Here is a 48,815-nt window from a genome sequence, read left to right on the forward strand (position 1 = left end):
TGGCGCCGGTCGCACCTGTGGCGCCGGTTGCTCCGGTCGAGCCGGTTGCGCCCGTTGCTCCGGTATCGCCGGTGGCGCCAGTCGCACCCGTGGCTCCGGTCGCACCTGTGGCACCGGTTGCTCCGGTCGCGCCGGTCGAGCCGGTGGCGCCTGTAGCTCCGGTCGCGCCCGTCGAGCCCGTTGCTCCGGTATCGCCGGTGGCGCCGGTCGCACCTGTGGCGCCGGTTGCTCCGGTATCGCCGGTGGCGCCCGTAGCGCCAGTCGCACCCGTACCGCCTGTAGCGCCAGTGGCGCCGGTATCACCGGTGGCGCCAGTCGCGCCTGTGGCGCCGGTTGCACCTGTATCGCCGGTGGAGCCGGTAGCGCCTGTTGCTCCGGTCGCGCCAGTCGAGCCCGTGGCTCCAGTATCACCCGTAGCGCCAGTCGCACCTGTAGCACCGGTCGCGCCAGTTGCTCCGGTGGCGCCCGTTCCACCCGTGGCGCCCGTCGCACCCGCGCCGGTTGCGCCCGTGGCGCCCGTTGCTCCGGTGGCGCCCGTCGCGCCTGTTGCACCCGCGCCGGTTGCGCCCGTGGCGCCTGTTGCTCCGGTGGCGCCGGTCGCGCCCGTTGCACCCGCGCCCGTGGCGCCGGTCGCACCCGTGGGGCCGGTCGCGCCAGCCGGGCCGGTCGGGCCTACTTGACTCGTGACGGCGAGACTGCCCCCATTGAATGTATCGCCATTGTCACCATTGTTACCAGCGTCGGTCGCAAAATTGTAAGTATTACCGGCGGCAGGCGTTAGCGTACCGTATAGCTCGAAGCCGCTGGTGTAAATTTGATAAGTATGGGTTGTATCAGGTACTGTAATAGTTATTGCAAAATTGAACGCCACTCCATTGTTCGACTGAGGAAGAACGAAACTTCCAACAATGGTATCTGGATTGGCAGTAGTATCAATAAGATAAAACGTATTTATGCTTTTACTGTTGCCATCGGCTACAGTGCCGGTAAGCGTCAGATTACCCGCCACCAGGAGCCCGATGTAACTTGCTACGCCAACTGGGGTCAGCGGCGGCAGGGGCGCCGACGCGCCCGCACGTGCGGGTAGTTCCCACGCACCGCCCAGGACTGCCGCACCGACAAGCGAACTGGACGCGCAGACATCCACGCCGACGGCCGCTTCCAAAGCGTCGACGAACGCATCGCCCGCCTTTCCCAGCGCCGTCTCGCAGCTCCATAGCCGCAGTTCCCCGTCCGCAGCGAGCGCCCTGCCGATTGCGGCGAATTCCTCAGCCGCCCCCTTCAACGTCCCGACCGACCATTCTCCTGAAGCGAAAACAACCCGACCAGGTGCGCCGTGCGCGATGATGTGGACCGCGTGCAGTTCTTCGTGCCCTCTCAGCGCCGCAGCCATCTGCGCCGCCGGCGCTTGACGGCCATCGACCAGGATGGCCTCGACCCCCGGCCGGACGTTGCTCAGAACAGTCTCGAGATCGGAGATCGAAGGATCCACAAAGAGAATTTCAGAGGCACGGGCCATGACTGGCTCCTGTTCGCTTCCAATTCATTTCAAAAGGGAAACCGCCCACCGGCTTAGTCGGCGAGCGGCGCGGAAATGGCGCTTGGCCGCGGTCATCTTCCGGACGGCCCGATGGCGCCGCTTGGGCGGCCAACGAGGGGAGTCTCCACACGGAGGAAGCCGGAGGCTTGGAAATTCCCGCCATCGTCAAATGTGCCGATCGCGAGAGAGCCGGCGGTGCTCGGAACCTTGACGGTTATAGCGACAGCGTGGCTTCGCTTGACGGCAGCGGGAAGAATGACCTGGCCGACGATCGCGTTCTTGGCGGCATCCAGAATGAAATAGGTTATATGCTCGGTGGCGTCGCCGATGGGCAAAACGCCCCTAACGGTCACGTCCATTGCAGTAGACGAAGTTGCGTAGGTCATCATGCACTCCCCGATTAGCGGCGGCTGATGCCGCGGCTTCTCCTGCTTGACACTTGATTTTCAATCACCGCAGTGCTGCCCCCGACCCGACGGGCTTGGCCGCAAGGCCGCACGAAAGCTCGCGCGCGAAGACGTGATGGGCTGCAGCCTTTGCTCCAGACGACTCCCGGTCCGATCGGCCGGCAGCAAGTCGCAGACGGCGCCGTTCGCCGACGGCACTCGGCTTGAATAGCTCTGTTGAAATCTGGTTTGGATGCGGGGCACGGCAGCAGCCCGTCGCACCTTGCAGCAACCAATTCCCCACCGGCGCATAGATGGGTACGGCCAGCGGCGCTTAGTTGCGGATATGCTTGAAGTTTGTCGAAGCGGCGGGCTTCAAACTCCCTGGGAAACGCACGTGACATCACGTGATACACGATTCACTCCCGTCACGGCTGACGCCGATCTCTTGGCGAAAACTCGCGAGAGAACTCCGGAGTGGAAAACCCGTTCGACCCGAACAAAAAAGACAAACGCTCACACGGCCGCGCGCTCACCAACGCACGTGCCTTAGTCGTCCGCGACTTTGGCCTTGCTACTCCCGAAACCCTCTGGCTTGACTCCCCTACGACTTCCGCAGAATGCCAGCTACCCACGACCTGTGGGCCCCCCTCACAGCAGCAAATTAGTAAATTTGAAAATTAGCGATCTGTAAACTATGGGAGCGACTAAACTGGCCTACCTCTAAAGTATTAGGTCGTGAAATATTACAGACCGAAACTCTAGAAAATATTTTTGAAATCCAGAACTTAACCCGCACCCCGGAATTTGCGTCAAACCCAGAAACGTGATCGAGCTTGAGCACTGCCATCCCCGTCGGGGCGTCGCGACGGGGTCGACGCCAACCACCGCTTCGTCGATCTTGACGTCGCTTGGCAAATGGCGGTGAAGTGGGCGGAGATCGTCTGAGGACCTTAGCCGCTCCAGTGGCGGGACAAGTAGACAACGGGAGCTTCGAGACGGCTCCGCGAATTCATCCGCGGCACGCAGAGAATGGCATTGCTTGAACGTCGCGCAACGTCAGAGCGAGAGATGGCAATTTCACGGATGACCACGGGCAAGCGACTTTGCCTGAACATGATCGTCAAGAACGAGATGGCGAACCTGCAGCGCTGTCTGGGGGCGGTTGTCGACCACATCGACTGCTGGGTCATCGGCGACACCGGGTCGACCGACGGGACCCAGGATTACATCAGGGCTTTCTTCGCCGATCGCGACCTGCCCGGGGAGTTGCATCAGTTCCCCTTCGAAAATTTCGAGCAGGCCCGCAACGCCGCGCTCGATCATGCATATGCTTCGTCGCTCGCCTTTGATTATCTGCTTTTTGACGACGCCGACATGGAGTTGGTCGTCGAGGACGCGGGCTTCCGAGCGCAGCTCGACTGTCCTGGCTATCGGCTGCTCCAGCGCTCCGGTTCCGACCTCGCCTATTGGAACACCCGCATCGTCAGGCGCGATGCCGGCGCCCGCTACCGTGGCGTGACGCATGAATATCTCGACGTTCCCGGCGACGTGAAGGAACTGCAGGGCGTTTGGTACAAGGACCATGCCAGCGGATCGAACCGCGTCGACAAGTTCGAGCGCGACATCAAGCTCCTGCTGGAGGCGCTGGAAAAAGACCCGGAGAACCACCGATACTGGTTTTACCTGGCGCAGTCCTACCGCGACGCCGGACGCACGGCCGAGGCGGCGGTGGCCTACGCCAAACGCGCGGCGATGGGCGGCTGGGACGAGGAAGCATGGAACGCCCGGCTGCAGGAGGCGCGCTGCCTAAGAAAGCTCGGGGACGACGCAGGCTTCGTTCGCCAGGCGCTTGCTGCCTTCAATCAGCGCCCGCAACGTACCGAACCCCTCTACGACCTCGCGCGGTTCCATCGCGAGAAGGGGATGAATGACGCCAGCGTGCTGTTTTCGGAAGCCGGTCTGGCGATCAGGAAACCGGAGCAAGACATCCTGTTTCTCGAGGATTTCATCTACACGACGGGCCTTCGCGAGGAATACGCGATCGCGGCAAACTACGCGAGCGATCCATTGCGCAAGGACCGCGGGTTCGCAGTGTGCAATTGGCTGGCGCTGAGCCGCAGCATCGCCGACGGTTCCCGCGATCTGGCGCGCTCCAACCTGTTCTTCTACATCCAGCCCGCCAAGACGATGATGCCATCGTTCACTGCGCAACCGGTCGGCTTCATGCCGCCCGACGGCTATCGGCTCTCAAACCCCTCCGTGGCTCGCTGGGACAACCAGATCGTAGTGTTGCAGGGGGCCATCACCTTGGCGGCGGCGGAAGAGAACCTCCGGGCTCGAGCGCCGGATCGAGCGGCGGTGCACACACGCAATTTCTTGCTGCGCATCGACAGCGAATTCGGGATCGCGTCGGCCGATGAGATTTCACAGCCGACCGACTTGCCGCGACCTGCTTACGGCTGCGGCCTCGAGGCCATGCGCCCGTTTGCCTGGGAGGGGCAATTGTGGAGCAGCGCCTATATGCGCGCGTCGGCCGCAGAAGGCGAACCAGTCATCGCGCGCATCGACCACGGCGGGCCTGCACCATACCGGATGACCGACTGGCGTGTGCTCCGGCCGATCGGTGCGAAGGTGAACGGCAACAACTGGCTCCCCCTCGTCAAGCCGGCTGGCATCGGCACCGACCGGGAGCGGCTGCAGTTCCTTTCTGTGGGTGATTCCATCCGCATTGTCGGCGATCAAGGGCAGACGATATCGGAAAAGCCGTCTTCCGTCGCTGCCGACCAGCTCAAGGGAGGCACCCAGGCGATCGCCTTCGAAGGCGGATGGCTGACACTCGCGCACGAGACGCGGGCAAGGCCGGACGGGGCTCAGCCATACTGCCAGCACCGCTTCGTCTGGTTGGACGAAACAGGTTGCTTGGCAAAGATCAGCCGGCCGTTCTTCTTCAATGAAAAGGGGGGTGAATTTGCCGCCGGCCTAGCCTGGCACCCAAAAGACGAGCGCCTGCTGATTTCGTACGGCGTCGCCGAGAGCGAAGCGTGGATCGCCGCCGTCGATGCCTCGGAGGTAAGCTCGCTGCTGGAGAGGACCGACTATTTGTTCGGAAGCGAGGCATATTGGAGCTCACTTGCGACGACGTCGGCGGACGGTGCGACCATACAAATTGCGGCGGCTCAGCAGCGCAAAGAACCCGGCGACCTCCATCAACAAACCCGGCCTGACAGCGGACTCCCGAAGGAGGCGAGCAGGATTGTCCTCTCCGGCAATGCGAAAGGCACAGAGGAGGTCCTGCTCGAGCTGGCGCCGTTCCTTCGCTTCGCAGACTCGCCGCATGAGCGTCGCGATCAATCCTGGGCGTTCGATAGCCGGATAGCCCCCTTCCTGGACAGGGGAGATGCCGCGCTGCCTCAGATCCACTGCTTTTACGAGGTGCTTTCCGACACTGCGAAGCATCTGACCTTGATTGCCGCCACCACGTCGATGCGCGCCGCAGGCCATCCCGTGAGGGTCTGGAGCTACTCGCCGAACAAGCTTCAATTCCTCGTGCCGCTCGGCGTCGAGGTACGCGCCGCGGATGACGTGATGCCGCGCAGCTTGTTCGAGCGAATGGTCGCCGGCTCCGAGATCCGCTATTTCAGCGACGCCTTTCGCTACGCCGTGCTTTACGAACATGGCGGGTTGTGGATGGATTGCGACGTGGTCATGCTGCGACCGTTTCCGTTCCGCGGCGATTACTTTTTCAATCTGCAATGGCGCGGCGGGCACCAAGGCCACTTCGTCTGCGGCAACGTCATCTATGCCGAAGCCTTCAGCCCCCATTTGAGAGCGCTCTACGAGATGTCAATCGAGCGGTTCTTCGGTGAGAGCGGCAAGGGATTTGGCGAAATCGGCCCGAAACTGCTCTCCGACTACATTGCTTCGGATCAAGGCGCCGAGCTGCGCGATTGGGTCTTCGGGCCGATGTTCTTTAACGCGATCGATTGGACCGAGATAGGCGAGTTCGAAAAGCCGCTCGCCGATTTGGCTGTCTACCTGAATGATGAGCGTGTCTTCGGAACACACCTGTGGACGGCACGAAATGAGGCTCGCTCGGGCGGGGAAGGAGCGCCGCTCATCTCCTTGCTGGTCGAGCCGCTGCGGAGCTTTCCCACACTCATCGATCTTGCTGATCGCTTCAACACCGACAAGAACCGCCATACCGGCAACCGGCATGCTTACGCACGCGTCTACGAGCGGCTGCTGTCCAGCCGGAGACTTTGCATGCGGAGGCTATTGGAGATCGGCCTTTGTCGCATCGCCGCGGAAGGCGACCAGTCCGAGACCCCCTCGGTCGCGCTCTGGCAATCCTATTTTCCTTACGCCGAGGTGATCGGTGTCGACCTGACGGATTTTTCTCAGTTCAACAATGAGAGGTTCAAGTCTTTCGTCTGCGATCAATCCAAGCTGGAGGATCTGCGCTCGGTCGCGGCGAAGCTGGAACCGGGCTCGCTTGACGTGATTATCGACGACGGCAGCCACGCCTCGTTCGACGAGCAACTGACGCTGCGCGAATTCTTCCCGCTGCTCGCAGAGGGTGGATGGTATTTCATCGAAGACCTCGACTGGCAGCCAACAAGCGAAAATGCCGTTGAAATCACACTCACCAAGCATCTCTTGCGAGAAATCCAACAGCACGGCACGGCCCGATCAATCGACCCGGTCGGTATCAGCGACCTTGCCGATCAGTTCGCCGAAATCCGGTTCTTCGACAGCCATTTCGAGCTTAGCCAGGCAAAATTGCTCGGAGGGCTAGTGGCGATCCGCAAGCGCGGAGGCGTCGGCCTTGTTCGATGAGCGTCACAGGGCGGTGCGGTCGGGTTCGGGCGAGTCCAGCCGTTCAGCGGGAGGTCGCTTAGCGACTGCGTCCAATCGCGGACCCCTTCCTTGAAGATAGCGGTCTACACCATCGCGTTGAACGAAGCCGCACATGTCGAGAGGTGGGCAAATTCGGCCGTCGGCGCCGACTATCGGATAGTCGCCGACACCGGCAGCACCGACGACACGGTATCCCGACTGATCAACGCCGGCGTCACCGTGCACCGGATCGCGGTCCGCCCATGGCGCTTCGATGACGCCCGAAATGCCGCCCTGGCACTCATCCCCGCCGACGTCGACGTGTGCTGCACGATGGACATGGACCGTTTCCTCGAGCCCGGCTGGCGCCCCAAGCTGGAGGCGGCCTGGAGACCCGAAACGACAGCCCTCTATTGCCAGACGATCTATAGAGCGAGTGTCGACGACCCCAGACCGTTGCGGCAATGGGCCACCAAGAATTTTCACCATCGCTGGGGATATCGCTTCAAGCGCCCCGTCCATGAGGCCCTCGTCTTCACCGGAGAAAGGGAGGTGGTCACGACCAGCAACGACCTGGTCATGTTCGAGGTGCAGGACCTGGCCAAGCCAACCAGGAGCAGCTACCTGCCTCTGATGGAGGTTGCCTACAAGGAAGATCCCGACGACGCACAGATGTGTTTCTGGCTCGGGCGGGACCTGATGTGGGCCAACCGGCCCGACGAGGCCGTTCAATTGCTTGAGCGCTACCTTGGCTTGCCGACAAGCACCTGGGGCGAGGAACGGTCAGAAGCGATGCGCTACATCGCACGCATGATGCCGGACCAGAGATTGGTGTGGTTGGACAAAGCGCGAATGGAAGCGCCGCATCGGCGCGAGATCTGGGCCGACCTTGCGGAGGAACTCCACGGCAGGGCCGACTGGTTGAATCTGTTCTGGGCGTGCAGCAACGGAATCGAAAACACCCGTCGCACCGGAAGCTATCTCGATGACCCGAACTGCTGGGGCTTTCGGCTGTTTGATCTGGGCGCCATCGCCTCATGGCACCTGAATGCGATGGACCGTGCTGTGGAATGGGGGCAGATGGCGCTCGAGCTTGACCCGGGCAATGAGCGTCTCAGGAACAACCTCGATTTCTTCATTCGGCGCCGGCACGAAGATCGAGCAGCGCCGCTCGGCGAAGAAGGTGTTCGGTGAAGGCTATCGGTTGCCTGACGGGACGGACTGGCCGACTGCGGTCAACGCCAGCCTGTCGCTCACGTATTGATCCGTACCGATTCCTCCGGCCGTTCGTCACTGATGACAAGCGGTGGCAAGCACACATAGGCTTTGAGCGAGGGCATCACGCCCGCCATGATGCAATCGATGCCTGCATTGTTCAGCCTTAGGCCGAAGCCTGCAAAATCCACGATCATCGGCCGTATCGGAAGGCACCACTCCAACAGCGCGCGCGCGCCACGTGGCGAGACGGAGTAACAAACCGTGCCGAGCAGATAGCGCGCTCGAAGCAGAGCAGGTTCGATTGCCGCCTCCTGGAAGTCAGCAATATGCGTCATGACTTCGCCCGGAAAGAACTCCAGCCTGGCACCGGTTCCGCCAGGAAGGGCATCTAGCCAAGCATAGCATCGCAGACTTGCACTCCACAGGATGAAATCCCACTCGGCCGGGATGTTCGCCAAGAGCGCGTTCGTATGTCGTTCGAACTCGCGAGAGAAGATCGCATCATCTTCGGCAACCGTTATCACCTTGTGCCGACCGACGGCCTCTCTCCAGAGCGTCACGTGCGAGATGGCGCAGCCCAGACTCCCAGGCGCATACTCCAAATCCGAACTGATAACCCTACGCTCTATCAGCTTGTCGCGGTCGATGGATTTTCCGTCAAATCCGGAGAACCTCCGGACTTCCGGCAGGTGCGAGTTCAACTTGCGAAATTTATCCAGCCGCCCGACACTTCGATCGAGATTGATTACATAAATCTCCGACATGACGCTTTTAGCCCCATTTTGGCGATGGTTCGTCCATTCACTCACTTTGCATCGAGCGAACCAGCTTGCGCCCCGGCCTCCACTTGAGAGAACTTCAAGTCTAGCCGGATCGGTGGTAGCTGGCGAGACGGCTTGGACCAGGCATTCGAACTTTTGGAGGATTTGCGTCCGCCAACTGGAGAGGCTATGAGGCGCCGAGATTTGGCGGTTGGCATCATCGTTGCGGCAGCATCGGCTACCGCAATGGCAAAGTTTTCGGCCATCCTGGACCCGGGCTATGCAGCTATGCCATCCCCCCGGAATAAGACACCCGCGACGCTTCTGTCCGCCCCGCTCGAACTCGCGGGCAATTGGGGCCGCATGCTCCCGCAAGCGGCAGAACAGGTCGTTGAAAAGGCGCGGCGCGTCTGCCTAGACGGCATCCGACTGCTGTCTGATCGCCAGCCGGCAAGGCTCCGCGTCGACCGCCATGGCACCGGACAGCCGGCGATCTGGCTGCATCCCGACGGCAGCAGTATGGCCTGGATCATTGTCGACATCGGCGAACGGGACTGGTCGAAGCTTGCCTACCAGTTCGGCCATGAACTCGGCCATGTGCTTGCCAACAGCTGGCAGGCCGATGCGAAGCCGGCACCGCCTTGCCAATGGCTGGAGGAAGCCATGGTGGAGGCCTTCTCGCTGCGAGGCCTGGGACGCCTGGCGAAAGACTGGAAACAGGACCCGCCTTTCGCAGGTGACAACGCTTTCGGCGATGCCATTGCCGAATATCGTGGGAACATAATCAAACGCTATACCGCGCTCGCCGACAGCCAGGGACTTACCCGAGATGCTGCGACGTGGTTCGCCGACCACCGAAACGAGATCGAAGTTCCAGGTCTCAATCCGTTCGCGCAAGCAATGTGCCCGACCATTCTCGCAGAATACGAACAGGTTCCCGATTGCGTTGAGGCGCTGGGCGCGCTCAACCGCTGGCCTGGCCGCAGCGGGGTTCCAATCGCCGAATATCTCCGCCGATGGAAAAAGAGCTGTACCGAATTGGACGCCTCGCCGCACCTGCCGGTCCGACTCCAGCAATTGTTGCATGTTACCCGGGAGCGACGCTAACCAAAGCTCGGCAATGTGGCGGGAATCTTGTGATCGGACACATACGGGGGCCTGCGCGGACGCTACGGGTCTCCAAAAAAGCAGGGACGAGAACGCCCAAGCCGGCAGTTGGTCAGCGGCCGTCTGTATGTCGTGGCTGATGTGGAAGGGATTGTTGCTTGGCAGCGTCCGGATCGGTCTCCTTCGCCTTCGGCTCGGAGTGTCGCCGACCATATACAAGCCTGAACACAATCGCGAGATAGCCGACCTGCAACAGAAGCGCGGCTAGGAGGCTCCAGGCAATGCTCATCCAGACGGACCCTGTGACCTCATAGGCCCAGGTTCCGACTACGCTCGACGTGATAAGCATTCCGACCAGAAACTGAGGAAAGTACATCTCCCCAATCCTGCTTCCAGGCACTCGAGGCGAAAATTTCACTATTTTAGCAATCGAGCAAGTATCGCCATCTGTACCAATTTCGACGCAGCACCGAGTTTCTCATTCGAGCAGCACGGTAACGGAAGACGCTGGAACGTCAGGTCGAAAGCTTGGAGGATGACGTGTTCCTAGGAGAATTCCGAGTTGGAAGGCGAGCGGATGTCCGGCGGGGTGGCGATATCAAACAAGGTCGCCAGCGCGTACACACCCGCCGGAGAGTGAGCGACTGACGAAGATGTGGGGACTTTGCGTGGGCCTTTCTGCACCGATTCCTGCCGCAGTACGCCGTTCGTTTCGCTTTTCCATTTCTCCCCCGAAACGAAGACGTAAGCCTTACCCGCGAACTCGCCATTAGAAGGACGCAAAAAGGCGGACCAGGGAATACCGGGTCCGCCTTGTCTGCCGACGGGCTTCGGGGAGGAAGGCTGGGTTCGACAAACTATCCGAGGCAATCTCAGCTGGACAATGAGAGAATTCTTGCGGCCGCGCGCCAAGCTGGCCGGCTGGTGGTGGTGGCGGAAAACCACACCGTCATAGGCGGACTGGGTGAAAGTGTCGCCGCATTGCTTATGCGCGAGGGCGTGACACCCGCCTTTCGGCAGATCGCCCTTCCCGACGAGTTTTTGGACGCCGGTGCTCTGCCGACACTTCACGATCGGTACGGCATCTCGACAACTGAGGTCGTGCGCCGTATTCGCGAATGGACGGGTAAGTGAGGCACGATCTCGGCTCTGCTCTTGATGACGGTGATCGGCAGCCGTAACGCCACCAGGAGCGATTTCGATCAGGTCGCCGCATCGATCCGGGACGGCGAAATACCGATTACCAGGCTCGTGACCCACCGGACCACTCTGGCCAAGAGCCCTCACGACATTGCGCGCTGGTCACGCGAGAAGGCTGGGCTGATCAAGGCTGTCATCGCCGTCCACGACAGGTCCTGACCAGCTGACGTAAGGGCCAGCAGTCTCTTGCGAGCGGCGCCTTACCCATTTGGCGCTGTGCGAACGGCATCCGCTGCGCCAAGCCCGACGACCGGGATGTCCCGGTCATCACTTCCGAGACAGTCTTCCAATCTTCAAGCCGGGGAGGCGTCGGGGAGACCAGCGAACTCAGCGCTGTTGCCAAAAATATGCTCAACCTGGTCGGGAAGCAGAACCCCCGCTTCTTCAACGACTTGGCGTAAGGTCCTCTTCCCTGCCAAAGCGCGCTTGGACAATTCGGCTGCTTTGCCGTAGCCGATCAGTTTTGCTAAGGGCGTTGCCAGAACGAGGGATTGATCAAGCAGCGCTCTGCAACGATCAAAATCGACTTCGATCCCGTCCACGCAGCGCTCTTTGAAAATCCGCATTCCTCTCGTCAACAACCGCATGGATTGCAGGATGTTCAAGACGATCACCGGCTCCATTGCATTCAACTGAAGCTGGCCCGCGCTTGCGGCCAGTGTCACGGTAAGATCGTTGCCAATCACCTGGAAGCTGAGTTGGTTCACCATCTCAGGAATGACGGGATTGATTTTACCCGGCATGATCGAAGAGCCGGCCTGCACGGGTGGCAATCGAATCTCGCCCAGTCCGCCAAGCGGCCCACTGCTAAGCAGGCGCAAATCGTTGCAGATCTTGGTCAGCTTGACTGCGATGCGCTTCAGCATGCCCGAAAAGGAAACGAAGCCGCCGGTGTCCGACGTTGCCTCGATGAAATTACGGGCAGCAACAAGCTGAATGCCTGATATTCGCGACAGATGACCGCAAACGATGCCTGGGAACTCGCGGGGCACGTTAATCGAGGTGCCGATCGCCGAGCCCCCAAGGTTGATTTCCAACAACAATCTCGCGACCGACTGAAGTTGGACGATATCTTCGTCGATGAGTTCAGCAAAGGCTTCGAACTCCTGCCCAACTGTCATGGGCACGGCGTCCTGAAGCTGAGTTCGGCCAACCTTGAGCTCATTCGCGTGCTGGAGCGCCTTGGCGCGAAACGCATCACGCAAATTGACTTGTGCCGATACGAGCCCGTCGCAGGCCCGCAAAACCGTCAGACGGATTGCGGTCGGATACACATCGTTTGTCGACTGGGAAAGGTTTACGTCGTCGTTGGGGTGCAGCCTTGCGTAATCGCCAATTTTGGCGCCGAGTTTGATCAGGGCCAGGTTGGTCACAACCTCGTTGACGTTCATGTTTGTCGACGTACCGGCCCCTCCCTGCATCATGTCAACCGGGAAGTTTTCTTCGATCCCCTTCAGTTCGATGATATCGCCGCACGCATCTGAGATAGCCTGGGCCTTTTCGGGCGAGAGCAGTCCGAGTTCCATGTTTGCAAGACAAGCAGCCTTTTTCACCATCGCCATCGACTGGATGAACTCGGGAAAATCCTTCAGCCGCAGCCCGGACACATCGAAGTTCTGTTCTGCTCGACGGGTGTGCACGCCATAGAGCACGTGGCCCGGTACAGCGAGCGGTCCGATCAGATCCGTTTCGATACGGTCGGCAATCATGGTTGCTAACTCCGCTCAGCCAAGACCTCGGGCGTCACCCACGCAGGTGCAAGATTCACAAGTCTGGATACTAAGATGAGGTCCTCACGACCGGCTGATGACGGCGCCAGCCTTGATGGCGAGCGCCGCGATAGTCAGTGCCGGGTTGACGGCCGCGGATGTCGGAAGCACAGAAGCGTCGGTTACATAGAGGTTTGCAATTTCGTGGGAACGGCAATCAGGCGACACAACCGACGTCTCCGGATCGCTTCCAAGCCTGGCAGTGCCACACTGGTGCGAAGTCGTCTTTCTGCCGAAGGTTCGAGTAAGAACGATGGGGAAGCCCGCCCTTCGCATCACACCTCGCGTCCTGCGGATCAGCAGCTCGTGCGCTCGCATGTTGCTGCGAACCCAATGCATGACGATGCGGCCATTCTGAACCGTGACCCGGCTCTCTGGATTGGGCAGGTCCTCGCTGGTCAAGAACCAGCCATAGCAATTGCGGGCTATCAGCCCCGCCAGCCACCGTGGAAGCAAGGGCGCGTTGGCCTTGAGGATGTTACCGGTGATATGTCCAAGCAATTGCACGTTGCCAAGCGGGAAACCTGTTTCCGGATCGGCGTTATAGAAGTCGTTGAATGCCAGGGTCTTCTGGTAGACCGACGTATTGGCCGACCGCGGATCGATCGCCAGCATGGCGGTGGTATTGTGGTTCATGAAGTTGCGGCCGAGTTGGTCGGAGCCGTTGGCCAGCCCGCGCGGATGTGCGGCATTCGCCGAGCGCAGCAAGAGCGCCGCGCTCTGGACCGCGCCGGCCGCAACGGCGAAGATACCAGCGCTGATCCGCCGCTCAACACCATCCTTTAGAAACACTGCGGCAGTCACCTTGCGACCCATCGGGTCGGTTTCCAGCCGCACGACATTGGCCCCGGTCACGAGACTGACGTTGCTGCTGTTCAACGCGGCAGTCAGCGGTCCAACTTCGGCGTCGATCTTGCCGGAACCCGTGTTGGGAAACGCATCCCAACCGGTCTTTGCGCGGCGAAGCCACTCATTGATGTCGATAGCCAGGGGAAGGCTGGCTGGATGGATCCCCGCCTCTTTCAAGCGAGCGCGCACGGCCGCTATGGCCGGCTCGTCGGGTACCGGCGGAAAACGATAAGGACCGGTGCGCGGCGGCTCGGTGGGATCCTGCGTGGGGTCACCCCGCACCTTGAAAATCGCCTCGGCTCGCTCGTACCAGGGCTCGAGCTCCTCGTAGGTGATCGGCCATCCAGGCGAGGCGCCGTCCATGTGCGGGCGGGGCGAGAAATCCTCAAGCCTGTAGCGGTACATCACCGCGCCGAAGAATTTGGAATTGCCTCCAACATAGTAATAGTTGCCGGGCAGGAAAGCCTGCCCATCGTCGCCGAGCCACTCTTCGGTCGAACGGTAGAAGCCCTCGAGAAATATCGCCCGGTCGTCGCGCGCCTGGGGCGCGTCGCGCAGGTGCTCGCCACGTTCCAGAATCACGATGCGCCTGCCGGTGCCGGCCAGGCTATGGGCCAGGGAAGCGCCTCCTATGCCTGACCCGATAATGACGATATCAGCTGTTTGATCCACGTCGATGCCTCAGTCTATGCGTTGCTCATTGTCGGCATCGAACAGCACGATCTTGCCAGTATCGACCGCGAGGGTCGCCGAAGTGCGGGCTGCCACGGCCCTTGGCGGCACACGAGCTGTGACTTCGACCCCGCCTGCCTGGAAAAGAGCAAGCGTATCGGGGCCCGTAGGCTCGACAACGTCGATGTTTACCGTGACCGCTTGCGCGGCTTGCTCGCCGGCGACGCTGAACAACTCCGGACGAACGCCCAGCAGAATACTGCGCCCAGCGTATTTGGCTGCCGCTTGTGAAGACAAAGGGATGCCTGAGAGGCGGGCAGCCGCCCCACCTGGGACGTCGATCACCGCGACTGGCCGACCGTCTTCCACGTCAAGTCTCGCCGGAACGATGTTCATGGAGGGCGAGCCCACGAACTTGGCCACGTATACGTTCGCCGGCCGGTCGTAGACCGACTGCGGATCGTCAAGGTGCTGGACCACGCCGTCCTTCATCACGGCAACGCGCGTGGCGAGCGTCATGGCTTCGATCTGGTCATGCGTGACGTATACGATTGTGGTTCCCAATCGTGCATGAAGACGCTTGATCTCGGTTCGCATGTCGACGCGCAACTTGGCGTCCAGGTTGGATAAAGGTTCGTCGAACAGGAACAGCTTGGGTTGGCGCACGATCGCGCGCCCCATTGCCACGCGCTGGCGCTGGCCTCCCGAGAGTTGCGAGGGCTTCCTGTCCAGAAGATGCGTCATCTGGAGCAGGTCGGCCGCCGTCTTGACCGCCTTGTCCCGCTCGGCTTGCGGCACGCCGCGGATCTTCATGCCGAACTCGATGTTCTGGCGCACGGTCATCGTGGGATAGAGGGCGTAGGACTGGAACACCATGGCGATATCCCTGTCTTTCGGCGACAGGTCGTTGACAACCCTGCCGGCGATGCGGATTTCGCCACCTGAGATGTTCTCGAGGCCGGCGATCATGTTGAGCAGTGTGGACTTGCCACAACCCGAAGGGCCGAGCAGCACCAGGAAGTCGCCGGTGCCGATGGAGATACTGACCTCCTTCAGGACTTCGAGGTCACCGTAGAGCTTGCGGGCCCGATCGATTTCAAGCGTTGACATAGCACTAGCCTTTCACGGCGCCGGCGGTCAGACCGCGCACGAAGTAGCGTCCCGCGACGACGTAGACGAGAAGGGTGGGGATGGCGGCAATCATGGCGGCCGCCATGTCGACATTGTATTGCTTGCGCCCCATCGTCACGTTGACGATGTTGTTCAGCGCCACGGTGATCGGCGATGATTGCCCTGCGGTGAACGACACGCCGAAAAGAAAGTCGTTCCAGATCTGCGTGAATTGCCAGATGCAAGAGACCACGATGATGGGAAGCGCGGTCGGCAACATCACTGAAAAGAAGATCCGAAAGAACCCAGCTCCGTCGATTTGAGCCGCGCGGGTCAGTTCGTCCGGGATCGTGATGAAATAGTTCCGGAAGAACAGGGTCGTGAAGCTGATGCCGTATACGGTGTGAACCAGCACGAGACCCGGAATGGTGCCGGAAAGGTGGAGGCGACCAAGCAGCTGCGCCATGGGCAGGATAACGGCCTGGAACGGCAGGAAGCAGCCGAACAGCAACAATCCGAATGTCGCGTTCGCGCCGGCGAAACGCCACTTCGTGAGGATATAGCCGTTTATCGCGCCTATCCCCGTGGACAGGATGACGGCGGGCACGACCATCAGGATGGAATTGATGAAGTATGGCCGCAGTCCCGTGCAGGCCGTGCCAATGCAGGCCTCCTGCCATGCCTTGTTCCAAGCTTCGAAGGTGATCGCCTGAGGCACCCCGATGAAGGAGCCGCCATAGATTTCATCCAGCGACTTGAGCGAGGTGACGATCATCACCCAAAGCGGCATCAGGTAGAAGGCGGCGAGCGCGATCAGCGAGCCATAGATGCACAGGCGACCGATCTGGTGTGAACGACGCGCCGAGCGTGCTTCAGTGCGCATTGCGGTCCTCCCTCAATTCCGAATAGAGGTAGGGAACGATGATGGCTGCGACCGTCATCAGCATCATGATGGCGCTGGCGGCACCTACGCCCATCTGGTTGCGCCTGAACGTCGCGGCGAACATGAAGGTCGAGGGCATTTCGGTGGCGCTGCCAGGCCCGGCATTTGTGAGGGCCAGAACCAGGTCGAAGCTCTTGATCGAGATATAGCTCAGGAGGACGATGACGCTCAGGAATGCCGGGCGCAGCATCGGCACGATGACGCTGAGGTAGATTCGCGGCAGGCTGGCTCCCTCGATCTGCGCGGCCTTGATGATGGAAGTATCGATCGCTCGCAGCCCGGCCAGGAAAATGGCCATCGCGAACCCCGTCGATTGCCAGACCGCTGCGATCACCACGCAGTAGATTGCAAAGCTTGGTTGTGTGATCCAGTCGAAGACAAAACCGGTCCAGCCGAGCTCGTTGACGACCTTCTGCAGGCCGAGGTCCGGGTTCAGGATCCATTTCCAGGCTGTGCCCGTGACAATGAATGACAAGGCCATGGGATAGAGGTAGACGGCTCGCAGGAAGCCCTCCGCCCTCACCTTCTGGTCGAGCAGAATCGCGAGGAACAAGCCCAGTGCGATGGTGATCGCCAGGAACAACGCCGTAAAGATGAAGAGATTGGCGACTGCAGTGTGCCAGCGCGGGGTCGACCACAAACGGACATATTGCTCGAGCCCGACGAAGTCGAACTTCGGGACCATCTGGGACGAAGATAGCGAGATCCAGGCCGTCCAGACTATGAAGAGATAGACGGCAATCAGAACGGCCAGCAGGCTGGGCGACAGGACGAGCCGCGGCAGCCATAGGTCCAATTTGTTTTTGAACGACATGGGACTGACCAACCTCGCTATTGCCGAGCATTGTTGCGGACGGTGTCCCCGCCGGCACGATTGCCGGCAGGGCTTTGGTGGCCTGGACTAGCGGGCGTTGTTGATCCCATCGACCAGGGCCTGAACAGCATCCTTGGACGACATGCCGGTGACGAAGAATTTGCCGACGACGTCGGTGAAGACGCCGGCGAATTGAGGCTGGGCAGCAAAGCCTTCCGTGAGGCCGCCGAGCATCGTGCCGTTCTTCACCGCCGCCTCGCGGTCAGCATAGCTACGCTTCGCGCAGTCATCGAAACTGTCGACCGGAACGTCGGAGCGAGCCGGGATTGAACCCTTGATCAGGTTGAACTGTTTCTGCACCTCGGGATCCATGATCGATTCTGCCCAGGCGTCCTGGCCTGCTGTGGTCACGGCATCATCGACCTTGAACATGCCAAATGCGTCGATCACGAACTTGAAGTTGGGCTTGTCGGTCGGCGTTGGGAAGCAGAGGAAATCGACGCCGGGCTTGAGGCCCTTGGCAAGGAACTCGCCCTTGGCCCAGTCGCCCATGACCTGCATGGCGGCCTTGCCATCCGCGACCATGCCCGTTGCGACGGCCCAATCACGCCCGGTGAAGCCGTCATCGACAAGTCCGCGGACCTTCCTAAGCTTGTCGAACGTCGCGATCATTTCGGGGCTCGAAAGAGCGCCCTCGTCCAGGTCGATGACTGCCTTCGTGTAGAATTCGGGCCCGTTCACGTCGACAAGGATTGCCTCGAAGACCTCGAGGATCTGCCAGCTCTCGTCACCCATGGCGAGCGGGACCACACCGGCGGCCCGGAGCTTGTCTCCGTCGGCGATCAGCTCATCCCAAGACTTCGGTTCCTTGACGCCGGCCTTGTCGAAAACGGCCTTGTTCGCCCAAAGCCAGTTCTGCCTGTGCATGTTGATCGGGACGGAAATGAAGTCGTCTCCGTTTTTGACAAAGGCAAGCAGCTGCGGGGCGAGCGCCTTGTCCCAGCCGTTCTTGGTGTAGAGATCGTTGAGAGAGCGCAGGACGCCCTGCTTGCCCCAGTCGAGCCCTTCATAGCCAAGGAACTGCATCGTTGCCGGGGGGTTCCCGGCGGCAAGACGCGTGCGCAATGCCTGCAGCGCGTTGGCGCCGCTGAGACCGCCGACCGCGCTATCTTCCCAGGTGTAACCCTTGGAGGCCAGCTTATCGGTGATGACCTTGAGCGCTTTGACCTCGCTTTCGGACACCCAGTGATGAATGCCTTCGACCTTGCCCTTGCTTTCGGCCATTGCCGCAACCGGCATGAAGGCGATCGAGGCGGCTAGGATGGTGGTGAGCTTCATTGTAGTTCCCCTTGTTGCTTGCGTTGGTGGCTTGATGATCCGGCTCGATCCTGTGGGGCGCGTGCCGGGGCGTGTTGCGCATCAGAGCGGTTCGGCTGCCGATGCGTATGGAACGTTGCGCCGGCCATAGCGGCGGACGCGGATGTTGGACTGCTCGGCGTGGCCGGCGAAACCTTCCATGATGCAGAGGCGCGAGCTGTACTGGCCGACCAAGGCGGACGCCTCATCGGTCTCGATCCGCTGGTAGGTGCAGGTTTTAAGGAACTTGCCGACCCACAGACCGCCTGTGTATCGGGCTGCCTTGTTCGTAGGCAGCGTGTGGTTGGTTCCGATCACCTTGTCGCCGAAAGAGACGTTGGTGCGAGCGCCCAGAAACAGAGCGCCATAGTTCTTCATCCTCTCAAGGAAATAGTCCGGATCACGTGTCATGACCTGCACGTGCTCGGAGGCAATGCGATCCGCTTCCGCCACCATCTCATCCAGCGTGTCGCACAGGATGATCTCGCCGTAGTCTTCCCAGGCTTTGCCGGCGACAGCCGCAGTCGGCAGGATTTTGAGCAAACGCTCGATCTCATCGAGGGTATCGCGGGCAAGTTTCTCAGAATTGGTGATCAGAACGGCGGGAGAGTTGACGCCGTGCTCCGCCTGGCCAAGCAGGTCGGTCGCCACGATCTCACCGTCGACACTGTCGTCAGCAATCACCAAGGTCTCGGTCGGACCGGCGAACAGATCGATGCCAACTTCGCCGAACAGCAGCCGTTTCGCTTCGGCGACGTAGGCATTGCCGGGGCCGGCCAGGATATCCACGGGAGCGATCGTCTCAGTGCCATAGGCCATGGCCGCGATCGCCTGGACACCGCCAAGGCAATAGATTTCGTCCGCGCCCGCAAGGGCCTGGGCGGCGACGATCTTGTCGGCGATCTTGCCTCGAAACGGCGGAGCGCAAGTGATGACGCGTTCGCAGCCTGCCACGCGAGCGGTCAAGACCGTCATGTGAGCAGAGGCAAGCAGCGGATATTTGCCGCCCGGTACATAACATCCGACATTCTGGATCGGTATGTTCTTATGCCCCAAAATTACGCCTGGTAGCGTCTCGATCTCCAGATCGCGAAGTGTGGCCCGCTGGGCTTCGGCGAATTTGCGTATCTGGTCCTGGGCGAAATCGAGATCCTCGCGCTCGCGTTTGCTCAACGCGTTGATGCATCCGTCAATCTCAGCCTTGGTCAGGCGATAGCTGTCGCGGTCGAACTTGTCGAAGCGGATGGACAATTCGCGCACTGCCGCGTCGCCCCCTTTCTCGACTTGCGCCAGCAATGCCTGGACTGTCGCGGTGACTGCGGGCTGGCCATCGTCTGCGACACTGCCTTTGGCGGGCTTGACCGTGCGTATCATGGCAATAACTCTTGGTTTGCGGGCGCTTGCGCGCCGCATCATCAATGTGGTGGATGGCGACATGCGAGGGCGGCGCATGACCAACCCTCGCGTCAATTTGGCTAGAGGTGCTGTTCGCGTGCACGCATCTGGGCGTAAGCAGCCTGCTCTTTTTCGTAGTAGGCTGGCGAGGGGAAATCCCACCAGCCGGTGGCGAACGGCCCCGCAGCGTCACGCGACACGATGACTTCGACGAGAGCGGGCCCGCCGCATTCCAAGGCTGCCTTCAGGCTGCTTTCGAGATCTTCATCCTTCTCGACTTTCCAGGCCTCGAGCCCGAACGCGCGCGCTGAAGCCGTGATATCGGCCGAATAAGGCTGACCATTGCCCGAGTGATGGTTGAATTCGGAAGCAATGTGACGGCCCATGAACTTGCGCTGACCGCCTCGGATCGACATATATCCCGAATTGTTCAGCACGAGGAAGACCACATTGATGCCGTTCATCGCGGCAGTACCCATTTCGGGCAGCGACATCATGAAGTCACCGTCGCCAACGATCGCCACGACTTGGCGGTCCGGGCATGCGAGCTTTGCCCCCAACGCCGCCGGCACCGCCCAGCCCATTGGCGAATAGGAGCCCGAGGTCAGGTGGGTGCGAGGCTCGTAGACAGGGAAGCTTTGCTTCACCGAGCCCTGGGTATTGCCCGAACCGACAACCACAATACCGTTGCGATCGAGTACCTTGCGCAAAGCGACCAGCGGGCGCTGGGAGGTGAAAGGCGTTTCGCGGCTGTTTTCGCGCGGCGACACCTGAGCGATCCAGTCCGCCTTGGCCTTCTGAACGTCGGCCAGGAACTGCTCGCGTTTGCCCAGAGCCTTCTTAGCATCGCCCTCCGAGATGAGGGCCAGGATCGCCTCCAAGGCCACCTTTGCGTCTGATACGATCCCCACCTCGGTCGGATAGGTCTTGCCGATCTCGCGCGGGTCGAGGTCAATATGGATCAGCTTACCTGGAGGGATCGAGAACGAGACGCCCTTGGCGAAGGAAGATGCCGACCAGTCGGTGAAGCGGCAGCCGACCGAAACGACCACATCTGCGGAAGCAGTGATCTTGTTGCCGCAGGTCGTGCCGGTCTGGCCGACTGCTCCAATGAAGAGCTCGTGATCTTCCGAGATGGCGCCCTTGCCGTTCCAGGTGATCGAAACGGCGGCGCCGACGCGCTCGGCCAGACGCGTCAGTTCGCTCGACGCGTTGGCCGTGATCGCACCGCCACCGGCGACGATGACCGGGCGTTCGGCACTCAACAGGACCTTGACCGCGGCCTCGATCGCGCTCGGATCGGGATAGGCCACGCCAATGGGAAGGCGCTTTTCCAGCGGATGAATGGTGACATCGGCCGCTTCGACCTGAACGTCCATCGGCACCTCGACATGCACGGGACCCGGGCGGCCGGTGAGCATGGCGTTGAAGGCGCGATGCATAATGCTCGGCAGGACCTGCACGGACTGGGCTTGCCATGCCCGTTTTGTCACCTGCTCGGTGATGCGGGGGAAAGCATTGTCCTGTTGGCGCTCGATCTCCTGCATGGTGCCATGGCCGTGCATGTAGGTCTGTGGCGAGCCGGAGACGTAGAACAGCGAGGTGGAATCGCAATAGGCTGTGGCGAGGCCAATAATTGTGTTGGTCGCACCTGGCCCGACCGATGTCGAACATGCCATTGGCCGGCCGCTTGCACGGAAATAACCGTCCGCCATGTGAACGGCGCTTTGTTCGTGCATCACCTGGATGAAGGGCAATTGCGAGCCTTCCTCCAGGAAGGCATCGAATAGAGACCAGATGCCATGGCCGGGAACACCAGCCACGTATTCGACGCCATATTCCTTGAGCGCTTTCGCGACGATCTGCCCGCCGGTCAGTTTCATTGTTCGACCCTCTTGTCTTTGTTGGCGAGGCAATTGTGGATATGCTCCTCGTCCATGCGCCTAGTAAGCAGTCATCTGTGGCTGCGCGACAAGTTCGCAGGGTAGCTTTAATAGACGCGATGTGACGCGCTGAGAAAGAAGCATTGCGACATATGGGATCGGTCGGTTCCCGTGGGCTGCGAACTCAGCCGCATAGCGGGCTCGTTTTTAATCGGAAGCCATTTTGCCCCCTTAGCAGCGAATTTGGCGCAATGTGACGCGACCGGAACCTTAGGTCGCGCACGAATTCGGGCTGCCGCGCAGTTCCCCCTCGGCATGCGATATGTCTTGATTGCGCGGGTAATCGGCTCGCGATGGTGAAAGCCATGAGCAACCAGAGTGGTTATCGGCCTGGCGCCGCAGAGCCAGCGAGGCTCTATGCCACCGTCGTGATCCAGCAGGGACCTGGCATTGGACATAATCCGGTAGTCAAGCGACGGGCACAGCAATGACGACGAAGCGCAACCAGCTAATTCTGCATGCTCTCGTGGCGCGACACGGCACGCTGGCCCTAGACGTGGATATTGCGCGCGAGCTCGGCTTCGACGGACTGGAAGCCTCTGGGGCCAAGATCCGCGCTTTTCTGGATGCCGGGTTCACTTTCCAGGAGCTGCGCCGCTTGATCGATGACATGTTCATTCCAGGCATCGGATTTCTTCTCGATGTGGAGCGCCACGGCAATGCCCGCAAAGCATTGCTGAAGGACGCGGAAGAGTTGATAGAACTCGCCGTCTCGGTTGGAGCGAAGGGCATTCAGGTCATCACCGGTCCAATCAGTCTCGCGGCTCTCGATCCCGAGGCCAGCAAGAGGCACAAGGATCTTTACCGAGGCGTCGTCGGGCTGCCGATCGAGGAGCAGATCGACATCACGGCGTCCGGGCTGGCAGCCGTCGCCGACCTCGCTGCTCAACGCAACCTGGTCATCTACCATGAGGCGCTGTCCTGGACACCACTCAATACAATTGACAGGCAGCTTCGGACCATAAGGAAAGCGGCACGCGACAACATACGCGTCGTCGTCGATTTCTGGCACTGTTACACCTCGGGCGATGGCCCGGACCGCATTGCGCGCTTGGACAAAGACCTCATCTACGGAGTGCACATCTGTGACTCTCTTGCGTTCACCGGCGGCATCCCTAACGAGCCTGTTCTCCGCGATGTCGAAACCGGCAAGGGCGTATTGAACCTGAGAGAGTGGGTGGCTGCAGTGAAATCCACCGGCTACGACAGCTGGTGGAGTTGCGAGTTGTTCTGCAAAAAGCAGCACCAGATGGACAGCTACGATGTGGCGCGCGAGTTGAAAATCCTGATGCAGGATCTTGTCGGCTCCTAGTCTTGAGCGATCCATCATCCGGCAACATCGGACCGACGGCTTGCGAAAGATTTTGTCGCAGTCCTCAGGCTATTCGGTGGATAACTGTGCCTTGGCGTCGAAACGGTTCGAGGGTCTCGGCATCAAGCTGGCGCCCAGCGAGCATATGGTCGATCGCGTCAGGTCCCGAAACCTGAAAGGGGGCGGTTTTCGCGATGCTCTCGACCGTAGCGACAACTACTCTCGCGGCGCTTCGGCGGCACATAACGCGCTTGATTTCGGCGTCGGGAAGGTCAAAGGCGGTCAATCCGACGGAAGCATGGACCGCGCAATCGGCGACAAAAAACATGTCGGCGTTGAACTGCTCCAATTGCGAAAGGGCGGTAGTTCCAACAGAGCATCCCTTGTCCTGGTCGTACAAGCCGCCCAAAAGAACGACGCTCGCTTGACGATGCCCTTCCAGCAGTCGCGACAAGGAGGGAATTCGTCACAATCGTTAAAGACATGTCGCGGGGTAAGGCGCCGGCGAAGGCAACACTGAGGGCTCCATGGTGCATCATGATCGTTGCGCCGGATTGTACGAGTTTCGCTCCGGCAGCAGCCAGCGGTGCGAGATCCATGGTCGAGGACCTCGACCGCTCGGGCCCGGTCTTGGCCTCCGATGCCCTTGCCAGCGCTCCGCCATAGACCCTGCGGCAAAGTCCGGCTCTGGCAAGATCGCGTAGATCGCGGCGCACAGTGTCTTCAGAGACACGAAATTCAAGAGCCAGCGCGTTGGCCAGGACCTTGCCATGCTCCGACAGTCTGTCGCGAATGATCGCTTGGCGTTCTTCAGCAAGCATTTCCAAACATCCTTAGGACTCGGGCAACTTTCAATTCGGTTCCAGCCCAGCGGATATAAATCCCAAGCGCCTCATGCCGCAATGTCGTCGTGAACAGACATCACGCTTGGCCTACGACAGGGGCGCGCGCTGCGGGCGACGACGCCAGTCGATCCTGCCGGCGAGCTTTGGAATGTACTTCAGGATCGGTAGAACCGGCTCGCGACCAATCCGCAGCTCATCGTGCCTGACGCCCCCGCTGCATGCAGGAGATGCTGCGCTTTTGGCATGGCGCCGGCGCGTCTTGTGGAGCGACTATGATGTCGGTGCGGCTATCGCGATAGAGCGCTCGGCCCTCATTCCGATCGAACGGCATCAACGGTCGCATCACTGTGCGTCACTGATTGGAGCCGTGCGAAATTGTCGCTCGATTGAGCGAGTGGGAGGATGCCTTCAATCGTGACGCGGGCGCTGCCGGATTGAGCGACGCGCGACGCCTGTCTTTCCAGACCCGATGAGAGCCGGGCCAAATGCGCAAGAGTACCCCATGAACCTCCTGACAGATGACATCCCCCGCAAACGTCGCCTTCGCGCGGGTATGGTTGGAGGAGGACGAGGTTCCTTTTTTGCAAGCCGGCATCGAACTGCCATGCGGCTAACCAATCGTTTCGAACTGGTGGCAGGCGCGTTCTCGTCTGACCGTCACGCCTGCATTGAAGCCGGCCAGGCCCTAGGAGTGGCTTGGGACCGCACCTACTTCAGCTTCGGCGACATGGCAGCGGCGGAAGCGGCGCGCGATGATGCCATCGAAGTCGCGATTATCGTTACGCCCAACCATCTCCATTTCGAGCCGTGCAAATTGTTTCTCGAAGCGGGGATTCCCGTCATCTGCGAAAAGCCACTGGTCCACTCATCTGAAGAGGCACGCGAGCTCCAGCGGATCGCTGCCGCAAACGAGACGTTCTTCGCTGTAACATACACCTATACAGGGTATCCAATGGTCCGAGACGCCCGCGCTCGCATCCGCGCGGGCGCAATCGGGCAGGTTCGCTTCATGCATGTGGAGTATCTGCTCGAATGGCTGGTCAACGACCCGTCGAAATTGGGCAAAGGCGGGATATGGCGCGGCGACCCGGCAAAAGCAGGACCGACGGGCGCGCTGGGGGATATCGGAACCCACGCCTTCAACATCCTCGAATTTGTTTCCGGACTCCGGTGCACCGCACTCAACGCCAATTTGATGCGAACCGTTGACTCCTTCGGGCTAGACGACACTGACGTGATACAGTTGGAATTCGAGGGCGGCGCCAACGGCCTCTTGTGGTCCTCTCTTGCCGCTCCGGGCCACCGCAACGGCCTGCGTTTCAAGATCGTCGGCTCGAAGGCCACCCTCGAGTGGCGTCAGGAGGCACCGGAGACACTCACGGTGTCCCGCCTCGGCGAAGGCGACCTTACCTATCGTCGCGGCCACGGCGACATGTCCTCGGATGCGCAACTTGCGACCAGTCTGCCGGCGGGCTCTCCTGAAGGTTACCTCGAGGCACTCGCCGTTCTATACAGCGATTATGCGACTGCGCTTGAAGCCGGCCGAAACTGGCGAGGTGCGCTCCCGGTGCCAATCGCAGACGTTTACGAAGGGCTGCGGGGCGTTCTGCTTTCCGAGATCAGCGTCAGTTCTTCAGCTTCCAAATCGTGGATTGCCTTCCCCGGCTCCGAGCAGACGAGCCAATGATCTTCTAAATCCTTGCCAAGGTGACACATGTCAAAGCCACCGGACCCATCATTCTTGCACCGTCTCGCTGATTTGGCGGATGCCGAGACGCTGCCCCGCTATATGGTCGAGCTTGCCGTCGATACCAAGCCGAAGCCCGGATATAGATTCGATCCGGTGACCGAGGCTGATCGAGAAGCAGAAATCGCGTTGCGTGCCGCCATAATGGCGGAGTTCCCGGATCACGCTGTACTTGGAGAGGAATTCGGCGAGACGGGCGGCGGTAGCGACTGGCGTTGGGTGCTTGATCCCGTGGACGGAACCCGACCTTTTATCTGCGGCATCCCCGTCTGGGGAACGCTCATCGGTCTGACGGTTCGCGGGCGCGCCGAGATGGGGATGCTCAGCCAGCCCTATATCGGCGAACGGTTCTGGGCGGACGCAACAGGCTCATGGCGCCAGCGCGCCGATGAGCCCCAGCCACTCAGGACGCGTGGCATCGACACCCTCTCCGACGCCATTCTCCACACCAACTCCCCCGAACATTTTCACGGCGATCTCAAAGCTGGCTTCGAGCGGCTGAACAGCGCGGTCAAGATGACCCGGTACGGTGGGGAATGTTATGCCTTCGCCATGCTAGCGGCGGGCCGGATCGATCTGGCGGTTGAACCTTCCCTGCAGCCCTACGACATCGTCGCGCTGATCCCGATCATCGAGAAGGCAGGTGGTGTGATCACTCGTCTCGACGGCGGCCGAGCTGAGGAAGGAGGCCCCGTCCTTGCCGCCGCGACGCCGTCGCTGCATCGGTTGGCACTGAATGAACTCGTCCTGAACACCTAAACTGCAAGACATTCAAGCGATTGAACGGGTAGCGTGAAAGTCGGGTTCGTCAAAGCCGAATATAGGGCCGACGAGTAATGCTCTTAGTCGGTTCGCATTTCACATCTGGATCATGTCCGAACCGTCGCCCAGATATTGCAGCACTTCCCTCGGGATGCCTGGGTCGCTCCTGTCAATCACGGTAAGTTCCTTGAGGTGACTACGTTGGAGCAGGCCCGGCCCCTTGTAGTGCAAGGCGACCTTCGTCGAATAGGGCTGTCGGAAGGCATTGGCGGCAATGCCACTGGCGATGCCGAACATGAAACGCTTCGCATTTCGCTTGACCTGGGCATAGACACCGAAGGTGAGCTCATTGCTCTGGATGCCTTCGAAATCGGCCGTAAACAGCCGGTCCGCAACTGGGAAGCTGAACCCGTAGTACTTGAAGACGTATTCCGTTCTTCCCGGCCGGTCGAAGCTCGGGAACCGCTCGATATAGTAATGCTGGAGAAAATTGTTATTTCGATAGAGGCAGAATGCCGATTTTAGAATGAAACCTTTATAGATCGACGAAAACTGATATCGGTCATAGACACCCAGGATCTCCGAATCCTGCACACTACCGTCGAAGACAATATTCGAGAGGAAGTTGACAAACTCCGGCAGATGGCGCGCCGTGGACATCGCATGAAAAAAGTTGCCATCAATGAGCGTCCTGAACTCCTCGGGGTCGGAGAAGAGGATCGGAACGCTCAATCCGAAGAAGTTAGCGATCGTGCGCAGATTGGCGCTGGACGGCACATGGGCGCCAGAGAGATATTTGTTAAATTGTTGCCGATTGACGTTTAATTTGCGACAAACAGCGGCGACAGACCCGTGGCGATCGCACAAGGTCCTCAAATTTGCCGCGAGCGCGGCGGTATCCCCCGCGATGTGGTTCACCTCGATCGCCTCCCCTATGACGCGAACAGACGCTATCTGTACGTCAGTTTAATGCAGACTTCAACGAGATGCGAAGTTGGCTGCCAGAGGCGAATGCGCCCATACTTGGGGCCAGATCAGGAGCGCCCGGCATGGCAATTCACGGCAAGACTGGGTGGTCAGTTATGGGGACCGGCACCATTGCCACGGAGCAGATGGTCGCGGGCATCAGAGCGCAGGGGCATACTCCGTTGTGGGTGGTCAGCCGCCGAAAGATGGATGCAGCTCATTTCGCTCAGGATCTCGACATTCCGCAATGGACGACCAACCTGTCGGAGGCTCTCGGCGATCCTGACGTCGAGTTCACCTATGTCAGCGCGCGATTGAGGCGGCGGGCCCATTACATCACTGCTGCGGCGAAAGCGCGAAAGAACGTCCTTTGTGACGGACCAATCTCCGAAAACAGCAAAGTAGCCGCTGAGCTTGCGCGTCTGTGCGACGCCGCCGGGATCGTGCTTGCGGTACATCACCCGTTCCGTGCGTCGGCCATACACCAGACCATGCGCAGGCTGATCCTGGATGGTGACATCGGGAAGGTCCAGTCGATCCTTCTTACCCGCGAGGGACCGTACAAGCCCGCAGCCAAGCGCAGAAAGGACGATCTCGACAGCGAGGGCGACATCTATCTCGACATGTCCGTCGACGACATCGACCTTGCCAGGTTCCTGACGGGTGGAGAACCGCGCGAAGTCTCGGCCATTTGCACTGTTGCCGATGGCAGACCCAACCAAATTTCCTATTCCTTCCAACTCGACGATGGCAGTCTGTTTCATGCATTCGAAAGTTTTGCGATCGCCGACCTGGAAAGCACGGTTGTGGTGGCTGGAGATCGCGGCACGCTGATCGCCCACGGTACGCTGAATGGCAAGGCTTCGGGTACGCTCATGCGTCGGCACGCAGCCAAGAACGAGCTCGTGCCGGTTCGCGACGGGGATTCGCATCTTGCTGCAGTCGAGGACTTTGTCAGCGCCGGGGAGCGCAGGCTGACTTGGCTGGCACGGGGGTCAGATAATGTCGCCGCCCTGCGCGCCGCGGAGGCTTTGGCTAAGGCCGCCTCGAAGCGCCGCACCGCCACAGTTCAAGGAGGTCAGCCAACGAGGGGCCTCCTTAAGCGAGATCAATCTGCACAGGATGCTGCGGGCCAGTGACCCGCACCAGAAAGCGAGGAGCAAGAGCGGCCTAGACGCGCCTGGTGTCACGGGATGGCTTCCCCGAATACCCCATTGCACGGGAGATCTGCCCTGCGATCTCGGCAATTCGCCCTCCGGTCGAGGGGACATCCTCGTCGGTAACACGCGCGATTGGTCCACTGATGCTGATGGCGCCGAGCGGGCGCCCCGATTGATCGAAGACGGGTGCACCGATGCAGCGTCCTCCTATGGCGGACTCCTCGTTGTCGATCGCATAGCCTCGCTCCCGGATAAGTGGAAATTCGGCACGCAATTGGTCGACTGTGGTGAGGGTGTTATAGGTGTAACGGGGCAGCCCCGGCTGCTTCAGCAGCACGTCCACTTCATGCGGATCAAGCCAGGCGAGAATCGACTTTCCGAGGGAAGTGGCGTGCCATGGGTTGACTACTCCCACGGATGCTCCCTGACGCAACGTCTGCATGGCCTCGATACAATCCACGACAACAACCTCGTGGCGCAGCCAAAGTGCGAAGCTTACCGTCTCGTTGAACTGTTCATGCAAGGTTTCCAGATAGGGGTGGGCTACCGTTCGAACGTCTCTGCGATGGAGTGATTTCTGCCCAAGAATATAAAGCCCAATGCCCAGCACATAGCGATTTCCATTCACCTTTTCGATCAGCCCATGCCCGACGAGACTGGCCACATAACGTGACGTGGTTGGCTGTCCCAGCCCGACCTCGCGCGCGATCATCGACAGCGACATGGGCTGATCAGAGCGCTCAAGAACGCGCAAGACTGCAACCGCCCGATCGACAGCGTCGAAGCGGGCACTTTTTTCCTCGTCGGTGAACAGGTCGTTTGGCAAGATCGTTCCAGCGAATCCCGTAGCAATTGCCCTTTGGTGCTCCAAGTCGAGCCGGTCGTCAATTAAGTCGCGGCGCGGCGTCCAACAACATTCTTGTGTAAGAGTGCTTTGGCGAACGCAGGACGTCATTCGTTCGTCCCGCCTCAACGATACTCCCATCCTTCATGATTATGATGGATTGTGCAATTTCGGAGACCAGCGGCAAATTGTGGGTTATGAAAAGCATCGCAAGGCCGTCCTTCTTCAGATCGAGCAGAAGCTCGACCACGGCCGCCTGCACAGACACGTCGAGAGCCGAAGTGATTTCGTCGCACACCAGAAGCTTCGGTTTGACCGCGAGCGCGCGGGCCACGGCCACGCGTTGACGCTCACCTCCCGATAGATCGCCCGGGTAAAGATTGACAACCCGTTGCGGTAATCGAACCCGGTCAAGAAGCGACCGCACTTCGGCACCGACCCTTGCTTTGTCAGCCAGCCCCGTCAGGCGAACGGCGCGGGCGATGCTTTGCGCGATCGATTCCTTTGGGTTGAGCGAGCGGTCAGGATTTTGGAAGACGATCTGCATGGCGCTCAAATCTGCCTTGGAGCGACTTGAGACGGCGAACGGCATCAAATGCCCCTCGAACAACAAGCCGCCCGAAGCGTTGCTGTGCAAACCGGTCACGCATCGGCCCGTAGTGGTTTTGCCGCTGCCGCTGCCGCCGACAAGGCCGACGCACTCGCCTTTGCCGACCGAGAATGAAACGCCGTGCACGACCTCGACGTGGCCATGGGCCGCGCGCAGGTTCTTCACCTCGAGGACGCTCTGGATTTTGGCACCGTCGGCCTCGGACGCTGCCGCAGGACCATCGGTTACCAGTCGTGGAATAGCGTCGAGCAGCATGCGCGTATAGTCGTCGCTCGGTGCTGCGAAGACCTGCCTGCGGCTCCCCTGCTCGACGATCCTTCCAGAAAGCATGACGGCCACCCTGTCGGCCACGACGTTCACGACCGCAAGGTCATGGGTGACGTAGACCACGCTGGCGCTGCTGGACTTGACCAGCCTCGCTATCAACTCAAGGATCGTTTGCTGGGTGGATACGTCCAGGCCCGTGGTGGGCTCATCCATCACGATGACCTGCGGAGCCGTGACGAAGGCCATGGCAATTGCGATGCGTTGCAGTTGACCGCCGCTGAGCTCGAAGGGATAGCGTCTCAAAAACTTTTCATCGTCTGGGAGATCGACGCTCCGCAACGCGTCACGCATCAGTTGCTTCATGCCGGTGCCCGAATGGCCGTGCGCCGCAAGAAGCTCGGCCATTTGCTTGCCGACTGACATGCGGGGGCTGAAGCTCGTGGTCGGATTCTGTGGAACCAGCGATACTTTGCCGCCCTGGAAGGCACGTTTCCTCCGGCCCGAGAGTGAGAGGATGTCGGTGCCGCCAATCAAAATGTTGCCGGAGGAAATGCGCATTCCCGGCCGCGCAAAGCCTAACAAACTCAAGGCGACTGACGTCTTTCCAGATCCCGATTCACCGATGATGGCCAGGACTTCACCCCGCTTCACATGAAGGGAGACGTCGCTGACGATTTCGCGGCCGTTGAGGTCATGCATGAAAAGCGATTGCACAACGAGCGGGATTGCTTCGGTCATTTCAAATCTCTTTCGACCGACCGACCGAGCGCGCAAAGCTGTCGGCAAGCACGTTGACGGCAACGGAGAAGGCAGCAATTGCCAGAGCTGGCGCGATTGCGATCCATGGCGAGATCGTGATGCCAATCCGGTTTTCGCTGATTATCAGACCCCAGTCGGCCGCCGGCGGTGGCAGGCCCAGGCCCAGGTAGCTTAGCGAAGCGTAGAGGATGATCGACCCGCAAAGTCGGACCCCGAAGTCGGCCAGGACCGGTGTCAGCACGTTGGGCAGGATGTCAAGGAAGCAGATTGCGGCCCAGCTTTCCCCGCGCGCGAAGGCAGCTTCGACGTACTCGTTCTTTGATATGTCCATCGTGATCAGTCGCACGATACGGAAGATGCGGGGTGAATGCAGGATCACAATCCCTATGATGACTGTGGGCAGGCTTGGCCCGGTCGAGGCGAGAAGGACGAGAAGAAAGATGGCCGGCGGGAGCGCGTAGATCACGTCGGATATGGCAATCAGAAAAATATCCAGCGGGCCTCGCCGCATGCCCGAGTAGATGCCAAGCGGCACCGCGACTACATAGGCCGCCACGGTCGCGCAAAGCGCGACGACGAGCACAGTCCTCCCGCCATAGAGAAAGCGACTGAAAGTGTCGCGCCCCAGGAAGTCGGTTCCGAGCCAATGCTCGTGGGTTATGGTCGCGAAGGGAGCCCCGACGATTTCATCGAAGGCGTACGGACTGAACAATGGTCCGAACGAGGCGAGGGCAACGATGATGACGACCAGGACCAGAGCGATGCGAGCTGCTGGCTTCGCCAGGGTCAGGCGCAGGACGGAGCGGCGCATACGGTCAATCTCTCCGGCTAGGTCGTGCCGCGCGCCACGCGCAGCCTTGGATTAAGAAGAAGGATCAGCGCTTCGGACACCAGGTTGATAAGCACATAGGTCGCCGTGATGATCAGCGTGATGGCCAGCACTGTCGGCATGTCTCGGTTGATAACCGCTTCCGAGAGCGCGCTGCCGATGCCCGGCAGTTGAAAGACGGACTCGGTGACCACCACTCCGCCGGCCAACCAGGCCGCATTCAACGCGATCGTCTGGATGCTGGGTGTGATCGTGTTGGGAAGAACATGACGTAATAGCACCCGCGCGGGGCTTATGCCCCTCAGCCGTACCATATAGATGTATTCGGCGTTCAACACTTCGAGTGCCACCGCCCGCACCATGCGTACGACCTGGGCCAGCGTTGTGCCGAGCAGGGTCAGGACCGGCAAAATGAAAAGGGTCGATTGAGATGAAAGCGGAAGGCTGTCGTTGATCAGCGAAACCGGCGGCAACCAACGAAGATAAACCGCGAAAAGCACAATCAATACCGTGCCGATTACGAACTCAGGCAGGGCAACGGTCACGATTGTCGGAACTGATATCAGGTGGTCGGCCAATCTGTCTTTGTAGATCGCCGCGGCAACGCCGAGCACGAAGGAGAGCGGTATCAGCAGGAGCAGCGATGTGACCGTCAGTATCAGGGTGTTGACGGCCCTCGGCCCAATCGTCTCCCAGACTGGCCGGCCGGACGGAATTGACCGGCCGAAGTCGCCGGTGAGCGCGCCCCCGATCCAGCTGGCATATTGCACGACGGCCGGCCGATCCATGCCAAACTCGCGCCTGAGCGCCTCCACCGCCGAAGGGTCCGCCTTGGCACCGAGCGCTGCCCGGGCCGGATCTCCCGGCAGATATTGGGTCGCGGCAAAGACGACAATGGAGACGGCAAAAAGAGTGACGACAGCCAGGACTATTCTTGTCAACAGAAGCTGCAGCAAGGGTTTATTCAAGGGGTCTCACCTTCAGAGAAAGGGAGCCGCCGCGGCTTGGCTGGCCACGGCGGCTGCAGTTTACCCGAGATAGACGCTTTCGAACTGGTAATAGCCGAGATTTCTCTGGGTGGAGGGAACGATATTCTTGACCTTGGCGCTGGCGGCGTCGAGAAGATCACGGAAGCCCCAGATGATGTAAGCTCCCTCGTTCCACAGGACCTTCTGAGCCTCCACATAATATTCGCGGCGCTTGGGGCCATCGAACGTGGTTCTTGCCTTGCTTACCCACTTGTCGAACTCGTCACTGGTCCAATCCGGTTCGTTCCAGTAGGCACCCCGGGCATAGCCTTGGCCGAACTGGGATTCGAGAGTGTGCTGTCCCCAATCCGAACTACCCATCTGCGTCTTTTTGAAGTTCGGGCCGGAATAGTAGCTGTCGGGCGGCACGACCAGAAGTTCGATGTTGACGCCGATCTTCTTGGCCTGGTTGGCGATGAGCGTAGCCGACGCCTGCATGCCTGGAGCGGCATCCGAGGTGTAGAGGGTGATCGCCTGGCTATTGTCAAAGCCCGCCTGCTTGAGCAGCGATTTCGCCTGATCCGGGTCGTAAGCGCGTTGCGGCAGTTCGGAGGCGTAGTCTGGATCCGTGATGCAATGCAGGTCGTTGCCAATCCTGCCATATCCCGACAATGCGTTGTCGAGCAGTTGCTGGCGGTCGATCATGAGCCGGAACGCCTGGCGGACGCGCACGTCCGTAAAGGGTTTCAGGTTCGTCATCATGAATTGGTCGGTCGTGGCACCGCTCTTCGAGCGCAGCAGGGTGAGTGCGGGATTTGCTTCAATCAGGCGCGCAAGACTTCCATCGAGCTGAGCCACGGCATCGACCTGGTTGGCCACCAGCGCATTCATGCGCGCGGTCGGGTCGTTGATCGCGATGAATTCGACCCCATCGAGATATGGCTGGTCGGGCGTGCGATAGTTATCGCTGCGTGCCAGCGTCACCCGCTGACCGCGGGACCATGACACAAACTTGAAGGGCCCGGTCCCGATCGGCTTGTCGAAGTCGGTCGTGCCGTCCTTCATGAGGAACATGACCTTGCTGCCCAGCACTTGCGGCAGCAGCGCATAGGGCTGCTTCAATTCGACTTCGACCGTATTGGCGTCGAGCGCGCGTACCCCTTTCGGCTCCATGAGCGGCGCCAGGTTGGGGTAGGCATCGGCCTTGTTGTCAGAATTGAGGATGTACTGGATGGTGTAGACGACGTCCTTGGCCGTGAAAGGCGCGCCGTCATGCCAGACCACACCTTTCTTGAGCTTGATTTTCCAGACGTTGCCCTCGGCGTTGTGAGTGAAGTCATCCGCCAGCTTGTTGTAGAGATTGCCATCCTTGTCGAAGTCGGTGAGCCGGTCGAAGATCGACTGGGCGACGGCGAAATCCATATCGCCTGTCGAGATGAAGGGGTTGAGCGACGATTTCGCCCCGGCTGCGCCTAGACCGACGCGGAGCGTCCCTCCCCGCTTCGGTTCATCGGCCAGGGCCGGGCGAAGCCCCGCCCCGGCAAGCATCATACCGGTGCCCAACAACAAGCCTGTCTTCAGCACATCGCGCCGCCCGATAAGGGTCGAATCTGCCTTTGGGCGATTTATGTCCTTGCTCATTCCACATTCCCTCCTGTTTAGATGGTTTTCTTCGGCTTGTTCATTCAACCAATGGACGGAGCGCCCGCGCCTGGCCACGGCTTAGGCAAGCAGTCCAGCAAGCTTGAGGGCCTTCAAGATGTTTTCCTGGTCCTCCTTGGCGAGGTTGCCATTGGGCTTTCGCGGTTCACCCACCTTGCGGCCTTGAGCGTTGATGGCAAACTTGATGCGGGCGGGGAAATTCACGCTCTTGGTCATCTCCCGTGCGAGCGGCGCGATTTTGTCCGTCAGCTTCCGGCCAAGGACGTAGTCGCCCGCCGCGTGGGCGGCGAAGATCTCCCCGTACTGTTTCGGGATGACGGTGTTGATGCCGGAAATCGAGGCCTGCGCCCCAAACAGAAAGCTCGCAATGTTCACGCTGTCCGCGCCAGCGGCAATGGCGACCCGGTCGCCGACGGTCTGGACGAGTTCCGTCACCGGCTCCAGCGCCACTTCCTTCACGCAGATGACTTCGGGCAGTTGGGCTACGCGCTGCATGACGGCAGGGGGGTTGAAGAAGTGGTTATAGTAGATGATGGGTAGCGAGGTCGCCGCCCCAACATCCTGGATGAACTTGTCCAGCCCATCGCCCGACGGGGTATTATAGATTGGTGGCCCAAGCATCAGCGCACAGGCGCCGGCCTGCTTGGCGAGCAGACCACGCTTGATGGCGTCGCGGGTGGTGGTTGTGATTATCCCGGCGATTACGCGCAGCTTGCTGTTGGCCGTGGCTGTTTCCACCAAGAGCTCGAGTTCCTCTGCGGAAAGCTCATCGCCCGAACCGGTGCTTCCGCCGACCACGGCAAGGCGAATGCCAGCGCTTTCCATGAACCGAAGCTCACCCTTGAAGAGAACCAGGTCGAGATCACCATCGGGTCTAAACGTCGAAACGAGCGGCGGGATGATCCCCTTGATCTCGTCCTTTTGAAGCACAGTCGCCATTGCAGTTCCTTATTTCACCTAGTGAAAGTCACTATTACTGAATGAACATCCTGCGAAGCGCGGAGCTTGTCAAGGGCATTTCGCAATGACGGCGCTGAATGACCGAGACAGGCTTGCTGCGCTTGGTTTTCAGCCCGCCGAACCCGTTCGCTGGTCAACAGGCATCTTCGTGCGGGGAGCAGTGAAGCCGGCCATAATGCGACGCGGTCGGAGCACCGATCTTGTGGCGCAAGACGAGAATGCACACAGCGGGGTCATGGCATGAGTTGCGCGGGCTTGGTGGCAACCAAATCCCGCACTACACCCTTTGCGACCTTTGCACTCCTGGCGCGGCGATCGCGCTTGTGCTCAAGGCCCCGTACCTCGGCCGATCCGTAAGGATCACTGTTCTTGCGACCTGGAAACAGGCCACCCCCGTAACGCGACGGCGTGACATCCGTGACCCCGATCACAGTGTCCTGCCCCATCTCGCATCACCGTCGGCGTCTGGCAGGGAAAGCGATGCGGACGACCATAAAGGACGGTCAGTCGCTGTTTGCCCGACCGAGATCGATGAAATGAGACGAACTGGGGCAGCTGTCCTCAACGGCCAAAGTACGGTCAGCTATTGTCCGTTGCGCAGATCGCTGATCTTGGCCACAGAAAGCTGGACGTCAGAGAAAACAGCCGTCGTCCCCTCGCCCGTCGGCGATTGAACGCCCAATCCTATGCGCACCGGCCGCCTTTCGACGCCGGGCAGAGTGAACCAGCGCAGGAAATTCCAGTATTTGCCGTCTTCCGAAAAATGGAACGCGACCGTCTCGCCATCGCAATAAGCACGCAGCCACACGTGGGCGCCCGAATGACGAGGACCGTCCGAGTCGTCGGATGTGCCGCGCGTCACCACGCTCACGATGGTCGGCTTACGCGCGGCAGAAAATTCGAAGGCGATCTTTGCCCAATTGTTGTCGTCGCATTCGATGAAGATCGCGCCGGCGTCGTAAGCGGAGGCGAAGTCGACGGAGACCCTGGCAGACAGCGCAAAATGCTGCTCGTCGATCTCGCGCACCAATCGCGTGACATTCGCGGCCCGGCTTTTGCCGCTCGGGGCGAAGAACCAGTCCGTGTTCGCGTTGGCCCGCAGCCGCACCGAGGCGTTCTCGATTGCCGCGGAGCCGTTGTCAGCCCCCTCAACGCGCATGCTGTCGAGCTTCATGTTTTTTCCTTCACTTCAACAAATTCCGCCGAGAGCCGGCCGGTTTTGACCGGCTTAAACAGCGCTGAGAACGGCACTCGGCGCCAATGCTTGATACCGCCCGCGAAGCGCGCCAAGGGTCGCCGAATTCAGGGGTGGAGTTCTATGGCGAGCCACACCGAATCGGTATCCGCGTAGTAGCGGTGCCATGGGTAGGCCCACTCATTCTTGCCGCTGACCCTGCAGAAGGGGTCATGCGAATAACCGACCGGCATCACAACGTCTTCATAAATTGTCGTTTCGTCACGAAGTCGAAACTTCTGCATCCGGCCGGAGCCGTGGATTTGCGTGTGTGTTTCAAGGAAGCGATGCTCATTGTGAATGAAGCAGTCAGTGTCCCCCGGCGACCACCAAAGGTTCAGCTTGAGCGTGAACGTCTGCGGGGAGCCGGGTGCTGCGCGCTCGTTGGTGAATACCAAAGGATCGGTGCTGACCGTGCCGATCTCATCCTGCGGGGAAATGAACAGCGGCGTGTCGCGTGGGAAACTCTTGATTCGATTGCCAAGCCAGTCCCAGCCGCGGAACATGCACCCCCCGAGATTGGTGGCTTTTCGCACCTTCAGAAGCGCCGCCCGTTCCGCGGATTTGATTTGCCCGCCCTTCAGCCATGTCGATTTCCAGGCAGGCACGATCGCCGGATGCTCATCTCCGGTGATCATCGCGCTGGGGCTGACATTCACAACGACAGCGTCTTCAACGGGATAGTCGCGGACATCTTCGACGAGCTTGGCGAAGATGAAGTCGTCGGCAAACGAAAGGTCTCTCGTCTGGTTCGGCACGGTTTTGTCGTCCATCATCAGGGTAACCTGAGCCCGACCACACCACAATGCGGACGCCAAAAGAAGTGCGCGTCTGGACGATTCTTGACGTAACTTGACGTCAATTCTGCGCCATATTGCGAACTGCGCCGGTCCCGGTGGGTAAGCCGGCAATCGGGTGTCTTCGAAAGACTGGCTCTCAGGGCGCTGGCGATGCCAGGCACAGAGTGACCTCACCACAGCGAACTCTCTCGCTTGGCGCGTCACATTGCTTCCATGTTCCATACGTTGCGAACTTGTCATGAGCTCTCGATGTTTGCCTACTGGGCGAGATTGGCAGAGGCAGCTTCGACATTGCGTCGTATCGATGATCGAACAGGAGATCTGCCGCGCCAAAATCCGGCATGAAACCCGACCTCAGGCTGGAGCTCGATCAGAGGATCTCGACCCCATGACAAAGTATGGCTCGGCGCTCTTGGGCATCCGACCGCGGGATGAAATTATGCAGACCAACTGTGACTACATAGTCGTTGGCGGCGGCTCGACTGGATGCGTGGTTGCCGCGCGGCTTTCGGAAGATCCTGATGCCTCGGTCTTCCTGCTGGAGGAAGGCCCACGCGACTTCAATCCCTACATCCATATCCCGGGCGCCTACTATAAGACCGCACAAGGGCCCCTATTGAAAAGGATTCCCTGGGAACCAACCGCAGCCCAATCCCGTGTTGAGCAGCCGACGATGGTCCAGGCCCGGGTGCTGGGCGGCGGCAGTTCCGTCAACGCGATGATCTATATCCGCGGCGCGCCATCCGACTATGCGCGGTGGGAAGCGCTCGGCGCGGATGGCTGGAATTATGATGATGTGTTGCCCTACTTTCGGCGGTCGGAAGACAACAACCGGTTCTGCAACAAGGCCCACGCCGTAGGGGGACCGCTAGGCGTTTCCGACATCGACCATATCCACCCCCTCACACGCGCCTGGCTGCAGGCGTGCCAGCAGGCTGGGCTGCCCTATAATCCTGATTTCAATTCCGGCGATCAGGCCGGCTGCGGTCTTTACCAGATCACCGCCAAAAACAGGCGGCGCAGCAGCGCCGCAACGGCCTTCATCAAACCCGCCCGCCACCGACCTAATCTCCAGGTTCGAACGGGTTCCACGGTCACGCGGATAATTGTCGAAAAGGGGCGGGCCGTCGGGGTCGAGTATGTAGCGAAGGGCCGCAAATGGGCCCTCATGGCCAGTCGCGAAGTAATCTTGTCGGCAGGTGCGATTGCCTCGCCGAAATTGCTGATGTTATCAGGGATCGGTCCGGCCGACGCTTTGCGCGGACATGGCATTCCTGTCGTTGCCGATCTGCCCGGGGTCGGACAGAACCTGCAGGACCATATCGAGATATCGCTCGTCTATCAGTTGAACGGGCCCCACAGCTACGACAAATACAAGAGGCCGCACTGGAAAGCCGCGGCTGGCCTGAACTATCTACTGTTCAGGGGTGGCCCGGCTTCTTCCAATCTGATCGAAGGAGGGGCGTTCTGGTGGGGCAACACAAGCGAAGCGATCCCGGATGTGCAATATTTCATGGTCGTGGGTGCGGGCATCGAGGAAGGCGTCGACGCCGTCCCGGGCGGAAACGGCTGCACGATAAACCTAGGACAGATCCGGCCTCGGTCTCGAGGGGAAGTGACGCTGAAAAGTGCCGATCCTTACGCCAACCCACGCGTGGCCCCGCGGTATTTTTCCGACCCCTATGATCTCGATGCGGTGGTTGAAGGAACGATGGGGGCGTTCGATATCATGGAGCGACCCGCCATCCGCCGCTACATTGCCTCAAGGCAGATCCCGTCCGCCGGGACAGCGGCGCCACTACAGGTGAGAAAGTTCTGCCAGGAGGTCGCGCATCCGGCGCTGCATCCTGCAGGCACCTGCCGAATGGGCAAGGACGGCATGGCAGTGGTTGATCCCGAGCTTCGCGTCCACAGTATCGAAGGCCTTCGCGTGGCGGATGCGTCGGTCATGCCAACGCTCATATCCGGCAATCCCAACGCTGTGTGCATTATGATCGGCGAGAGGACTGCGAACTTTGTCCAGCATGGCAAGTAGAAACGCGCGACCCTGCTCCCTCTCAAAGATTAGCCTGCGCCCGCGGTGGCCTGCCTTGGCCGCCCCCAACCATGACGGCCTCGCTCCAATCACCGGTGTCTCAATTTGAACGCCACACCAGAGAGAATAGCGACAGTGAAGGACAGCTCGACGATCTCCCTGCGATCCGAAGCAGCCGTTTCTTTTGCAGCCTTTTCTTTTTGGGAGCAGGCGTCGGCATCGGAGCTTGGGCGTCCTCACTTCCAGTCCTCAGCGCTCAAATGGAACTGGACAAGGCGCAACTCGGGTGGATCCTGATTGGCTTCGCTCTGGGCGCAATTGTGATGATGACCAATATCGGTCGCTTGGCTGCCATTGCCCCGAGCAGTGTGCTCAGCTTGCTGGGATCTCTAACGTTCGGCGCAGCGCTGTTGGCCCTCCCGTACGCCGGTGGCACCTATTGGCTGGCGTTGATTGTGTTTTTTGCCGGTATCGGTTTCGGGACGCTCGACGTATCGATGAATATTGATGCCTCGACAGTGGAGCGTCACATGGGTCGGCAAGCAATGTCCTCTTTTCATGCCGTATTCAGTTTCGGAAGCCTGATCGGCGCATTCGTTGTCGGCCAGATACTGTCCAACGGCGGCGCCTTGGCCGTTTGTCTTGGGGTGGCGGGACTTGGTGTTGCGGCAGTCGCGGTCGTCGCCTGCATAGGATGGAACAATTCAGGCCGGTTCGACGATCCTGCCGACTCCATTGAGGCGACGGATGGCAAATTCGATAATGCAATAAGGAAGCATCTTTACGTGCTTGGTGGCCTGGCATTCTTAGGGATGCTGGCCGAGGGCGGGATGATGGATTGGAGCGCTATTTACATCGTGACCCGATCCGGAGGAGCAGAAAGCACAGGCGCCTATGGTTTTGCGGCATTTGCAACCATGATGGCAACCGGCCGCCTATTCGGTGACGCCATCGTTAAGCGGATCGGCCAGATGCCGATGTTGCGCTATTGCACAATAGTTTGCGCAGGCTCGGTGTTCACAATGATCCTGATGGGCGGCAATCTTCCTGTTGTTCTGATTGCGCTCGCCATATGCGGTCTTGGCCTAGCAAACGTCGTGCCCACACTTTTCGCCGCCGCCGGGCGTGCAGGTGGCACTTCTGCTGCTCGGGCAATGTCGATCGTGACGACGATGGGATACGCGGGATTGCTTCTTGGGCCTGGATTGTTGGGTTTTATTGCTCAGACTTCGTCGCTCGTCGGCAGCTTATCCGTCATCCTAATGGCATTTGTCGCAGTTTCGGCTTCAGCGCGCTCGAGCAAATGCTAGGGTTTGGCCACTCACCCGTCCGTGGTGAGGCGGATGGCTCGCATGCACATTCTTAGGCCTCGCCAAGGACGTAGCTGCCAGCTGTATGGCCTCGCGCAGTTAGCTTTTGACACTGACCTACAGCCGGGGGGCAGGTTTCGCGGAACAATGGTATTCGTCCGACTGGGCCCAAGCCGATCGCGTGCTGCCGGGCTAAGTTATGTTGTAGGGGCGAACACGGTTACCAACTGAATATGAGACTGGATGTCTGAAAAGGGCCGAAAGCGGAACGGGAGCTTCACAATTTCGACACCAGCCAACGGCATCGGCCCTTCCCTTTTTCGGACTCGATATCCATTTCTGACGGGTCGAGCCATCGCGCCGGAGCATACTGGCTTTCAGCAGACAGCGATGTCGCTCCCGAAAGCGTCTGAAAGGGTAACTTATGACGATCACTGGAGCTCAATGCCGCGCTGCTCGCGCGCTGGTCGAATGGACCCGCGAAAAGCTCGCCAGCAATTCAGGCGTGGATGCGCTGGCCATCGAGGAATTCGAACGTCGGATCACACTCCCCGACTACGAAGTCTGTAATAGGCTCCAAATCGCGCTCGAAGGCGCCGGCGCCTTTTTTATTGCCGAGAACGGCGGCGGTATCGGGGTTCGCCTGAAACTAAACCGCTCCGAGGTCAGGCGGATCAGCGTTCTCGAGAATGAGGGGGGCATCGTTGGCACGGATGCCGTTCCATAGATCCTGGGCAGGGTCCTCAACGGTACACCGCGCGCGAGGCGATGTAATCGAAATCAGCGAGCCCACCGCTGCTTCTGGGTACACTTTGAACAGTCTGCTCTTAGCGTTGGTCGTTTGCGGGAAACTCATGGCACGCGCGGCGCTTCACGGGACCGCAGCGAGGGCATGGTGGCGTCCCGCTCAATTCGTGGTGACCGCGGATTCCCAAGACGAACAACGATGATGATCCATGCGGACCTTGATCAACTTCGGATAGGCGGTACCGCAAAAACATCCACGTCGACCGAACGCAGAAGGCTTTCTGTCACGCTTCCCAGAAATAATTTGATGAAGCCCGAACGGCTATGCGTTCCGATCACCAGAAGATCGGGCGCCACCTCGTTAATTGCCTCCATGATCGCCTCGACCGGGCCGCCTTCCCTAATTTGCAGCGACCAATTGTCGACGTCAAAGTCGTTCGCTTCCAGAAATGCTATGAGTTCTTTTTCCACCTGCGAACGTTCTGTCGCCACGTAGCTCGCCAACTCGTCCTTGCCTATTCCGGCATTTGACATTTTTCCCTTGGCGAAGGCATCGAACCCATGGACCAGCGAAAAACTGGCCTCGCCTATCAATCCGGTTTCCTTCGCCGTGCTTATTGCGCGCGCCGACGGCTCGGACATATCCACGGCAGCCATCACTTTTTTGTAGGAATGTTCTACCTCAGCATTCACCATGAGCACTGGGAATTGTCCGGTGCGGATCACACGTTCGATCGTCGTTCCCACAAAGACATCACGGAGCAATTGCTTGCGGTGCGCGCCCATGACAATGAGATCGACCCCGCGCGCCTCGGCCGCATTCAAAATGCCGCGGAACGGATTCCCAGTCACGACTGCGAAATCACATTGGAGTCCCTTCAACTCGGCGATCGAGGTCATTTGTTCTGCAAGATATCTTCGGGCCTCGCGGGTTTCGAGCCGGACTATGGCTGAGGGTTGGTCGTCGTCGACGACATGGACGAGCGTGAGTTCCGCGGCAACGTTCCGGGCCAGAAGGCCGGCCCGCCGCAATGCCCGTTGTGACCGGGTGGAAAAATCTGTCGCCGCAAGGATTTTCATGCCAGGTTCCGTCTTCCTCGTCCATGAGATCACCATCCCCTTCCTTCGGGAGACTTTGGGTAATGATCTAAGTGACGATGGTCTCGTTTGTCCGCCGAGTCACCCCAGGCGCTGGCTCAACTGTTTCAAAGTGCCGCTTTTGGCAGGTCTTGCGGCTGAGCCTGCCATTGTCCGCCTTGACTTCACGAATTACGTCACCAACTATACCTATATGAACGCCGCAGCCAAATTCTGTCGTGATTTTCTTTTCCGGGTTTGCCCCATCGCGGGATCTTAACCCCCGGCCCGGCTGCCAATGCGCCCCGAGCCGAGGGGTAACGCTTAATCGACATGTTAGGATCAGCAGGGCTCCAACCTTTTGGCGCAATGGGATCAATTTCCGAAGTCGCCTGTCCGCCACCTTTGATGGCGGCTGAGCCAGTAGAAATATGAGCATCAGATGCAGAAAAACTCGAAAATCCGGCGCAAGCCGAATATCCGCATCTCGCAGTCGGATCATGCGCGCTTATCGGTGCTCGCGAGCACTTTCGCCGCACGATATCCGGAGGCTTCCGATGAGCTGCTCGCCGAGCTCGAGCGCGCGCGGATCGTCGCCGATGGTTGGGTCTCCGCCGGTACCGTCCGGATGGGTTCAACTGTGACGTTCAAGCCCGACACCGGTGATCGGAGAACGGTAACGCTGGTTTTCCCTGGCGATGCTGACATCTCCGAAGGCAAGGTTTCGATTCTTACACCGATTGGCACAGCCCTGATCGGCCTCTCGGCTGGACAGTCAATCATGTGGACCGCCCGAGACGGGCGCCGGCACGAACTGTTGGTGCTTGGTGTGACCCAGCCCGCCCCGCAAGGTGATGGAGTCAGTCAGCTCGCACCTGCGTCTCCAACGATGGCGGCGAGCGTCTGACATGGGCGTCTCCGTCCGTCTCCTCAATCATGCAGGCAGCTTGATCGCGGGAGTCTGACCCCTGCGCCGGCTCATCTCGGTCCGGCACAGGGGTACTTCCTCACATCCGATCAACTGCAGTTGCCGGATCGCCTTGTGCGGGCCGGCTGGAGACGTACCATGCCCAATATAGACACCTGCCAACTGACCACCAAGGATTACACGATTCTTCAAGTGATACGGGAACGCCATCCGATCCGCGACGAAACCTTCTCGACTATTCTCCAGCGGAAGATTTCGAGCGCAGTTGTCATGTTTCGCGATGACATCCCAGCGAACGTCGTGACACTCAGCAGCCGCGTGGCCTATCGGGTGAACGACGGCCCTGCCGAAACCCGCATCGTCGCACATGACCAGATGCGCGGTCTGGTTGGCATGCTTTTGCCTATCACCAATCCGCGAGGCCTGGCGTTGCTCGGTCTGGCCAAGGGGCAGTCGATGTCCATTCCGACAGCGGACGGGATGCTTGAAACGCTGACGGTGCATGAAGTGGTTTACCAACAAGAAGCCGCAAGGCGCGAGAGACTGAAACTGGCGGGAGTTGCTGCATCGGATTCGCTGCGGCTGGATGGACACGGTCCGCGGGCCGTCCATCGTTCCGATGAACCGCACGACGAAGTTCAGAACAAAGTTGCGGCGGCTTTCAACGCCGGGTTCGACGACCCGGGGCCGTCGGCTGCCTGAGGGCTCGACTATGCCGAAGGCTGTGAAGGCGGGTAGACAAGCATTCCATCGGCTCCTGCCCTCACGCCGTCGGTGAGTTTCGCCGGCACGACCTTGTCATGGCTCATCAGATGAAAAACGGACTCGCCGCGGCTGATCAGGTAGTCCGCGACGATCCTTCTGTGACAGCGCCACCACAGCGCTTCCGAGCACATGACGGCACACTGCCGCTCCCTGCCGAGCGATACAAGCCGGGCCAGGCCGTCATGAAACTCCGCCGACAACGCGTAGTCGGCGTAGTTGTGAAAACTCTGGTTAATCCAGAACGCGTTTAGCTTCTCCCACATGCAGCAGGGCAACGAATTCTGGAATCGACCTGGTCGAGTGACCGATAGTGTAAAACGGATAAGGCACATTTTCTCCCTTGTCGACCCACAGCCAGCCATGTGGCTTCGCGCCTGGGAGGAACGATCATCCACAACGTGTTTAAATCCGTCTCGCGCCTCCTGCAGTCCCTCACTCCCGCGGCATGCTCCCGAATAGATGATTCCGGCGCCTTGCGCGACCTCGAGCCTACCTGACTCAATATCGGGAGCTGCGGCGCCGATGCGGAAATATTGCCGGCATCAGTTGTGCTCCGTCGTGGCTATTTGATTCCTGAGACTCGCCCCCGGCGTGCAGATGTGCGCTCACAGTTGTCTGCGTACAAAGGCGACCGCGGTCTTCCAGACGCTGCCCGAATGACGATTTCAAGCAAGGTGCGGGCGCGATTGATGCCCACCGGCTCGCTTGCAAGAGCAATAAATTTGCACTTACGCGGCATTTAATTCCGTTTGCCTTCCTCTTCCCTCCGTAGCACGTTTGGGGCGGTACGGAGCTGGCGCCTCGGAATGTGGCGGCGGTTTCTTCGGCGGACCGCTGGCCATCGGCTTACGCCCGATCGGCTCCAAAGCCCACGACATTGCGATGGACGCAATGTCACGGACGACTGAAAACACGAAGCAGACAGCGCCTGGTTCTCCGATCGCGGCGGATGAATGCCGTCCCTCGCGAGAGCCATCAGGCTTGCCTGCAATGAAAGGCAGGTAGCGCACCATGTCGAATCCAGCGGCAGCGATGGAAGGCCACAAGCCCCGGTTTCTGGTCAGGTGGCTGTACTCGACCAACCACAAGGACATCGGGACGCTCTACCTGCTCTTCTCGATCTTGGCGGGGATTCTCGGCACCGCGCTTTCGATGCTGATCCGGATAGAGCTCCAGGAGCCAGGGCTGCAGATATTCAGGGATCCGATGGCCTACAATGTCGTGGTCAGCTCCCACGGCCTCATCATGATCTTCTTCGTTCTCATGCCGGCCCTGATCGGCGGCTTCGGCAACTGGATGGTACCGATCATGATCGGCGCACCCGACATGGCGTTTCCGCGCATGAACAATATCTCGTTCTGGCTGCTGGTGATGGCGTTCATCCTCTTCATCACCTCGATGTTCGTGCCGGGAGCGCCAGGCACGCTCGGCCATGGCGGCGGCTGGACGCTCTACCCGCCGCTTTCGACCTCCGGCCAGCCTGGTCCCGCGGTCGATCTCGTCATCCTTTCGATCCACCTTGCGGGAGCGTCATCAATCCTCGGCGCGATCAACTTCATCACGACCATCTTCAACATGCGCGCGCCAGGAATGACGATGCACAAGATGCCGCTCCTTGCCTGGGCGATGCTGGTGACCGCTTTCATGCTGCTGATGTCGCTGCCGGTGCTGGCCGGAGCGATCACGATGCTGCTCACGGACCGCAACTTCGGTACGACGTTCTTCGTTCCTGATGGCGGCGGTGACCCGATCCTCTACCAGCACCTGTTCTGGTTCTTCGGCCATCCGGAGGTCTATATCATGATCCTGCCCGGCTTTGGCATCATCAGCCACGTCATCTCGACCTTCGCCAGGAAGCCAATCTTCGGCTATCTCGGCATGGCGTATGCGATGGTGGCGATCGGCCTGATCGGCTTCCTCGTCTGGGCGCACCATATGTATACGACCGGCATCTCCCTCGACAGCCAGCGCTACTTCGCCTTCGCCTCGATGGTCATCGCCGTTCCCACAGGCGTGAAGGTGTTTTCGTGGCTGGCCACAATGTGGGGCGGATCGATCGAGTTCAAGACACCGATGCTGTGGGCTATCGGCTTCGTCTTGCTCTTCACCGTCGGCGGCGTCACCGGGATCATGGTCGCCAGCCCCGGAATCGACCGCTCGTTGCACGACACCTATTTCGTGATTGCCCACTTCCACTATGTGCTGTCACTGGGCGCGGTCTTCGCCATCTTCGCTGGCTGGTACTACTGGTTCCCGAAGATGACCGGATACATGTACAGCGAGACGCTCGGGAAACTGCATTTCTGGACGATGTTCATCGGCGTCAATCTCGTCTTCTTCCCGCAGCATTTCCTCGGCATGGCCGGCATGCCGCGCCGCTACGCTGATTATCCCGATGCCTTCGCCGGCTGGAATTTCGTCTCCTCGATTGGCTCCTACATCTCGACCGCGGGGCTGTTCATCTTCTTCGTCGCGGTCGCAGAAGCTTTCAGCCGCAAGCGCCCGGCCAGCGCCAACCCGTGGGGCGAAGGGGCGACCACACTTGAATGGCAGCTGCCGTCGCCGCCGCCATTCCATCAGTGGGAAAGGCTGCCCCGGATCCACTGATATGGGCATCTTCGACAAGTCGATGGGTGAATGTCATGAGCGAGACCTCAGACCCGACCAGCCAGATCCTTCTCGTTGCGATTCTCGGGCTTTATTGGGCAATGCTTGGGAGTTGGAGCCAGCTCCTCTCCCGCTGGAACGACGAGAGGGCCAAGCGGGACACTGCAGCGGCGCGGCGGGACGAAAGTGCCGAACACACATCCTGTGCGGACATGTCCCAGGATGCGCTTCGCAAGATCGACCCGGATTTCGATCTCGCGGCATTTCTGGCCGGCGCCAGGAGGGCCTATGAAGCGATACTGCGGGCGTTTGCGGAGAGTGACATCCAGACATTGCAGCGCCTCGTCGGGCCGGAAGTGCTTGATGCCTTCGAACGAGATATCGTCGGGCGGCGCGATCGGCAAGAGATGCTGGAACTCACCTTCATCAGGACAGACGAAACGAAGGTTGTCGATGCTTTCGTGGAGAATGGCACCGCTGAGATAGTTGTTCGATACGTTTCCGACGTAGTCGGCGTTACACGCTCTGCCGACAATGCAGTCGTCGCCGGCGATCCCTGGGAGATCGTTGAGATGATCGATACGTGGACGTTCGCCTGTCAAACCCAGTCAAGGAAGCGGAACTGGATGTTGATCGCCACCGAGGGCGAACAACAACAAGCCTGAGTTCTTGCGATAGGGTCCGGCGGCAGGCTTGTCACGGTTAACGAGCACCAACCCAGCGGGCTGGGATGCGTTCGCGAAATCTGTCAGCAGGTGGGATGCACTCCGCCATCGGTGCCGGCGATCAGTTCGACATGAGCCGGTTCAGCCGATCAGCTTCAAGTAGCGAGCGGGTAGCGCCGCCGAAGATCCACTCCCTGAACCTGCTGTGGCCATAGGCGCCGGATATGACGAGATCCGCGTTCATTGCGCCGGCGACGTCGGCGATCGTTCGGCCATTGGATTTTTCCGGAAACACCTCCGCCTTGGCCTCTACGCCGTGCATGTCCAGGAAGGCGACAACATCGTCCAGCCCGTTCCAGGTTTGGTCAGTTGGGCCATCGTCGATCGTAATGACCCGAACCTCCTGAGCCATCCGCAAAAAGGGCATGGCATCTAGAACCGCGCGCCTGGCTTCACGCGTGTCCTTCCATCCGACCAGAACCTTGTTGATGCGGAAATTCTCCTGGTTGGTCGCTGCCACAAATACGGGCCGTCCGGCCTGAAGGATCAGATTGCCGAGGTCGGTCGACCGATACGCGTCGTCGAAACTGGCACCCTCCGGCGATGCTGTGACGATGACATCGGCCAACCGCGCCGATTCAATTAGCGAGCGGGTCGGATTGCCCACGGTCCCACGCCATTGCGTATGAACCGTCGTGCCAGCAATGCTTTCGAACTGCGCGTGGAGGTCCTCGAGCCGTCGCTTGATGTTCTTGCGCTGGCGCATCATGCTCTCGCCTTCGAAGGCCATTCCACCTTCCATTACAACCGGCGGCGGAACGTCGGCGGCCGACAGACCTATCAGGCGCGCGTCGAAGCGCTGGGCGAGATCGACTCCGAGCTTGACAACAGGAGCGACCATCCCGTCGACGTCGAGGTTGAGAACGATCGACTTGTAGCCCATGTTGGCTTTCCTTCCGTTGGTTGATCGCGGCGCCGGAACGCAAACGTCAACAGGGCCCGCCGCGAGATCCGGCAAGGTTTCAACAACCTCAAGGACGAACGATGGTTGGAG

38 protein-coding genes and 3 pseudogenes are annotated in these 48,815 nt (G+C 60.0%); 16 read left to right on the forward strand and 25 right to left on the reverse strand.

Going from position 1 to position 48,815, the window contains the following annotated elements; translation table 11 throughout:
* The 3 genes from EOA49_RS33025 to EOA49_RS33030 form a co-directional block, all read right to left on the reverse strand.
* Positions 1-1,519: DUF4347 domain-containing protein (locus EOA49_RS33025; protein WP_206520152.1), on the reverse strand; the 1,519-nt coding region annotated here is incomplete at its 3' end.
* A gap of 92 nt (positions 1,520-1,611) precedes the next feature.
* Complete coding sequence (locus tag EOA49_RS06975) at positions 1,612-1,929, reverse strand: hypothetical protein (RefSeq protein ID WP_127239614.1); 318 nt, start codon at positions 1,927-1,929, stop codon at positions 1,612-1,614.
* Between the two features lie 1,077 nt (positions 1,930-3,006).
* A complete protein-coding gene (locus EOA49_RS33030; protein WP_206520155.1) occupies positions 3,007-3,453 on the reverse strand; it encodes a hypothetical protein in 447 nt (148 codons plus the stop codon).
* 24 nt (positions 3,454-3,477) lie between these two features.
* On the opposite strand from EOA49_RS33030, the gene EOA49_RS06980 reads away from it, so the two are divergent.
* The gene (locus EOA49_RS06980; protein ID WP_206520157.1) at positions 3,478-6,765 is read left to right on the forward strand and encodes a glycosyltransferase; all 3,288 of its coding nucleotides are present in this window, start codon (positions 3,478-3,480) and stop codon (positions 6,763-6,765) included.
* A 90-nt stretch (positions 6,766-6,855) separates the two neighbouring features.
* Positions 6,856-7,959 carry a glycosyltransferase gene (locus EOA49_RS06985; protein WP_067330623.1) on the forward strand — a complete coding sequence of 368 codons (1,104 nt, stop codon included), beginning with the start codon at positions 6,856-6,858 and terminating at the stop codon, positions 7,957-7,959.
* Between the two features lie 59 nt (positions 7,960-8,018).
* Here EOA49_RS06985 and EOA49_RS06990 read toward each other — a convergent pair whose 3' ends face one another.
* Entirely contained in the window at positions 8,019-8,747 is a 729-nt protein-coding gene (locus tag EOA49_RS06990; RefSeq protein WP_127239612.1) for a glycosyltransferase family 25 protein, read from the reverse strand.
* Between the two features lie 243 nt (positions 8,748-8,990).
* Here EOA49_RS06990 and EOA49_RS06995 point away from each other — a divergent pair, with 243 nt between their 5' ends.
* The 3 genes and pseudogenes from EOA49_RS06995 to EOA49_RS07010 form a co-directional block, all read left to right on the forward strand.
* A complete protein-coding gene (locus EOA49_RS06995; protein WP_127239611.1) occupies positions 8,991-9,851 on the forward strand; it encodes a hypothetical protein in 861 nt (286 codons plus the stop codon).
* Between the two features lie 876 nt (positions 9,852-10,727).
* A pseudogene (locus EOA49_RS07005) lies at positions 10,728-10,985 on the forward strand (transketolase C-terminal domain-containing protein); the annotation flags it as partial.
* Between the two features lie 24 nt (positions 10,986-11,009).
* Positions 11,010-11,210, forward strand: a pseudogene (locus EOA49_RS07010) (dehydrogenase); the annotation flags it as partial.
* A 134-nt stretch (positions 11,211-11,344) separates the two neighbouring features.
* Here the strand turns inward: EOA49_RS07010 and EOA49_RS07015 are convergent.
* The 8 genes from EOA49_RS07015 to EOA49_RS07050 all read right to left on the reverse strand — a co-directional run bounded on the left by EOA49_RS07015 (position 11,345) and on the right by EOA49_RS07050 (position 21,842).
* The gene (locus tag EOA49_RS07015) at positions 11,345-12,760 is read right to left on the reverse strand and encodes an aspartate ammonia-lyase (RefSeq protein WP_127239610.1); all 1,416 of its coding nucleotides are present in this window, start codon (positions 12,758-12,760) and stop codon (positions 11,345-11,347) included.
* A gap of 84 nt (positions 12,761-12,844) precedes the next feature.
* A complete protein-coding gene (locus EOA49_RS07020; protein WP_127239609.1) occupies positions 12,845-14,341 on the reverse strand; it encodes a GMC family oxidoreductase in 1,497 nt (498 codons plus the stop codon).
* Positions 14,342-14,350: 9 nt separating this feature from the next.
* On the reverse strand, positions 14,351-15,451 hold the full coding sequence (gene ugpC, locus EOA49_RS07025; protein ID WP_095826377.1) for a sn-glycerol-3-phosphate ABC transporter ATP-binding protein UgpC: 1,101 nt from the start codon (positions 15,449-15,451) through the stop codon (positions 14,351-14,353).
* A gap of 4 nt (positions 15,452-15,455) precedes the next feature.
* Entirely contained in the window at positions 15,456-16,334 is an 879-nt protein-coding gene (locus tag EOA49_RS07030) for a carbohydrate ABC transporter permease (RefSeq protein ID WP_127239608.1), read from the reverse strand.
* Positions 16,324-17,208, reverse strand: a complete 885-nt coding sequence (locus EOA49_RS07035; RefSeq protein WP_164746647.1) for a sugar ABC transporter permease — start codon at positions 17,206-17,208, stop codon at positions 16,324-16,326. The genes EOA49_RS07030 and EOA49_RS07035 overlap by 11 nt, the downstream gene beginning before the upstream one ends.
* Positions 17,209-17,295: 87 nt before the next feature.
* On the reverse strand, positions 17,296-18,546 hold the full coding sequence (locus EOA49_RS07040) for an ABC transporter substrate-binding protein (protein WP_127239606.1): 1,251 nt from the start codon (positions 18,544-18,546) through the stop codon (positions 17,296-17,298).
* A gap of 81 nt (positions 18,547-18,627) precedes the next feature.
* Positions 18,628-19,938: a histidinol dehydrogenase gene (gene hisD / locus EOA49_RS07045; RefSeq protein ID WP_095832827.1), complete on the reverse strand. Its 1,311-nt coding sequence runs from the start codon at positions 19,936-19,938 to the stop codon at positions 18,628-18,630.
* 101 nt (positions 19,939-20,039) lie between these two features.
* Positions 20,040-21,842: a thiamine pyrophosphate-binding protein gene (locus EOA49_RS07050; protein ID WP_095832826.1), complete on the reverse strand. Its 1,803-nt coding sequence runs from the start codon at positions 21,840-21,842 to the stop codon at positions 20,040-20,042.
* 487 nt (positions 21,843-22,329) lie between these two features.
* Between EOA49_RS07050 and EOA49_RS07055 the strand changes: the two genes are divergently transcribed.
* Positions 22,330-23,214, forward strand: a complete 885-nt coding sequence (locus EOA49_RS07055; RefSeq protein ID WP_127239605.1) for a sugar phosphate isomerase/epimerase family protein — start codon at positions 22,330-22,332, stop codon at positions 23,212-23,214.
* 64 nt (positions 23,215-23,278) lie between these two features.
* On the opposite strand, the gene EOA49_RS33365 is transcribed toward EOA49_RS07055, so the two are convergent.
* Positions 23,279-23,668 carry a hypothetical protein gene (locus tag EOA49_RS33365; protein ID WP_245460560.1) on the reverse strand — a complete coding sequence of 130 codons (390 nt, stop codon included), beginning with the start codon at positions 23,666-23,668 and terminating at the stop codon, positions 23,279-23,281.
* Positions 23,669-24,561: 893 nt separating this feature from the next.
* Between EOA49_RS33365 and EOA49_RS07070 the strand changes: the two genes are divergently transcribed.
* Together EOA49_RS07070 and hisN are read left to right on the forward strand one after the other, a co-directional pair.
* Positions 24,562-25,746 (forward strand): Gfo/Idh/MocA family oxidoreductase, encoded by a 1,185-nt coding sequence (locus EOA49_RS07070; protein ID WP_127239603.1) that lies wholly within the window; start codon positions 24,562-24,564, stop codon positions 25,744-25,746.
* A gap of 27 nt (positions 25,747-25,773) precedes the next feature.
* Complete coding sequence (gene hisN, locus EOA49_RS07075; RefSeq protein WP_127243103.1) at positions 25,774-26,565, forward strand: histidinol-phosphatase; 792 nt, start codon at positions 25,774-25,776, stop codon at positions 26,563-26,565.
* A gap of 99 nt (positions 26,566-26,664) precedes the next feature.
* On the opposite strand, the gene EOA49_RS07080 is transcribed toward hisN, so the two are convergent.
* A complete protein-coding gene (locus tag EOA49_RS07080; protein ID WP_067330581.1) occupies positions 26,665-27,486 on the reverse strand; it encodes a helix-turn-helix transcriptional regulator in 822 nt (273 codons plus the stop codon).
* A 131-nt stretch (positions 27,487-27,617) separates the two neighbouring features.
* On the opposite strand from EOA49_RS07080, the gene EOA49_RS07085 reads away from it, so the two are divergent.
* Positions 27,618-28,673, forward strand: coding sequence for a Gfo/Idh/MocA family oxidoreductase (locus tag EOA49_RS07085; RefSeq protein WP_095826386.1), 1,056 nt, complete (start codon positions 27,618-27,620; stop codon positions 28,671-28,673).
* A gap of 31 nt (positions 28,674-28,704) precedes the next feature.
* Here the strand turns inward: EOA49_RS07085 and EOA49_RS07090 are convergent, their stop codons facing one another.
* From EOA49_RS07090 to EOA49_RS07125, 8 genes are all read right to left on the reverse strand, one after another.
* On the reverse strand, positions 28,705-29,520 hold the full coding sequence (locus EOA49_RS07090) for an IclR family transcriptional regulator (RefSeq protein WP_245322550.1): 816 nt from the start codon (positions 29,518-29,520) through the stop codon (positions 28,705-28,707).
* Between the two features lie 58 nt (positions 29,521-29,578).
* Positions 29,579-31,153, reverse strand: a complete 1,575-nt coding sequence (locus EOA49_RS07095; RefSeq protein WP_245460562.1) for an ABC transporter ATP-binding protein — start codon at positions 31,151-31,153, stop codon at positions 29,579-29,581.
* A 1-nt stretch (position 31,154) separates the two neighbouring features.
* Entirely contained in the window at positions 31,155-31,985 is an 831-nt protein-coding gene (locus EOA49_RS07100) for an ABC transporter permease (protein ID WP_095826388.1), read from the reverse strand.
* Positions 31,986-32,002: 17 nt separating this feature from the next.
* Positions 32,003-32,959: an ABC transporter permease gene (locus EOA49_RS07105; RefSeq protein ID WP_245418846.1), complete on the reverse strand. Its 957-nt coding sequence runs from the start codon at positions 32,957-32,959 to the stop codon at positions 32,003-32,005.
* 72 nt (positions 32,960-33,031) lie between these two features.
* A complete protein-coding gene (locus EOA49_RS07110; protein ID WP_095826390.1) occupies positions 33,032-34,612 on the reverse strand; it encodes an ABC transporter substrate-binding protein in 1,581 nt (526 codons plus the stop codon).
* 81 nt (positions 34,613-34,693) lie between these two features.
* Positions 34,694-35,572: a dihydrodipicolinate synthase family protein gene (locus EOA49_RS07115; RefSeq protein WP_127240006.1), complete on the reverse strand. Its 879-nt coding sequence runs from the start codon at positions 35,570-35,572 to the stop codon at positions 34,694-34,696.
* A gap of 604 nt (positions 35,573-36,176) precedes the next feature.
* Entirely contained in the window at positions 36,177-36,767 is a 591-nt protein-coding gene (locus EOA49_RS07120) for a DUF1349 domain-containing protein (protein ID WP_245460564.1), read from the reverse strand.
* A 128-nt stretch (positions 36,768-36,895) separates the two neighbouring features.
* The gene (locus tag EOA49_RS07125; RefSeq protein WP_245460566.1) at positions 36,896-37,603 is read right to left on the reverse strand and encodes a hypothetical protein; all 708 of its coding nucleotides are present in this window, start codon (positions 37,601-37,603) and stop codon (positions 36,896-36,898) included.
* A gap of 463 nt (positions 37,604-38,066) precedes the next feature.
* On the opposite strand from EOA49_RS07125, the gene EOA49_RS07130 reads away from it, so the two are divergent.
* The 3 genes from EOA49_RS07130 to EOA49_RS07140 all read left to right on the forward strand — a co-directional run bounded on the left by EOA49_RS07130 (position 38,067) and on the right by EOA49_RS07140 (position 41,699).
* Positions 38,067-39,662 carry a GMC family oxidoreductase N-terminal domain-containing protein gene (locus tag EOA49_RS07130; protein WP_127240014.1) on the forward strand — a complete coding sequence of 532 codons (1,596 nt, stop codon included), beginning with the start codon at positions 38,067-38,069 and terminating at the stop codon, positions 39,660-39,662.
* Positions 39,663-39,733: 71 nt separating this feature from the next.
* Positions 39,734-40,972, forward strand: a complete 1,239-nt coding sequence (locus tag EOA49_RS07135; RefSeq protein ID WP_127240007.1) for an MFS transporter — start codon at positions 39,734-39,736, stop codon at positions 40,970-40,972.
* A 424-nt stretch (positions 40,973-41,396) separates the two neighbouring features.
* Positions 41,397-41,699: a hypothetical protein gene (locus EOA49_RS07140; RefSeq protein ID WP_067330561.1), complete on the forward strand. Its 303-nt coding sequence runs from the start codon at positions 41,397-41,399 to the stop codon at positions 41,697-41,699.
* Positions 41,700-41,941: 242 nt separating this feature from the next.
* Here the strand turns inward: EOA49_RS07140 and EOA49_RS07145 are convergent, their stop codons facing one another.
* Positions 41,942-42,799 (reverse strand): universal stress protein, encoded by an 858-nt coding sequence (locus EOA49_RS07145; protein ID WP_082954130.1) that lies wholly within the window; start codon positions 42,797-42,799, stop codon positions 41,942-41,944.
* Between the two features lie 439 nt (positions 42,800-43,238).
* Between EOA49_RS07145 and rnk the strand changes: the two genes are divergently transcribed.
* Entirely contained in the window at positions 43,239-43,703 is a 465-nt protein-coding gene (gene rnk, locus EOA49_RS07150) for a nucleoside diphosphate kinase regulator (protein ID WP_067330551.1), read from the forward strand.
* A gap of 159 nt (positions 43,704-43,862) precedes the next feature.
* A complete protein-coding gene (locus tag EOA49_RS07155; RefSeq protein ID WP_127240008.1) occupies positions 43,863-44,426 on the forward strand; it encodes a nucleoside-diphosphate kinase in 564 nt (187 codons plus the stop codon).
* Between the two features lie 8 nt (positions 44,427-44,434).
* On the opposite strand, the pseudogene EOA49_RS07160 reads toward EOA49_RS07155, so the two are convergent.
* Positions 44,435-44,819: pseudogene (locus tag EOA49_RS07160) on the reverse strand (DUF488 family protein).
* A 681-nt stretch (positions 44,820-45,500) separates the two neighbouring features.
* Here EOA49_RS07160 and ctaD point away from each other — a divergent pair.
* Both ctaD and EOA49_RS07170 read left to right on the forward strand, forming a co-directional pair.
* The gene (gene ctaD, locus EOA49_RS07165; protein ID WP_067330541.1) at positions 45,501-47,096 is read left to right on the forward strand and encodes a cytochrome c oxidase subunit I; all 1,596 of its coding nucleotides are present in this window, start codon (positions 45,501-45,503) and stop codon (positions 47,094-47,096) included.
* Positions 47,097-47,131: 35 nt separating this feature from the next.
* Positions 47,132-47,761 carry a Tim44/TimA family putative adaptor protein gene (locus tag EOA49_RS07170; RefSeq protein WP_164746695.1) on the forward strand — a complete coding sequence of 210 codons (630 nt, stop codon included), beginning with the start codon at positions 47,132-47,134 and terminating at the stop codon, positions 47,759-47,761.
* 121 nt (positions 47,762-47,882) lie between these two features.
* On the opposite strand, the gene EOA49_RS07175 is transcribed toward EOA49_RS07170, so the two are convergent.
* The coding region (locus EOA49_RS07175) for a universal stress protein (protein ID WP_348626861.1) at positions 47,883-48,815 on the reverse strand (933 nt) is incomplete at its 5' end.

Source organism: Mesorhizobium sp. M1A.F.Ca.IN.020.04.1.1, assembly GCF_003997315.1.
Lineage (GTDB): Bacteria > Pseudomonadota > Alphaproteobacteria > Rhizobiales > Rhizobiaceae > Mesorhizobium.

Excerpts from the sequence above, each read along its gene's own strand:
- EOA49_RS07135 (WP_127240007.1), top strand. The coding sequence starts at position 39,734 with ATGACGGCCTCGCTCCAATCACCGGTGTCTCAATTTGAACGCCACACC.
- EOA49_RS07035 (WP_164746647.1), bottom strand. The coding sequence starts at position 17,208 with ATGTCGTTCAAAAACAAATTGGACCTATGGCTGCCGCGGCTCGTCCTG.
- EOA49_RS06990 (WP_127239612.1), bottom strand. The coding sequence starts at position 8,747 with ATGTCGGAGATTTATGTAATCAATCTCGATCGAAGTGTCGGGCGGCTG.
- EOA49_RS07120 (WP_245460564.1), bottom strand. The coding sequence starts at position 36,767 with ATGAAGCTCGACAGCATGCGCGTTGAGGGGGCTGACAACGGCTCCGCG.
- EOA49_RS07085 (WP_095826386.1), top strand. The coding sequence starts at position 27,618 with ATGGCAATTCACGGCAAGACTGGGTGGTCAGTTATGGGGACCGGCACC.
- EOA49_RS07100 (WP_095826388.1), bottom strand. The coding sequence starts at position 31,985 with ATGCGCCGCTCCGTCCTGCGCCTGACCCTGGCGAAGCCAGCAGCTCGC.
- hisN (WP_127243103.1), top strand. The coding sequence starts at position 25,774 with ATGTCAAAGCCACCGGACCCATCATTCTTGCACCGTCTCGCTGATTTG.
- EOA49_RS07030 (WP_127239608.1), bottom strand. The coding sequence starts at position 16,334 with ATGCGCACTGAAGCACGCTCGGCGCGTCGTTCACACCAGATCGGTCGC.
- rnk (WP_067330551.1), top strand. The coding sequence starts at position 43,239 with ATGCAGAAAAACTCGAAAATCCGGCGCAAGCCGAATATCCGCATCTCG.
- EOA49_RS07145 (WP_082954130.1), bottom strand. The coding sequence starts at position 42,799 with ATGAAAATCCTTGCGGCGACAGATTTTTCCACCCGGTCACAACGGGCA.
- EOA49_RS33030 (WP_206520155.1), bottom strand. The coding sequence starts at position 3,453 with ATGCGTCACGCCACGGTAGCGGGCGCCGGCATCGCGCCTGACGATGCG.
- EOA49_RS07040 (WP_127239606.1), bottom strand. The coding sequence starts at position 18,546 with ATGAAGCTCACCACCATCCTAGCCGCCTCGATCGCCTTCATGCCGGTT.
- EOA49_RS06995 (WP_127239611.1), top strand. The coding sequence starts at position 8,991 with ATGGCAAAGTTTTCGGCCATCCTGGACCCGGGCTATGCAGCTATGCCA.
- EOA49_RS07125 (WP_245460566.1), bottom strand. The coding sequence starts at position 37,603 with ATGATGGACGACAAAACCGTGCCGAACCAGACGAGAGACCTTTCGTTT.
- EOA49_RS07070 (WP_127239603.1), top strand. The coding sequence starts at position 24,562 with ATGAACCTCCTGACAGATGACATCCCCCGCAAACGTCGCCTTCGCGCG.
- EOA49_RS07110 (WP_095826390.1), bottom strand. The coding sequence starts at position 34,612 with ATGAGCAAGGACATAAATCGCCCAAAGGCAGATTCGACCCTTATCGGG.
- EOA49_RS07140 (WP_067330561.1), top strand. The coding sequence starts at position 41,397 with ATGACGATCACTGGAGCTCAATGCCGCGCTGCTCGCGCGCTGGTCGAA.
- EOA49_RS07115 (WP_127240006.1), bottom strand. The coding sequence starts at position 35,572 with ATGGCGACTGTGCTTCAAAAGGACGAGATCAAGGGGATCATCCCGCCG.
- EOA49_RS07170 (WP_164746695.1), top strand. The coding sequence starts at position 47,132 with ATGAGCGAGACCTCAGACCCGACCAGCCAGATCCTTCTCGTTGCGATT.
- EOA49_RS07050 (WP_095832826.1), bottom strand. The coding sequence starts at position 21,842 with ATGAAACTGACCGGCGGGCAGATCGTCGCGAAAGCGCTCAAGGAATAT.
- EOA49_RS07155 (WP_127240008.1), top strand. The coding sequence starts at position 43,863 with ATGCCCAATATAGACACCTGCCAACTGACCACCAAGGATTACACGATT.
- ctaD (WP_067330541.1), top strand. The coding sequence starts at position 45,501 with ATGTCGAATCCAGCGGCAGCGATGGAAGGCCACAAGCCCCGGTTTCTG.
- hisD (WP_095832827.1), bottom strand. The coding sequence starts at position 19,938 with ATGATACGCACGGTCAAGCCCGCCAAAGGCAGTGTCGCAGACGATGGC.
- EOA49_RS06975 (WP_127239614.1), bottom strand. The coding sequence starts at position 1,929 with ATGATGACCTACGCAACTTCGTCTACTGCAATGGACGTGACCGTTAGG.
- EOA49_RS07015 (WP_127239610.1), bottom strand. The coding sequence starts at position 12,760 with ATGATTGCCGACCGTATCGAAACGGATCTGATCGGACCGCTCGCTGTA.
- EOA49_RS07095 (WP_245460562.1), bottom strand. The coding sequence starts at position 31,153 with ATGACCGAAGCAATCCCGCTCGTTGTGCAATCGCTTTTCATGCATGAC.
- ugpC (WP_095826377.1), bottom strand. The coding sequence starts at position 15,451 with ATGTCAACGCTTGAAATCGATCGGGCCCGCAAGCTCTACGGTGACCTC.
- EOA49_RS07130 (WP_127240014.1), top strand. The coding sequence starts at position 38,067 with ATGCAGACCAACTGTGACTACATAGTCGTTGGCGGCGGCTCGACTGGA.
- EOA49_RS07055 (WP_127239605.1), top strand. The coding sequence starts at position 22,330 with ATGACGACGAAGCGCAACCAGCTAATTCTGCATGCTCTCGTGGCGCGA.